Raw genomic sequence first — 56822 nt, forward strand, 5'->3', positions numbered from 1 at the left:
AGTGCCCGGGCAGCGGCCAGGCGATCCGCATGGTGGCGCTGGACGCCGGCTGGAGCGACCTGGGCGCCTGGGAAGCGGTGTGGCAGGTGGCGGCCAAGGACGAACACGGCAACGCCGCCGTCGGCGATGCGATCGTGCGCGACAGCCGCGGCACGCTGGTGCACGCGACCAGCCGGCTCGTCGGCGCCGTCGGCCTGGACGACGTCGTCATCGTCGAGACCGCCGACGCGGTGCTGGTGGCCGACCGCTCGCGCAGCCAGGAGGTCAAGCAGATCGTCGCCCAGCTGGGCAGCCAGAAGCGCGACGAGCACACGCTGCACCGCAAGGTGCACCGGCCCTGGGGCTGGTACGACAGCATCGACTCGGGGCCGCGGCACCAGGTCAAGCGCATCCTGGTCAAACCCGGTGCGTCCCTCAGCCTGCAGATGCACCACCACCGCGCCGAGCACTGGATCGTCGTCAGCGGCACCGCCGAGGTGACGGTGGGCGACAAGGTGCTGCTCGTCACCGAGAACCAGAGCACCTACATCCCGCTGGGCGAGACCCACCGGCTGCGCAACCCCGGCAAGCTGCCGCTGGAGATCATCGAGGTGCAGTCCGGCAGCTACCTCGGCGAAGACGACATCGTGCGCTTCGAGGACACCTACGGCCGCCTCGGATCTTGAGGGCGGGCGGCCCGGCACGAGCCGGGGTTCTCCGGCGCTCAGGCGCCGATGCGGCCGATCGCGCGGTACTCGAAACCCAGCGTCTTCATGTAGGCCGGGTCGTAGAGGTTGCGGCCGTCGAAGACGACGGGCTGCTTCAGCGCCGCCTTCATCGCCTCGAAGTCCGGGTTGCGGAATTCTTTCCACTCGGTGATCACGACCAGCGCATCGGCACCGGCCAGCGCCTCGCCCTGGCTGGCGACGAACTCCAGGCCGGCGGCGCCGCCCATCACGCGGCGCGCCTCGTCCATCGCCACCGGGTCGTAGGCACGCAGGCTGGCGCCGCGCGCCAGCAGCGCGTCGACGATGACGCGGCTGGGCGCTTCGCGCATGTCGTCGGTGTTGGGCTTGAAGGCCAGGCCCCAGAGCGCGAAGCGGCGGCCGGCGAGGTCGGCGCCGAAACGCGCGACGATCTTGTCGACCAGCAGCAGCTTCTGGCGGTCGTTGGCGTCCTCGACCGCCTGCAGCACGCCGAGCTCGACGCCGTTCTCGCGTCCGGTGTGGATCAGCGCCTTCACGTCCTTCGGGAAGCAGCTGCCGCCGTAGCCGGTGCCGGCGTAGAGGAAGTGGGTGCCGATGCGCGGGTCGCTGCCGATGCCCTTGCGCACGCTCTCGATGTCGGCGCCGACCTTCTCGGCCAGGCGCGCGAGTTCGTTCATGAAGCTGATGCGCGTGGCCAGCATCGCGTTCGCGGCGTACTTGGTGAACTCGGCACTGGGCACGTCCATCACCAGCAGCCGGTCGTGGTTGCGCATGAACGGCGTGTACAGCGCACGCATCAGCAGCACCGCACGGTCGTCGTCGGCGCCGACGACGATGCGGTCCGGGCGCATGCAGTCCTCGACCGCCGCGCCTTCCTTCAGGAACTCGGGGTTGGAGACGACCGCGAAGTCCATCTCCAGGCCGCGCGCGGCGAGCGCCGCACGCACCGCGTCGCGCACCTTGGCGGCGGTGCCCACCGGCACCGTGCTCTTGTCGACGATGACCTTGTAGTCGGTCATGTGGCGGCCGATGTTGGTCGCAGCGGCCAGCACGTACTGCAGGTCGGCCGAGCCGTCCTCGTCGGGCGGCGTGCCGACACCGATGAACTGGATCGTGCCGTGGGCCACGGCGGCCGCGATGTCGGTCGTGAACTGCAGCCGGCCGGCGGCGACGTTGCGGCGCACGATCTCTTCGAGCCCGGGCTCGTGGATCGGGATGCCGCCGTCGTTGAGGATGCGGATCTTGCGCTCGTCGACGTCGAGGCAGACGACGTGATTGCCCATCTCGGACAGGCAGGCGCCTGTGACGAGGCCGACGTAGCCGGTTCCGACGACGGTGACTTTCAAACATCTTCTCCGGTGACGCGGCCTGGCGGCCGCCGACCGGCTGAGTGTAGCCGCCGCCGTCTTCCGGACCGGGCGCGCGCACCCTCGCGCGCAAGGGACAGCGGACCGGCCAATTGACGTTACGCAAGTTTACGAACGTCGGCGTTAGCGCCCGAGGCGGTGGCCGATGACAGGGCATCCGCACCGGCACCGGCCGGACGACACGAATCCAAGACGCAGGACGGGACGCATCGCCCGCCCAGGGCTTTCGTGCGCCGCTCGCAGCCGGTCCGTCGCACTCGACGACTCCCCGCCGCCGCCGTTCCACGAGACCCGCATGAACCGCCTGAACCTCAAGACCCGCACCCTGCCCGCGGGGCTGCTCCTGCCCATCGTGCTGCTCGCCGTCACAGGCTGCGGCGGCGGGGGTGGCGGCGAGACGAATGCCGCCGACACCGCGACCGACCCGACACCCCCTGTCGCGACGACGCCGACCCCTGGCGCCGTCACCGGCGACATCGTCGCCGCGACCCCGGACACCACGGCCGACATCACGCCCGACCCAAGCACCGGCCCGACGGCCGCCGCCACCCCGACGACGCCACTCGGCAGCGCCGCGGCGACGAGCACGCTGGTGGTGCGCGCCAGCGGCGTGCTGCTCGGCGGCGTCGGGTCGATGCTGAAGATCATCGCCGGCGGCCAGACCATCGCCACCACCGAGGTGCGCTCGACCGCTTACCAGGACTACGTCTACACGGTGCCGACGGTGAGCGCCGGCACGCGCGTGGACATCGCCTATACCAACGACGGCAGCTCCGGCAAGGTCGACCGCAACGCGTTCGTGGAGTCGATCACCGTCGACGGCAAGACCCTCGCCGCGACCGCGGCCCAGTACGACGTCGGCAGCGGCAACGCCGCATTCGACGGCGTGGACGTGCGCCCCGGGCAGTCGGGCATGTTCTGGAACGGCGCGCTGCGCTTCGTCGTCGACTCGGCCTCCGCGCCGGCCAGCACGAGCGGCGGCTTCTACGTCGACGCGACGGCCGGCAACGACGCCAACGCCGGCAACAGCGAATCAGCGCCCTGGAAGACGCTCGCCAAGCTCGCCGGCATCCGCCTGAGCACCGGCCAGGGCATCTTCCTGCGCTGCGGGCAGACCTGGCGCGAGCCGCTGGTGCTGTCGGAGTCGCAACTCGTCAACGGCTCGACCGTCGCCGGCTACGGCAGCGAATGCACGAGCACCAAGGCCGTGGTCTCGGGCGCGGTCGCGCTGAGCGGCGGCTGGACCCGTTCGGGCAACGTCTGGTCGCGCTCGGTGGCGGCGGGCACGCCCAAGATCACGCGCCTGACCGTCGGCAGCACCGTCTACCGCACCGCGCAGTGGCCCAACTATGCCGGCGCCGCGACCGAATACGACCTGGCCGATGCCACCTCGCCGAGCACGCGCAGCGCGCTGGTGATCTCGGCCGCCGGCGCCGCCGCGGTCGGCTCCAACGACCTCGTCGGCGCCACCGTCGCGCTGCGCAGCCTGCCGTGGCAGGCCGAGACGGCGACCGTCGCCGCCTACTCGGGCGGCCGCGTGACCTTCAGCGCGTCGACGACCAACACGCTGGGCGCCGGCGTCGGCTACCTCCTGCAGGACAAGCCCTGGATGCTCGACGCCGGCGGCGAGTTCTTCCACGACACCACGAACAACCGCGTGTCCGTCGTCGGCGCCGACGCCGACCAGCAGGCCAACCTCAACGGCTATGCCGTCGAGGGCGCCGCGCGCAGCACCGTGGTCAAGATCTCGGGCCGCACCGGCATCGTCGTACGCGACCTCGAGGCGACGATGTCGGCCGCCGACGGCTTTGCCGTCACCGACGTGCCCGGCGTCGTGATGGACCGGGTGCGCGCCACGCGCAACGGCCGCAGCGGCATCGCGCTGGCGATCTTCGACCCCGCGATCACCAGCACCGCGCGCAGCACGATCAGCGCCGCCTACGTCGACGCCAACTGGGTCAACGGCATCGACGCGACGCACCAGGACCGCACCGACGTGCTCGACACCAGCGTCAAGGACACCGGCATGGCCGGCAACGTCGGCAACTCGCTGGCCGGCATCGCCATCGGCGCCTCGGGCTCGGTCCAGCGCAGCACGGTCGCGAGCAGCGCGCAGTCGGCGATCCGCTTCTCCGGCACCGGCGGCAGCGTCGTGCGCAGCAACTCGGTCCAGACCTACTGCCTGCGTTTCGCCGACTGCGGCGCGATCTACAGCTGGAACGGCCCCAAGGCCTCGCGCAAGACGACGAACCAGTCGTGGACCGTCGAGAAGAACCAGGTCCTGGACGGCCGTACCAACGCCAACGGCGCCCTCGGCAGCCCCGACCACGTGGTCGCCGCGGTCTACCTCGACGACTACTCGCAGGGCGGGACCATCCGCGACAACACGATCGCGACGGTGCCGATCGGCATCTTCCTGCACAACGTCAGCCAGACCGCCGTCAGCGACAACCGCGTGTGGCTGACGACGCGCTCGGGCCTGACCGCGTCGATGGACCAGACCGACTACGACTACATGACGGGCAACACCGTCTCGGGCAACGAGTTCGTGCGCACCACGACCTCCAGCGGCAGCTTCCCGGCGCAGCCGGTGACGACGCAGACGCAGTTCGTGCAGGTGAACAACTCGCTCGTCGGCACGGCCACGCTGACCAGCGGCGCCAACATCTTCAGCGCCAACCGCTACCTCGAGCACAACGGCAACACCGGCAACTTCGCGCGGCTGAAGGACGCGTCGGGCGAGCGCCTGATCAGCGCCGAAGCCTGGCTCGCGCTCGCGTCCACCGACGCCCCGGCGCAGATGCCGGTGATCTTCGCGATGTCGACCTTCGAGTTCGGGCCGAACCTGCTCTCCGGCGGCGACTTCAGCGCGTCGCTGTCGCCGTGGACGACCTACTTCACCGCGAGTTCGCCGCGCGGCAGCGCGCGCTGGCTGGCCTCGCTGACCGGCTGCAGCAGCGGCTGCGTCGAGCTCAAGCCGGCCAAGCTCGGCGACATGCTGTCGAGCCCGGCGGTTGCGCTCACCGCCGGCACGCTCTACCAGTACCGCTACACCGCGGTCTACGAGGCCGCCGGCACGGTGGGCGAGCCCTTCATCGCGCGCACGGTCTCGCCCTGGGACTCGATGATGGACGCCAGCGGCTACAAGGCCAACGCGTCGCGCAGCGGCAGCACCGGCCAGGTGACCAACTACGAGGCCTTCTTCACCGCGAAGACGACGGCCAACGCGCAGGTGAACATCCAGGTCGCGACCGCCTACACCCCGATCGCCTTCGACAACGTGTCGCTGCGGGCCGTGCTTGGCTACCGCTTCTCGCAAGCGGCGGACTGGCGCCGCCTGATCAGCGCCGGCACGACGGCACTGACGGTCGACTGCGCCGCCCTGGGCTGGCCCGCCGGCTGCAGCGTCGGCGGCCCCGACGGTACGCCGGTCGCGCTGCCGGCGACCGTGAACGCGGGCGACAGCCGGCTGTTCGTACGCCTGGATTCCGAGTGGAAACGCTGAACGCGGCTTAGCCCCGCAATCGCAACCGAGGCCGCCCCTGAGGCGGCCTTTCTTCTGCTCCCGGACCGCCGTGGCGCGGGGACATTTCCCGCCGCCGCCGCCGCTTGCTACCCTCGATGCGACCGTCAGCGCGGACCTCGGGAGGCACAGCGGTGAAGATCGCGTTCTTGGTTCAGGCGCACACCAACGTGGCCCAGCTCGCGCTGCTCGCGCGCGCGCTGCACAGCGCACGCAGCGAGGTCTGGCTGCACCTGGATGCGAAGTGCAGCGAAGACCCGTCGCCGCTGCTCGCCGACGCGCAGCTGGTGCCGCGCATCCCCGTCTATCACGCCGGCTTTTCGCAGGTGCGCGCGACGCTGATCCTGCTGCGCGCCGCGTTCGAGCGCGGCTACGACCACTACTTCCTGCTGTCCGGCCAGTGTTTCCCGATCAAGCCGCTGGACTGGCTGTTCGAGCGCCTGGACCCGGGCCACGACCGCCTGAACTGCTACCCGCTGCCGCGCGACATCCTGGCCAAGCGCCTGGACCGGCTGGAGCGCTTCTACTTCGAGCGCCACGCCGACAGCCTGCTGCACCGGCTGGGCAACAAGATCGCCTGGCGCCTGCCCAAGCGCAACTTCGTCAAGGGGCTGTCGCTGTGGCCTTACGGCGGCTCCAACTGGTGGTGCCTGCGCCACTCGACCGTCGCCTACGTGCTGCGCTACGCCGACACGAACCCCGGCTTCTCGCGTTTCCTGTCGACGACGCTGTGCAGCGACGAGGTGTTCTTCCAGTCCATCGTCTCGAACATGGCGATCGAGCACGAGCTGCGCCCGGCGCTGTTCTGCGCCGACTTCGACCCGTCGACGCACCGGCCGCGCGTCTACACACGCGCCGACATCCCGCTGCTCGACGCGCGCGAGGTCTTCGTCGCGCGCAAGATGGACCTGGCGGTCGACGCCGGCCTGCTGGAGCACTACGCCGGCGTCGCCCGCGGCTGAGCGCCGGCGCCAGCCCTAGCGCGCCTCGGGCACGGCCGCCACGCGCGGCCGGGGCTGCCACTGCAGCAGCAGCGCCTCGTAGGCACCGAGGATGGCCTCCCAGGTGAAACCGGCCTCGAAGCGCTCGGTGTTGCGCCCGGCCAGCAGCGCGGCGAGCCCGGGTTCGGCCAGCAGCCGTTCGAGCTGGGCGGAAAAAGCGTCGGCACCGTCGAAGTACAGCGCGCCTTCGGCGCAGACCCAGCGGTTGAAGCGGTTGTCGTGCGCCAGCACGGCGTTGCCGGCGCCCAGCGCCTCGACCAGCGACGGGTTGGTGCCGCCGACCTGGTGACCGTGCACGTAGGCCAGCGCGTGCGCGCGCAGCGCCTGCACCACCGGCGGGTCGTAGATCGCGCCGACGAAGTCGACCTCGGGCCCGGCGGCGGCACGGACCGCGTCGTGGTACGGATGGCCGGCGTCGTAGCGCCCGAGCACGACCAGGCGCAGGCCGCGCGGCCGCGCGGAAAAACCACGCACGATCTCGAGGATCGAGTTCTCGGGCTCGGGCCGCGCGACGACGGTCAGGTAGCGCCCCGGCACCAGGCCGTAAGGCGCCAGCGCCTGCAGCGGCGGCGCGACGACACGATCGGCGCCGTAGGGAATCATCGTGATGCGCTCGGCAGCGGCCCAGCGCCGCAGATGGACCTTGATCTCCGGGTGGTCGGCCACGAGGTGGTCCGAGAGCCAGCAGCCGGCCCACTCGTTGAGCCGGAACCACGCCTTCGCGACCGGCCCCCACTTGGCGCGCGCCCACTCGATGCCGTCCATGTTCGTCACGTTGGGCACGCCGCTGCGGCGCAGCAGCAGGCTGAAGACCGCGGTGTTGTAGCCCAGCGTCAGGCACAGGTCGGGGTGGCGCGCGGCATGGCGTGTCGCATGCCAGTCGAAGACGACGGTGCCGGCGGCGCCGCCGCGCGCGACCGGCACGTGCACGCGCTCGATGCCGCGCCACTCGTCGACCGCCACCGGGCCGCGGCCGTCCTGCTGGCAATAGACGACGACACGCCAGCCGCGGCGCACCAGGTGCAGCGCCAGCTGTTCGGCGAAGGTCTCGAAGCCGCCGTGGCGGGCCGGCACGCCACGCGTGCCCAGGATGCGCAGCGTCGGCGCGTTCGGAGGTGAGGTCATCATCGGGTCGGGCATTCGGCAAGCGCGCGCCGCAGCAGCCGCCAGGCCGGCTCATCGGCCGAGCGCCGGCGCTCCTGGCGGCCCGCGCCGACCTCGGCGTCCCAGCCCTGCCATTCGCGGAACGCGTGGTAGGTCCAGCTCCAGCGGTACTCCTGGAACAGGGCGATCAGGTCGGCAAGGTAACGCTCGCGTGCACCGGGCGGCGCCCAGCGCACCGCGCCGAACTCGCCAACGTAGATCGGCGCGCCGCTGCGGCGTTGGAAGGCCCGCACCGGCTCCAGATCGGCGCGCAGCCGCGCGGCGTCGTAGCGGCCCTGGCCCGGCACCTCGCCGGGATAGTCGACGGCGCCGACAAAGCGCGGGTCGCCGCTGTCCTGGTGGCTGAACTCGAAAGGCTCGTAGAAGTGCACGCTGTAGATCACACGCTCGACCGGCAGCGCCTCGACGGTGCGGAAGGCCATCGGGCGCGCGCCCGGCGACGGTTCGTAGACGATGTCGAAACGCGGGTCGACGGCACGCACCGCCGCGATCAGCTGCATCGCCAGCGCCGCCCACAGCCGCTCCTTCTCGGCGAAGTCCCGCCCCGAAGGATGGGCCTCGTTGACCAGGTCCAGCGCCGCCAGCGCCGCCTGGCCGCGCAAGCGCGTCGCCAGCTCCCGCCACAGCGCCACCAGGCTGCGCTGCAGCGATTCGCGCCGCCACAGCGGCGAGCGCGGGTCCGGCGACGGCCGCAGCACCGGGATGACCTTCATGCGCTGGTCGCCGGCCAGCTGCAGCGTGCGCATCAGCTCGTCGACACCTCGCGCCGGCCATTCGTAGGCCTCGCCGTCCGGCGTCGGGCGCAGCGCGATGCCCAGGCGCACGAGGTCGGCGCCGGCGGCGGCCATGTCGACGAAGTCGCGCGCCGGCCGGTTGAACACCTCGCCGAGGTGGAAACCGCGGCCGGTGACGGCCGGCCCGCCGGCCCCGGGACAGGCAGCCTGCGCCGGCAGCGTGGCGGCGAGCGCCGAACCGGCGGCCCCGGCGAGCACAGCGCGGCGCGCGATCACGGCCGCGCCTCCAGCGACTCGCGGTAGACGCGTGCGAACGCATCCAGGAAGGCGCGCTGCGTGAAACGTTCGCCGACGCGCTGGCGGGCCAGCCCGCCGAGGCGGCGGCGCTCGTCGGCCGAGTCGGCCAGGGTTTCGATCGCCTGCGCCAGGGCCTGGGCCGACACCGGCGGGCACAGCAGCCCGGCGCGGCCGCCATCGACCATCTCGACGACGCCGCCATGACCGAAGGCGACGATGGGCTTGGACGCGGCCATCGCCTCGAGCACGACGGTGGGGAAGGGGTCGGGCTCGATCGACGGCAGCACGAAGACGTCGATGTCGGCGAGCACGTCGGCGATGTCGGGCCGGAAGTCCTCGACCGCGACGCAGGCCGCACGCGGGCCGAGCGCGCCGACCTGGGCCAGCAGCTGCTCGCGCAGCGCCTCCTCGCCGGCGAACACGCCGCCGACGAGCAGGAAGCGCAGGTCGTCGCGCCGCGCCAGCAGCACCGCCGCGCTGTCGACCAGCGTGCCCTGCCCCTTCCACCAGTTGATGCGGCCGATCATGCCGACGACGATGGCGTCGGCCGGCCAGCCGTGGCTCTCGCGCACCCGGCCACGCACGCCGCCGACGGCACGCGCCGGGTCGATGCCGTTGTAGACGGTGGCGGTCTTCGCGACCAGCGCCGGGTTGAGCGCGCACAGGTGACGCCGGGTCGCGTCCGAGACCGTCACGACCTGCTGCGACCAGCGCTCCAGCAGCCGCGCGACCAGCGCCGCGTACCAGTGCGGCCGGGTCGTGATCTCGTGCACGTGCCAGACGTGCGGCACGCCGCAGCGCCGCGCCGCCAGCGCACCGGCGAAGACCGCGGTGGTGTTGGTGTGCACGACCTCGATGCCGTGGTCGCGGATCAGCCCCGAGATGAAGGCCACCGCGCGCTTCAGTCGCAGCGCACGGTTGAGCAGCCCGGCCGGCGTGAAGTAGCGCCGGCGCAGCACACCCAGGTTGTGCAGCCCGACGACGGCGCCGACGCCTTCGAGCGCCGGCCGCAGCGGCCCGTCGCCCGGCAGCACGACGCGGCATTCGTGGCCGGCCTGCAGCAGGCCACCGACCAGTTCCAGCAGGATGCGGTCGGCTCCGTAGAGCTCGGCGCCGGCGTGCACGAAGAGCAGCTTCATGTGCCCAGCGACGGATCGAAGACGGAGTAGCGCGTGCCCAGACGCTCGAAGCGCCATTCGCGCGCCACCGCGTCGGGGTCGAACTGGCGCAGCACGCCGCTGCGCGACGCGAAGCCGCCGATGCTCCAGCGCTCGATCCAGCGCGGGACGCGCGCCAGCGCCCGTGCCGGCCCCCAGCGCAGGGCGCCGTGGCGGCGCTGCAGCAGGCGGGTCTCTTCGGCCATGCCGCTGTGCATGCTGAGGTTGGCGCCGGTGGCCATGTAGCTGGCCAGCGGCAGGTCGACCCGGGCGAAGCGGCAGCCGGCGTCGAGCAGGCGCAGCATCAGGTCCATGTCGGCGGCGTAGCGCAGGCGCGTGTCCAGCCGCAGCAGCCCCTCGTCCCAGAGCCGGCGGCGATAGAACAGCGTGCAGGAATAGAGGTAGAGGAAGCTGTTGCGGATGTAGAACGCACGCGGCGGCGGCTCGCGGCGGAAGGCGAGCGGGCGCCCGTCGGGGCCGACGATGATCGCGTCGCCGAACACCGCGTCGATGCCGGGGTCGCGCTCGAACGCCGCCTGCACCGCTGCCAGCGCGCCCGGCAGGTACTGCTCGTCGGCGTTCAGCCACGACAGGTAGGCGCCGCCGGAGCGGCTCCAAGCGCGGTTGATCGCGTCGTACATGCCGCTGTCGCGCTCGCTGCGCAGCGCGAGCCCGGGCTGGCCTGCGCACCAGGCCGCGGTGCCGTCGCTCGAGCAGGCGTCCTGCACCAGGTGCTCGCGCAGCTCGGGCTGGGCCGCCACCGAGGCGACGCAGGCGCGGATCAACGGCATGCCGTTGCGCACCGCGGTGGCGACGGAAAAGGCTGGATTCATGGTCGGCTGCGCGCGGGCGCGATGAAGTAGCTCATGGCCGTGAGCAGCGCGAAGAAGACCCAGACCAGCGTCGCCAGCGCCGTCTTCGCGAGCAGCGGGTTGAAGGTGTAGACGACGACGCTGCCGACGCTGGCCAGCAGCAGCCAGGCCAGCAGGTCGAGCTCGCGCGTCCAGGCGTCGCGGCGCCCGGCGCGCCAGAGGACCGCGATGCTGCGCGACCAGACCCAGACGAGCGGCAGCGCCCACAGCGCCCCCGCCAGCAAGCCGCCGGCACGCAGGAAGTCGAGCACGTCGCTGTGCGTCGGCAGCGCGCCGGCGCCGAGCACCGGGTCGACCCAGAGGTCGAAGTAGATGCCGGTCGAGCCGGTGAACAGGGTGCCGATCAGCGGCGAGGCCAGGAACTCCTGCCAGGCGACGCGGTACTGGTGCTGGCGGAAGTCGACGTTGCCGACGGGTGTCACGTCGCGCACCTGCGACACGTACAGGCCGTAGGCCACGGCCAGCGCCAGCAGCGCCAGGAACAGCAGGTACAGCACCAGCGCCCGTTTGACCGAGTTGTTCGTGCTCGGGATGACCGAACGCAGCCGCCAGCCGATCATCAGCAGCGTCAGCGCCAGCACCAGCGTCGGCGTGTTCTTCAGCGCGGCGACGGTGCCGCCGAGGATCAGCACAAAGGCGGCGGCACGCAGCAGCCGCGGCGCCCGCCAGACGAACAGGATCGGATAGAGCAGCGGCACGACGATGAACTCGCGCTCGTGGATCACGGTGTCGCGCACGTGCGGGTTGGCCAGGCGCGCGCCCAGCGTCTCGGCCGCGACGAGCACGCCAAACACCGCCGCGAGCGCCAGCACCCAGCCGACGATGCGCAGCGTGTTGTGGCCCCGCAGCACCAGCACGAAGCCGAACCCGATCGCGGTGTAGAGGCCGACGATCAGGAAGGTGTTCTGGATGTCGAGCTGGGTGCGGGCGTAGAGGCTGCCGGCGATGATCAGCAGCGCCAGCAGCGCCAGCGGCAGCCAGGCCAGCCGCAGCCCCGCGATCGCCGGCCGCCCGCGGCCACGCACGATGCCGTCGCCGACGACGCACAGCGTGCAGGCGCAGGCCATCGCGACGCCGACCAGGTGCTTGAGCCCGGACTGCATCAGGTTCAGGCCCAGCAGCGCGTCGTGGGCGACGAAGAAGGCGAAAGCCAGCGCCGCGGCGAGGCAGACGTCGGTCAGCATCCAGTGCCCGGCGCGCGGGCTCGCCACCGGCTCGAAGACCGCGCTCACTGGATCACCCTTAGTCCTGTCGGCCGGTCCCGCCAGGCGGGAATGAGCCCCGGACAAGTCCTGAGGGCTCATCGCCGGGCCTGCTCGATCAGCTGCGCGTACAGACGCCGGTGTTCCAGCGCCGACGCGGCGTCGGAGAAGCGCTCGACCGCCCGGGCGCGCGCCGCCTGCCCGGCCGCCGCGCGCCGCGCCGGGTCCTGCAGCGCACGTTCGAGTGCCGCGTACAGCGCGTCGGCATCGACCGTCTGCGCCAGCCAGCCGGTGACGCCGTCCTCGACCAGGTCCGGGATGCCGCCGGTGGCGAAGCCGACCGTCGGCAGCGCGCAGGCGGTGGCCTCGAGCACCGTGTTCGGCAGGTTGTCCTGCCGGCTGGGCGCGACGAAGACATCGGCGGCCGAATACAGCGCGATCAGCGACTCCTCGTCGTGCAGCTGGCCGACGCCGTAGGCCGGGACGCCATGCACCGAGCTGCGGCCGCGAGCGCCGCCGTAGACCGCCAGCACGACCCGGTCGCGCCACGGCGAACCCTGCAGCCGCGCGAGCGCGGCGTCGAGCAGGTCGTAGCCCTTGCGCCGGTCGGAGGTCGCGTGCACCGCGCCGAACAGCAGCACGACGCGCTCTGCCGGCAGGCCGAACAGCGCGCGCGCCGCGGTGCGGTCGATCGGGCGGAACCGTTCGAGATCGAGCCCGTTGGGAATCACGTGCACCGGGCGCTCGCGCGCCACCGGGCTGCGCGCGGCGACATCGGCCAGCCAGCGGCTGGGCGTGACGAAGGCCAGGCGGCCACGCTGCGCCGCCTGCACCTTGGCGTGCAGGCGCCGCGCCGCCAGCGGCGCCGCCGGGCGCGCGTGCTGCTGCGGGCACGGCGAGCAGCCCCGGGTCTCGAAGCCGCCGCAGCCTTCGTCGTAGTGGCAGCCGCCGGTGAAGGGCCACATGTCGTGGGCGGTCCAGACCGCCGGACGCCCCAGGCGCTCGATCTCGCGCACCGAGGCGAAGCCCGCGTGCAGGCCGTGCCAGTGCACGAGGTCGGGCGCGAACGCCGCGAGCCGGCCGGCGATGCCCGCCGGCAGCCAGTTGACCGAGAAGGCACCGAGCGTGGCCCCGGTCCGGCGCGCCGGCAGATGGTCCAGGTGCGGGCGCAGCCGCGCCCAGATCCGGGCGACACCGCCCGAGGGGCCGTCGACGCGCACGTCGCCGGCGCTGCGCACCTGCACGAACAGCCGGGCGTCGACGCCGGCGCGCACGATCGCGTCGAGCAGCCGGTAGGCCGCACGCGCGGCGCCGCCGTCGAGGTCGAAGCTGCTGACCAGGGCGACCTTCATCGCAGCGGCACCGGCAGGTGGCGGGCGGCACGGCGCACGGGAAGCGAGGGCATCGGCACGGCGGCTCAGGACCCGGCGCCGCGCGGCGGCGAGACCCAGCCAGCGGTGGCGGCCGGCGCCTGCCGGCCGTCGACGAGGCCGTCGTAGAAGCGCTCGAGTTCGGCACAGCAGGCGCCGAGCTCATGGTGCTCGCGCACGTAGCGCCGGGCGGCAGCGGCCATGCGGTCGAGCCGGGCGCCGTCGGGCAGCAGTTCGTGCAGCAAGGTGGCCAGGCGCTCGACGTCGCCTTCGTCGAAGGCGCAGCCGGTGACGCCGTCGAGCATGCCTTCCTCGATGCCCGCACGCGCCGAGGTCAGCACCGGCACGCCGGCGCACTGCGCCTCCAGCAGCACCATGCCCAGGCCCTCGGCGTCGCCGTTGCCGGCGGTGATGCTGGGCAGGCACAGCAGGCGCGCCGCGGCGAGTTCGGTGCGCACTCCGGCGGCGTCGAGCGCGCCGGTGAAGTGGCAGTCCAGCCCGAGCTCGGCCGCGAGCGCCTGGTAGCGATCACGGCCCTCGCCGTCGCCGACGACGCGCAGCTGCAGCGCCGCCAGCCCCTGGCGCGCACGCGCGGCGGCCTGCAGCAGCAGCGGCAGCCCTTTCTTCTCGGCCAGCCGGCCGACGAACAGCACACGCGGCGGGCGCTGCGCGGCCGGCAGCGGCGCCGGGTCGAAGGCGCGCACGTCGATGCCGATGTGCTGCACGCGCAGGCGGGCATCGGGCAGCCCGACCGCCAGCGCGCGCCGCCGGATGGCCTGCGACACCGCGACGATGTGCACGTTCGGCCGGCGCGCGATCTCGGCCAGCCGGGCGTGATAACCGATCAGGTCGGCACCGCCGGTGCCGCGGTCCCACCAGGCGGTGTCGACCTGGATGTCGTAACCGTGCAGCGTGACGACGATCGGACAGCTGAAGTGGCGCAGGGCCGGCCACAGGCGGACCAGGTCGACGCCGAAGTGCACGTGCAGCACGTCGGCACGCTCGCGCCGCAGCACCTGGGCGAGCCAGGCCTGGTCGAGCCCGGTGCGTGCCGCCAGCCGGGCGAGCCGGGCCCGCAGCGGGCCGGCCGGCGCGCCGAACAGGCTGCGGTGCTCGACAGCCGACAGGTCCAGCGACGGCGTCGTGCGCGCCAGGCCGACGAGGCTGGCGCGCCAGCGCGACAGGCTGCCGGCCTGCGCACGCACGAAGGTCTCCGACACCGGCAGCAACTGCTGGCGCAGGAACACCACCTTGCGCGCGGCCGTCATGCCCGCCCCCGGAAGGCGCGGCGCGGGCGCAGCGGGTCGAGCAGGTACCACAGCGCCAGCGGCAGCGAGAAGCCGTCGCGCGAGCGGATCGCCGAGCGCAGCAGCGCGCGGTGGTGACGGCGGAAGTTGGCGTAGTCGACCACGCCGCGCCAGGCGCCGACGACGTTCCAGCAGTCGCGGTGGTACTTGTGGCGGCGCTCGTCGAGCCATTCGACGTGCACCGTCGGCACCGGCGCCGCGGCGAGCACGAAATGCTGCGCCACGCGCGCGAACCACTCGTAGTCCTGATGCCGGCGCAGGTGCTCGGCCCAGGGCTGGCGCTCGACGAGCTCGCGCCGGAAGACGTAGCTGCTGGTCTGCGCCGGCAGGTAGGACAGCAGGTAGTTCTCGGGCGTGCCCAGGCGGCGGAAGTGGCAGGCTTCGAGCACGATGCTGTCGGCCGGGCCGTGCACGCGGATCGAGCCGTAGACCATGTCGGCGCGCTGCGCACGCGCGACGTCCAAGGCCTGTTGCAGATGCTGCGGGTCCCACCAGTCGTCGGAGTCGAGCAGCGCGATCCACGGCGTCGCCGCCAGCCGCGCGCCGAGGTTGCGCGCCTGGTTGGCGTTGCGGCAGGCGCTGCCGTCGACGATGCGCAAGCGCGGGTCGTCGGCGATGCTCCCCAGGCGCGAGCGCGCCTCGCCGGCGTCGACCGCGTGGTTGGCGACGACCAGCACCTGCTGCGGCGCGTGGCCCTGCGCCAGCGCCGAGCGCACGCAGCGCTCGATGTCGCCGTCGCGCTTGCCGTAAGGCACGACGACGGAGACGGCTTCGGGGTCTGGGTGCATCACGTTGGGGTCCCGGCGCGGCTCGGACGGGCGATCAGGCGTGGCCGAAATAGCGCGCGCCGACCGGTGCCGGCATCGCCTGTTCCATCGCGGTCAGGAAGCTGTCCTGGAGCCGGAAACTCGCCGGCACTTCCAGGCCAACGGTGGAACTGCGCACCAGCATGCCGTCGGGGATCAGCCCCGACAGGCCGAGCCGGATCTGGCTCAGCTTGCGCTCGACGCCGGGCAGGATCGTGCGGTCGTTCATCGTCACCCAGTAGGTGATGGGCTCCATGCGCGGCCCGAGCCGGGCGACCAGGCGACGCACCTTGATCGCGTGCTGGGCCAGCGCGAGCCGGTCCTCGCCGAGCGTGCGCACCGCGAAGCCCTGGGCCGAATAGCAGAACTCGGGGCGGTGCACGGCGGTGGCGTCGGTGGCCTGGTCTTCGCCGTAGGCGATGGAAAGCATCAGGCGCCGGCCCTCGCGGTCGACGTAGGTGCGCGCCAGCACCTGCGAATAGGTGCGCTCCAGCGTCGCCCGCAGCGACGGGTCGGGCAGCACCGGCACCACGGCCGGGTCTATCGTCCAGCCCGAGAACGCCTGCGGCACCTGCTGCTCCAGGTGCACCGGCATCAGCTCCAGCGAGGCCCGCTGGCGCGGCCGCAGCGCCAGCGCCGACGCCGCAGCGCCGGCGCACAGCCCCGCGAACAGCAGCGCGCGCCGCTTCACGCCGGCCTCCGGGGCGGGCGCTGCGGCATGAAGCGGCCGATCAGCGAGTCGGTCGCCAGGATCAGCACCAGCGCCACCAGGAACAGCGTCATGCCGGCAAAACCGTGCGCGAAGCCCTGGCCGGCGCCGTCGCCGAAGTGATAGGTCACGAGCACCAGCACGATCACGCGCGTGACGTTGGCGACGAAGGAGATCGGGATGATCAGCAGCGCCAGCAGCACGTTGCGGCGCAGCGACTGGTGGTTCACCAGGTTCATGTACAGCAGCCCCAGCGCCTCGAGCGTGAACATCGAGTTCAGCCCGGCGCAGGCGTCGGCGACGAGCAGCTGGAACTGGCCGACGTAGAGGATCACGCCGGAGCGGGCGACCGGGTAGCCCGCCTGGTACAGCAGGTACTCGGCGACGCTGGACACCGCCTGCTTCAGCGGCGACGTGATCGCCGTGACCAGGATGCCCGGCAGCGGCACCATGAACAGCAGGAAGAACAGGAAGAACAGCCCCCAGCGCAGGCCGGCCAGCCCGCGCGTGAGCAGCAGCGCGGCGGCGAGGATGGGCAGGTGCGCCAGGACCTCGATCGTGTCGACCGACTGCGAACGCCCGACGACGTAGAGCATCAGCCCCGCCGCCAGCAGCGCCCAGCCCGCGAGCGGCGCCGGCCGTTGCGGCAGCTCCAGCAGTTGCTGCCGGCGCGTCCACGCCAGCCACATCGTGACGCCGAGGATGATCGGCCCGTGGCCCTGCTCGTCGCTCAGCCAGACGTGCTGCGCCAGCATCGTCCAGCTGGGCACGAGCAGCAGCGCCAGGCCGGCCAGCATCCACAGCCCCGGCGCGCCGAGGCGGCCGGCACCGACGGGTGCCACGTGGACCTCAGTACTCATTGACGACGATGCCGACCATGCGCACCGCGCTGCCGACGATGGCGCCGGCCAGGTCGCTGAGGTCGTCGACACGGGCGCGATGCTGGCGCGCGATCAGCAGCGCCGCGCCGCAGCGCCCGGCGATCACCGAGGCGTCGGCGCCGTGCACCGCCGCCGGCGTGTCGACGACGACGTGGTCGAACTTCGCCGTCAGCTCGCGCATCAGCAGGCCGAAGGCCGGGCGTTCGACGAGCTCGAGCGGGTTCGGCGGCGTCGCGCCCACCGGCAGCACGAACAGGCTGGAGACGCCGGGGATCTGCTTGATGACGTGGCTGTCGCTGCGCCCGGACAGGATTCCCGACAGGCCGGCGCGGTTCTCGAGCTTGAACAGCTCGTGCTGGCGCGGGCCGCGCAGATCGGCGTCGATCAGCAGCGTGCGCCCGCCCAGCTGCGCCAGCGCCACCGCGACGTTGGCCGCGGTGTAGGTCTTGCCGTCGCCGGCGTCGGGGCTGATCACCGCCAGCGCCCGCCGCGGCTCGGCGTCGTTGAACAGGCGCATCAGCAGCTGGCTGCGCAGCGCCCGGAACGACTCCGACTGCGGGCTGAACGGTTCGTTGAGCACCACCAGCTCCGAGCCCAGCCGGCGCTCGTCCTGCGGTGCGACCGGGTAGTGGAACTGGCGCGACAGCGCATACAGCACGTCGTCGCGCGTCACCAGCCCGAGCGCCACCGCGGCCTCGCCGAAACGCACGCCGTGCTGGCGCTGGTAGGCCAGCGTGCGCTCCACCGCTTCCGGCGGCAGCTGGCACGACTCGCGCATCAGCTCGCCGATGGCGCGGTCGTGCACGACCTCGTCGACATCGACCTCGGGCGCCTCGGCGCCGGCTGCTGCCGACAAGGACGCGAACGGCAGGTCCTCGACGGCGGAATCGCGGAACTTCGCCATCCTCAGGCTCCCTTTCGACCCGGCAACACAGCCAGCAGACGCTGGGACATCGCCAGGTTGCGCTGGCGCTGACGCCGGCCCGAACCCGGCTTCGGAAGCAGCCCGATCACCGGCAGGCCCAGGGCGACGGCAACGTCGGCCGGGGCGCGCACGCGGCGGTCGCGCAGCTCGGCGACCAGCACCGCGCCGATGGCCAGCAAGGCGCCGGCGAGCGCGGCGACCACGGTGTTCAGCAGCACGCGCGGCGACGACGGCGACAGCGGCGCGACGGCCTGCGTCAGCAGGTGCACGTTGCTCTGCGGCGCCTGGCTCTCGAGCGTGCTCTGGTTCTGCCGCGTGATGATCGTGTCGTAGGTGCGCTGCGCGTTCTCGACGTCGCGCACGATGACCGAGCCCTCGTCGCGCATCGCCTTCATCTGCAGCATCTTGGCGCGCTGCGCGTCCAGCTCGGCGCGGATGCGGGTCTCGCGCTCGCGGTTGATCGTGTCGCTGACGCCGATGCCGGCCGTCACGCGGCGCGTCTCGGCGTCCATGCGCGCCCGCAGCTCGCCGATGTTGGCGCGCGCCTCGACGACCTGCGGGTTGGCGTCGCCCAGACGCGTCGTCAGCTCCTTCAGCCGCGCTTCGGCGCGGTTGACGTCCGACTTCAGCCCGGCGATGACGGGGTTGGCCAGCACCTCCTGCATCCGGTCGGACTGGTTGCCGCGCGCCTGCGCGTAGCGGCTGCCGCTGTCGGCGGTCAGCGACTGCACCGCGACCAGCTGCGAGGACAGCTCGTTCAGGCGTGCGTTCTCGATGTCCAGGCGTTCGTCGGTGGCGATGATCCCGTGCTCGCGCTGGAAGGCCGACAGCCGCGCCTGCGCCTTCTCGAGGGTCTCGCGCGCCTCCTTGGCGCGCACGTCGAAGAAGCCGGCGTACTGGCGGGCGGGGTCGACGCGCAGTTCCAGCGTCGTCTGGATGTAGGCGTCGGCGAAGGCGTTGGCCAGCGCCGCGGCGAAACGCGGGTCCGCAGCCGAGTAGGTGATGCTGATGACACTGCTCTCGCGCGCCGGCAGCACCTCCATCTGGCGCTGGAACACGCCGGCGAGCCACTGCTCGAGCGTGCCGCGGCCGCCGGTGGCCTCGACCCATTGCGCGCGCACCTGCGGGTCGTCGGCGAACTTCAGGTTGCGCACCACGCGCTGGGCGACGCGGTCGCTGCGCAGCACGTCGATCTGCGTCGCCACCATCGCCGGCGGCACCATGCCGCCATAGGCGATGGCCGACACCGGGTCGGGCTTGAAGTCCATCACCACGCTGGAAGTCGCGGTGTAGGTCTTGGGCATCGACAGGCTCACCCCGGCGGTGACGACGACCGCCACCGCGAGCAAGGCGGCGGCGAGCAGCCAGCGCGCACGGATGATCGCGAGGAACTGTCCCAAAGTCATCCTGTACCTCCCGGGCGGCTCAGAACAGGCTCTCGCGCACGTAGACGACGTCGCCGTCCTGCACACGATCGTCCATCTTCGGTTGCAAGACCTGCACCGCCCCGTCGGCACCTCGCCGGTGCACGCGGATGCCACGTTCGGTCCCGCGCTGCGTCAGGCCGCCGCCGGTCGCCAGCGCCTGCATCAGCGTCATGTCGCGCTCCAGGCGCAGGGCCCCGGGCCGCTGCACCTCGCCGTAGATGTAGACCACGCTCTGCCGGTCGACCCAGATCGTGTCGCCGTCGACGATGCGCAGGTCGCGCTCGCGCCCGCCTTCGGCGAACAACGTCGGCAGGTCGATCTCGGCGCGGAACGGCCGGCCCTCGCGCAGGCCGCTGACGACGATGATGTCGGCGCCGCCCGTCGAGACGCCGCCGGCCAGCGCCAGCAGGTCGGTGAGCCGCATGCCGGCCACCTCCAGCGCGTAACGCCCGGGACGGTTGACGTGGCCGAGCACGCTCGCCTGGTTGCCCCGCACCTGCAGCACGACGATCGTCACCTGCGGCTGGCGCACGAAGTTGCCGTTGCGCAGCGCGTCGGCGATCAGCTTCTCGGCCGCGGCGACGGTCTGGCCGCCGATGCGCAGGCTGCCGATCAGCGGATACGAGATCACGCCCGACTCCGTGACCCGGGTCTCCAGCGTCAGATCGGGGTTTTGGTAGACCAGGATGCGCACCACGTCGCCGGCGCCGAGCCGGTAGTCGCCCGCCGCCGACGCCACGGCGGGCGTGTTCGGCGCCGCCGCCGGCGCGGCGCCAGCGCCGCGCTGCCGCCGACGGCCAGCAGCACGACGGCGAGGATGTTCAGCACTCGAAGAAGCGGCTTCAGCATCACTTGATCCCCAGTCCCTTGCCGATCGCGGAGGCGTCGAGCGCGTCGGCCGAAGCCGCGGGCGCAGGAGCCGGAGCCGACGCCGGCGCTGCCGCGGCGGGAGCGTCCTTGGCGAACTTGCCGACGTACTCGATGCTCGCCTGCGCGCGCATCGCCTTCAGGTTGTCCTCGACGATGCTGCGCTTGCGGTCGTTGAGGATGAACTGCTCGATGGCCGGGCCGGCGCTCTTCTCGTCGACCGGCTGATCACGGGCGTCGACGATCGCGATGACCTGCAGTCCGGCGGGGACCGTCTGCGTCAGCAGACTGCCCGGCTGCATGCGCGCGAACGCCTTCACGTTGGCCAGCGGCAGCTGTTCCGCCCCCCGGACCACCTGGCTGCCGGTGTAGCGCAAGCCCACCTGCTTCAGGTGCTCGACGAAGTTCGGCAGCGAAGGGTCGCGGTTCAGGCGCGCCTTCAGTTCGCCCGCCTGCTCGGGGCTGGCCTCGATCACCAGCTCCTGCAGGCTGTAGACGCGGCGCTCGCGGAACAGCGCCGGCTCGTCCTCGTAGTAGCGGTGGATCTCCTGCGGCGTCGGCCGGGGCACGCCCTCGCTGATCTTCTCGAGATAGGCGCGCGCCAGCACGTCCCGGCGCGCACTCTCCAGCTGCTGCACGACCTTGGGGTCGCGGTCGAGCTTCAGGTCGTCGGCCTTCTGCAGCGCCAGCTGCTGGTCGATCAGTCGTTCCAGGATCTGCCGGCCGACGACCTCGGCCTGTCCGGGCTGCACGCCACGCTGCTGCTGCAGCACGAAGTTGATCTGGTGGACGGTGATGTCGTCCTTGTTGACGCGTGCCGCCGTCTGGCTCGCGGACTCCCGGCTGCCGCCACAGCCGGCCACGATGACGACCGCCAGCACCAGGGTCGTCGCGGCCAGACGGGGTCTCGGATTCGTGCCCCCGGTCGTCTTCAGATGCATAGCGTGATTCCCGGTTGTCTGCTGATCATTTGCACGAATTAAGCCGCCACGCGGGGTCCGGTGCCGGTTCGGGCCCTGCCACGAAAGCTGCCCAGTCTAGGTGCGCATTACCGAATGCCGGACTTCTCGGCATGCAACGACGCTCTCCACTCGTGACAAAGCCATTGCCGCGCAATGGCCGTCATTGCGCTCAACTCCCAGCCTCGGCAAGAACCGCTCCCGCTCAATGAGCGGGGCCTCGGCAGCGCTTCAGTAGATACGAATGGAGCGGCGTGTGGGCGCCCCGGTTCCGGGTAACCCCTCGGAATGCGGGACGAAAACCGGCGTATTGGCGCCGCGCTGGTTAGCGGATGTGAGCAATCGCCGCACGCCGCGGCGGGGTATCAGCTCAGCGCTTGGACGCGAGCGATCTGCCAGCCGCGGCCGGCGCTCTTCAGGTTGGCGAGCAGCCAGAGTTCACGAAACGGCGCGGCGCCGTCGTCCATGCGCTCGCGGATCCAGCCCGAGAACTCGACGCTGGCGACGAGGCCCTGGCCGACCTCGTCGAGACCGAGCAGCCGCGCCTGCAGCGACAGCACCTCGGTGCGGTTGGGGCCGGGGCCGCGGGCCTCGAGCTGCTCGCGCAACTCGGCCAGCAGGTCATCGGTGGTGATGGCCGCGATCGCGCCGAGGTCGGCGGCGTCCCAGGCGGCCTGGAGCGTGACGAAGCTCGCGCGTGCGACGCGCAGGAAATCTTCGACGTCGGCGGAGCAGGCTGCTGCGCCCTTGCTGGCGTGCCGCAGCGGCGAAACCCGCCGCTTCAGGCGCGCCAGGCGACTCAGCACTTGATCCCCACGTGCAGCGCGACGACGCCGGCACTCATGTTGTGCACGTCGACGTGGCCGAAGCCGGCCTCCTTCATCATCGACTTGAGCGTCTGCTGGTCGGGGTGCATGCGGATCGATTCGGCCAGGTAGCGGTAGCTTTCTTCGTCGCCAGCGACGAAGCGCCCGATCTTGGGCATGACGTTGAAGGAATACCAGTCGTAGGGTTTAGCCAGCGGCGCGGCGACCTTCGAGAACTCCAGCACCATCAGCCGGCCACCCTCGCGCAGCACGCGGCCCATCTCGCGCAGTGCGCCGTCCTTGTGCGTCATGTTGCGCAGGCCGAAGGCGACGGTGACGAGGTCGAAGCTGGCGTCGGCGAACGGCAGGTGCTCGGCGTCGCAGGTGGTCGTCGGCAGCACCAGGCCTTCGTCGAGCAGGCGGTCGCGGCCGGTGCGCAGCATCGCTTCGTTGATGTCGGTGTGCACGACGGTGCCGCTGGCGCCCACCTTGCGCGCGAAGGCGCGCGCCAGGTCGCCGGTGCCGCCGGCGATGTCGAGCACGCGGTCGCCCGGCTTCACGTTGGCTACCGCCACCGTGTAGGCCTTCCACGCCCGGTGCATGCCCATCGAGAGCAGGTCGTTCATCACGTCGTAGCGCGAGGCGACCGAGTCGAAGACGCCGCGCACACGGCGCGCCTTCTCCGCCTCGTCGACGGTCTGGTAGCCGAAATGGGTCTGGGCCATGGGGGGATTCAGGAGTGATGGGAAGCGCAGCCGCCGGCGCGCTTGGGCGCCATCGGCGCGTCGCGGTCGGCGCCGGCGGCGGCCAGGCGTTGCTGGTAGTCCTCCCACAGCGCCGTTTCGTCGGCGCCGAGGCGGTAGAGGTACTCCCAGGTGTAGATGCCGCTGTCGTGGCCGTCGGAGAAGCTGGGGCGCACGCCGTAGTGGCCGACGGGCTCGAGGGCCTCGATCAGCACCTCGCGCTTGCCGGTCTGCAGCGTCTCCTGGCCCGGGCCGTGGCCCTGGACCTCGGCCGACGGCGAATACACGCGCATCAGCTCGAACGGGATGCGAAAGCGCGCACCGTCGTCGAAGCCGACCTCCAGCGCGCGCGAGGCCTGATGCACGGTGATCGAGGTGGGCTGCGGCGCGCGGGGCGAGGACATGCGGGCGAAGGGCGTTGACGACCGCGGGAGTGTATCGCCGCACCCCATGAAAAAAGGCGGTGCATGGCACCGCCCTTGACCCAGGTGGGGACGTCCGCCGTTAGACGTTGCTGCGGCGGCGCGAGGCGATGAAGCCGACGATGCCCAGGCCCGCGAGCATCAGCGCGTAGGTCTCGGGTTCAGGCACCGGCGCCGCGGCCAGCACGCCGGCGTAGGCGCCGCCGAACGAGCCGCTGGTGAAGCCGGTGAGTGCCAGCGCGTAGGTGCCGGCGGCCAGTCCCGAGAAGGACAGGCCGTCAGCCGCGGTGGCCGAGCCGAGCGTCACGAACGACTCGTCGAGCAGGGCGATGCCCAGGTTGCTGAAGGACCAGCTGGGCGGGAACTTCAGGTCGGTGACGTCGATCCGCAGGCTCGACAGTTCCGACAGCGTGAAGGTGAAGGTGTCGAACACGAAGCCCGAACCGGTACCGTTGAAGAACACCGGATCGGTGCCCAAGGTGCCGAGATCGGTCGCCGCAAATGACGATAGGCTGGTGGCAAGCAATGCCGCCGCCGCGAGAGGTTTCAATTTCATTGCAACTCCTGGCAGTAGAACGTTGAAAGACATCGACGGGTTCGCGGCCCGCCAGTTCGGTCGTTGTACTGGGTCAAGAGTCACGATCATCACCCCGCAAACCGGGGGAAGGACCGACCCAAGGGTAACCTTATGCTGCAGTGCGGCAGCATATGAAACCCCTATCGCGGTGGAAGCGCAGAAGTGATGCGAGTTGCAGCGACTTCAGTGATTCGCCGAATCGGGGCCAATTGCATCCAAATGCAATTGGCCGTTACACCAGCACGCGTTCGATGCCGCCGGAATTGGCGCGTTCGACGTAATCCTGGAGCCAGCCTTCGCCGAGCAGGCGGCGCGCCATCTCGACGACGATGTAGTCGGCCTCGAGCAAGCCGGAGTCGAGGTCGTCCTCGTAACGCTTGAGGCCCTGCAGGCAGCTGGGGCAGCTGGTCAGGATCTTCAGGTTGGCACCGGCGGGCACGCCGCCGGCCGCACGCAGCTCGGCCTCGCCCTTGCGGATCTCTTCTTCCTTGCGGAAGCGCACCTGGGTGCTGACGTCCGGGCGCGTGACGCCCAGCGTGCCGCTCTCGCCGCAGCAGCGGTCGCTCTTCACCACCCGCGGACCGACGAGCGCCTTGACGGTCTTCATCGGGTCCTGCAGCTTCATCGGCGTGTGGCAGGGGTCGTGGTAGAGGTACGCGCCGTCGCTGCCAGGCGGCAGCACGATGCCCTTGCCGAGCAGGTATTCGTGGATGTCGACGATGCGGCAACCGGGGAAGATGTCCTCGAACTTGTAGCCCTGCAGCTGGTCGTAGCAGGTGCCGCAGGAGACGACGACGGTCTTGATGTCCAGGTAGTTCAGCGTGTTGGCCACGCGGTGGAACAGCACCCGGTTGTCGGTGATGATCTTCTCGGCCTTGTCGAACTGGCCGCTGCCGCGCTGCGGGTAGCCGCAGCACAGGTAGCCCGGCGGCAGCACGGTCTGCACGCCGGCATGCCAGAGCATGGCCTGCGTCGCCAGCCCGACCTGGCTGAACAGGCGCTCGCTGCCGCAGCCGGGGAAGTAGAAGACGGCCTCGGTCTCGGCACTGGTGGCCTGCGGGTCGCGGATGATCGGGACGTACTCGCGGTCCTCGATGTCCAGCAGCGCGCGCGCGGTCTTCTTCGGCAGCCCCCCGGGCAGCTTCTTGTTGACGAAGTGCAGCACCTGCTCCTTCAGCGGCGCCGCGCCCAGCGTCGCCCGCGGCGCCGCGGTCTGGCGGCGCAGCACGGGCTTGAGCAGCTCGTTGGCCAGGCGCTGGGCCTTGAAGCCGAAGCCGACCATCGCGCCGCGCATCAGCTTGATGGTCTGCGGGCTGGTCGCGTTCAGGAAGGTCATCGCGACCAGGTTGCCCGGCCGCAGGCTCTTCTTGCCCATCTTGCGCAGCAGGTTGCGCATGTTCATCGACACGTCGCCGAAGTCGATCTTCACCGGGCACGGCGACAGGCACTTGTGGCAGACGGTGCAGTGGTCGGAGACGTCCTCGAACTCCTCCCAGTGGCGCAGGCTGACGCCGCGGCGCGTCTGCTCCTCGTAGAGGAAGGCCTCGACCAGCAGCGAGGTCGCCAGGATCTTGTTGCGCGGGCTGTACAGCAGGTTGGCGCGCGGCACGTGCGTCGAGCACACCGGCTTGCACTTGCCGCAGCGCAGGCAGTCCTTGATGCTCTCGCTGATCGCCCCGATGTCGCTCTGCTGCATCAGCAGCGACTCGTGGCCCATCAGCCCGAAGCTGGGCGTGTAGGCGTCGCTCAGGTCGCTGGCCATCGCGCCGGCGACGCCGCCGCGCATCAGCTTGCCCTTGTTGAAGCGGCCCTCGGGGTCGACCCTGGCCTTGTAGGCGACGAAGGACGCGAGCTCCTCGTCGGTCAGGAACTCCAGCTTGGTGATGCCGATGCCGTGCTCGCCGCTGATGACGCCGTCGAGCCGCCGCGCCAGCGCCATGATGCGGGCGACGGCTTCGTGCGCCGTCTGCAGCATCTCGTAGTTGTCGCTGTTGACGGGGATGTTGGTGTGCACGTTGCCGTCGCCGGCATGCATGTGCAGCGCCACCCAGACGCGCCCGCGCAGCACTTCCTTGTGGATCGCCTTGCAGGCGTCGAGGATGGGTGCGAACGCGCCGCCGGAGAAGATCGCCTGCAGCGGCTTGAAGACCTGCCGCTTCCACGACGCGCGCAGCGTGTCGTCCTGCAGCAGCGCGAACACCGTGCGCGCGCTGTCGGGCTGCACGACGTCCAAGTTCTCGAGCCAGAAGCGCCAGAGCCCGCCGACCTCGGCCAGCAGCGCCAGCGCCTCGTTCGCACGGTCCTCCAGCAGTTCGGCGCTCGGGATCTCGCCGGCCTCGCCGGCACTGCCGATCGGCAGCGAACCAGAGGCGAAGAAGGCTTCGAGACGCTCGAGCAGCTGCAGCTTGTTGCGCAGCGACAGCTCGATGTTGATGCGCTCGATGCCCTCGGTGTACTCGCCCATGCGAGGCAACGGGATGACGACGTCCTCGTTGACCTTGAAGGCGTTGGTGTGTTTGGCGATCGCCGCGGTGCGCTTGCGGTCGAGCCAGAACTTCTTGCGCGCGTCGGCGCTGACGGCAACGAAACCCTCGCCGCCGCGGCTGTTGGCGATGCGCACGACCTCGCTGGTGGCCCGCGCGACCGCGTCCTCGTCGTCGCCGACGATGTCGCCGAACAGCACCATCTTCGGCAGGCTCTTGCCCTTCTGCACCCGCTTGCTCTTGGTCGCGTAGCCGACGGCCTTCAGGTAGCGGTCGTCCAGGTGCTCCAGGCCGGCGAGCAGGACGGGGGAGGGGCCCTGTCCATCCCGTTTCTCGCCGCCGGTTCGCTTGGCCTCGGCGAACAGGTAGTCCTTGATCTCGACGATGGACGGCACCGCGTCGCGCGGGTTGCCGAAGAACTCCAGGCAGACGGTGCGCGTGTGCGCCGGCATGCGGTGCACGACCCAGCGCGCGCTCGTGATCAGGCCGTCGCAGCCTTCCTTCTGGATGCCGGGCAGGCCGGCGAGGAACTTGTCGGTGACGTCCTTGCCCAGGCCTTCCTTGCGGAACACCGAGCCGGGGATCTCCAGGCGTTCGGTGCGCTCCAGCGTGCGGCCCGAGCTGTCGAAGGTCTTCAGCTCGAAGACCGCGGTTTCGACGTCGTGGATCTTGCCGAGGTTGTGGCCGATGCGCGTGACCTCGAGCCACTTGGCGTCCGGCGTCACCATGCGCCAGGACGCCAGGTTGTCCAGCGCGGTGCCCCAGAGCACGGCCTTCTTGCCGCCGGCGTTCATCGCGATGTTGCCGCCGATGCACGAGGCTTCGGCCGAGGTCGGGTCGACCGCGAAGACGTGGCCGGCGCGTTCGGCGGCGTCGGCGACACGCTGGGTGACAACGCCAGCTTCGGTCCAGACCGTCGCCACCGGCTCGGCCAGGCCGGGCAGCACGACGCGCTCGACCTCGGTCATCGCCTCGAGCTTCTCGGTGTTGATGACGGCGCTGTTCCAGGCCAGCGGCACGGCGCCGCCGGTGTAGCCGGTGCCGCCGCCGCGCGGGATGATCGTCAGCCCGAGCTCGATGCAGCCCTTGACCAGCAAGGCCATCTCGGCCTCGGTGTCGGGCGTCAGCACGACGAAGGGGTACTCGACGCGCCAGTCGGTGGCGTCGGTGACGTGGGCCACGCGCGACAGGCCGTCGAACTTGATGTTGTCCTTGGCGGTGACGCGGCCGAGCACGCGGCGCGTGCGCTGGCGCAGGCCGTAGACCTCGACGAAGCGGTCGCCGAAGCGTTCGACCGCGGCGCGCGCGGCGTCCAGCAACTCGCCGACGTGGCCGTCGCGCTCGGCGTCGTCGGGCTGGCGGCGGCGTTCGATCTCGCGCAGCCGGTGCTGCAGCGCGTCGGTCAGCAGCCGCAGGCGTTTCGGGTTGTCGAGAAGGTCGTCCTCGAGGTACGGGTTGCGCTGCACCACCCAGATGTCGCCCAGCACCTCGTAGAGCATGCGCGCCGAACGCCCGGTGCGGCGCTCCTGGCGCAGCCGGTCCAGCAACTCCCAGGCGCGCTCGCCGAGCAGGCGGCGCACGATCTCGCGGTCCGAGAACGAGGTGTAGTTGTACGGGATCTCGCGCAGCCGCGCGGGTGCATCGGCGCCGCGATCGGGCGTGCCCGGCGCGACAGCGGCCGCCGGGTCTTGAGGTGTGGCAAAGGCGAGCGGCGCGTTCATGAGCGAACCTTGCATGCTACCGCAGCGCAGCATCGCGGCCCCGCACCGGGGGCCGACACCAGCGGGGTTATCCCGGTTGCCCGCGCCGAGCGCCGCGTGACAGAACCGGGAACTGTCATAAAACGATCGCATCCTTTGGATCGTTACAACCCGCTGCAGGAGACCACATGAAAAGAATCGCCTCGTTCGCCCCAGCCGCCGTCGCCACGCTGGCCGCCTTGTTCGCGCTGCCCGCGCAGGCCCAGGTCGAGATCCAGTGGTGGCACTCGATGGGCGGCGCGCTCGGCGAATGGGTCAACGACCTGGCCAAGGACTTCAACGCCAAGCAGAAGGACTACAAGGTCGTGCCGGTGTTCAAGGGCAGCTACGACGAGTCGATGACCGCGGCCATCGCCGCCTTCCGCGCCGGCAACGCGCCGCACGTGCTGCAGGTCTTCGAGGTCGGCACCGCGACGATGATGGCGAGCAAGGGCGCGGTGAAGCCGGTGGCCACGCTGATGTCCGAAGCCGGCGTCAAGTTCGACCCGACGCGTTACATCAGCGCCGTGGCCGGCTACTACACCGCGCCGAACGGCCAGATGATGAGCCTGCCGTTCAACAGCTCGACGACCGTCTTCCACTACAACAAGGACGCCTTCAAGGCCGCCGGCCTGGACCCGAACAAACCGCCGACCACCTGGCCGGAAGTGGCGCTGGCCGCCGCCAAGCTCAAGGCCAGCGGCCACAAGTGCCCGTTCACGACGAGCTGGGTCAGCTGGACGCAGTTGGAGAGCTTCTCGGCCTGGCACAACGTCGAGTACGCGACCAAACGCAACGGCTTCGGCGGCCTGGACACGCGCCTGGCGTTCACGACGCCGCTGCACGTGCGCCACATCGAAAACCTGGCGAACATGGCCAAGCAGGGCCTGTTCGTCTACAAGGGCCGCGGCAACGCCGCCGACGCCACCTTCGTCTCGGGCGAGTGCGCGATGATGACCGGCTCCTCGGGCCTGTACGGCAACGTCAAGCGCAACGCCAAGTTCAGCGGCGGCATCGGCGCCCTGCCCTATTACCCCGACGTGCCCGGCGCGCCGCAGAACACCGTCATCGGCGGTGCCAGCCTGTGGGTCATGAGCGGCAAGAAGCCGGCCGAGTACAAGGGCGTGGCCAAGTTCTTCGAGTACCTGTCGGACCCGCAGGTGCAAGCCACGAGCCACCAGCGCACCGGCTACCTGCCGACCACGACCGCGGCCTACGAGCTGACCGAGAAGTCGGGCTTCTACAAGGAGAACCCCGGCACCGACGTCGCCGTGACGCAGATGATCCGCAAGGTCACCGACAAGTCGCGCGGCGTGCGCCTGGGCAACTTCGTGCAGATCCGCACCATCGTCGACGAGGAGATGGAGCAGGTCTGGGCCGGCAAGAAGAGCGCGAAGGAGGCGCTGGACGCGGCCAAGAAGCGTGGCGACGACCAGCTGCAGCGCTTCGAGAAGGCGAACAAGGGCTGAACGCCGCAAGGCGTGCGCAGGCTCAGGCCCTGATAGCCTAGCGAGTTTTGCACGCGGCCCGCGGGGCCGCGCCGGGCGGCGGACGCTCCCTCTCGGGGCGCCCGCCGTCGTCACGAACGGGAAGAGCCGTCGTTGGCTGCCGAAAAGAGAGTCCGCTTCAAGAACGCGTGGCTGCCCTGGGTGCTGATCGCGCCGCAGATGGCCGTCATCCTGGTCTTCTTCTTCTGGCCGGCGGCGCAGGCGCTGCACTACAGCCTGCTGCAGCAGGACGCCTTCGGCACCAGCGTCGAGTACGTCGGGCTGGAGAACTTCCGCCGCCTGATCGACGACGAGAGCTACCTGCAGTCGTTCAAGACCACCGCCGTGTTCTCGACGCTGGTGGCGGTGGTCGGCATGACGGTGGCGCTGACGCTGGCGGTGATGGCCGACCGCGTCGTGCGCGGCGCACGCTTCTACCGCACGCTGCTGATCTGGCCTTACGCGGTGGCGCCGGCGCTGGCCGGCGTGCTCTGGCTGTTCATGTTCGCGCCGTCGATCGGCATCGTCAGCTTCTGGCTGCGCCAGGCCGGCTACGACTGGAACCACCTGCTCGACAGCGGCGACGCGATGACGCTGATCGTGATGGCGGCGGTCTGGAAGCAGGTGTCCTACAACTTCCTGTTCTTCCTCGCCGGGCTGCAGTCGATCCCGAAGTCGCTGATCGAAGCCGCCGCGATCGACGGCGCCGGCCCCTGGCGCCGCTTCTGGACGGTGCAGTTCCCGCTGCTGACGCCGACGAGCTTCTTCCTGCTCGTCATCAACATCGTCTACGCCTTCTTCGACACCTTCGCGATCGTCGACGCCGCCACCCACGGCGGCCCGGGCAAGGACACGGCGATCCTCGTCTACCGCGTCTACTACGACGGCTTCAAGGCGCTGGACCTGGGCGGCTCGGCCGCGCAGAGCGTGGTGCTGATGGTCATCGTCGTCGCGCTGACGGTGATCCAGTTCCGCTACGTCGAAAAACGGGTCAACTACTGATGGTCGAGAACCGCCCCGTCGCGACGCTGCTGTCGCACCTGGTGCTGGTGCTGGGGGTGATGATCGTCGCCTTCCCGGTCTACGTCACCTTCATCGCCAGCACGCAGACCGCCGAGCAGATCGTGCAGAACGTGCCGATGTCGCTGCTGCCCGGCGACAACATGATCGAGAGCTACAAGCTGGCGCTGTTCGGCGGCAAGAGCGGCTACGGCGGCAACATCGCGCCGGTGCTGCCGATGCTCGAGGTCAGCCTGGTGATGGCGCTGGTGATCGCCGTCGGCAAGATCGTCATCTCGCTGCTCTCGGCCTTCGCCGTCGTCTACTTCCGCTTCCCCGGCCGCGGCCTGGTCTTCTGGATGATCTTCGTGACGCTGATGCTGCCGGTCGAAGTGCGCATCGGCCCGACCTACGAAGTCGTCTCCAACCTCGGCATGCTCAACAGCTACGCCGGGCTGACGGTGCCGCTGATCGCCTCGGCGACCGCGACCTTCCTGTTCCGCCAGTTCTTCCTGACGGTGCCCGACGAGCTGGTCGAGGCCGCGCGCATCGACGGCGCCGGGCCGATGCGATTCTTCAAGGACGTGCTGCTGCCGCTGTCCAGCACCTCGATCGCAGCGCTGTTCGTGATCCAGTTCATCTACGGCTGGAACCAGTACCTCTGGCCGCTGCTGATCACGACCAGCGAGGACATGTACCCGGTCGTGCTCGGCATCAAGAGCATGATCTCCGGCGGCGACGCCTACACCGAGTGGAACGCGGTGATGGCCACCGCGATCCTGGCGATGCTGCCGCCGGCGGCGGTGGTCATCCTGATGCAGAAGTGGTTCGTCAAAGGCCTGACGGATTCCGAGAAATGAAGCCGCCGGCCGCCCGTGGCGGCCGCGGCCAGAACGGCTGACACATGGGTTCGATATCCCTCAGACAGGTCGAGAAGACCTACGGCGCCGGCGCGCGCACGTTCAAGGCGATCCACGGCGTCGACGCCGAGATCGCCGACGGCGAGTTCATCGTCATCGTCGGGCCCTCGGGCTGCGGCAAGAGCACGCTGCTGCGCATGGTCGCGGGGCTGGAGGAGATCTCCGGCGGCGAGATCGACATCGGCGGGCGCGTCGTCAACCGGCTCGAGCCGGCCGAGCGCGACATCGCGATGGTCTTCCAGAACTACGCGCTCTACCCGCACATGACGGTCTTCGACAACATGGCCTACGGCCTGAAGATCGCCAAGGTGCCCAAGGACGAGATCCAGCGCCGGGTGGAGAAGGCGGCCGGCATCCTCGAGCTCGGCACGCTGCTGCAGCGCCGGCCGCGCGAACTCTCAGGCGGCCAGCGCCAGCGCGTCGCGATGGGGCGCGCGATCGTGCGCCAGCCGGCGGTGTTCCTGTTCGACGAGCCGCTGTCCAATCTCGACGCCAAGCTGCGTGCGCAGACCCGGCTGGAGATCCAGAAGCTGCACCGCGAGCTCGGCGTCACCTCGCTCTTCGTCACCCACGACCAGGTCGAGGCGATGACGCTGGGCCAGCGCCTGATCGTGATGAACGGCGGCCGCATCGAGCAGATCGGCACGCCCGAGGACGTCTACGGCCGTCCGGCCTCGACCTTCGTCGCCGGCTTCATCGGCTCGCCGCCGATGAACCTGATCGCCGGCCAGGCCGAGGGCGGCCGCTTCGCGGTCGGCGGTGTCGGCCTGCCGCTGCCGGCGGCCGCACCGCGCGATGGCGCGCTGACGCTGGGCGTGCGCCCGGAACACGCGACGCTGGGCGCCGGCGGCTGGCAGCTGAAGGTCGAGATGCTGGAGATGCTGGGCGCCGAGCGCCTGGTCTACGGCCGTCTGGGCGAGGCTGCGTTCACGCTGCGCATCGACGGCACGCTGACGCCGCCGGCGATCGGCAGCGAGATCGGCATCGTCGTCGCGCCGCAGCACCTGCACTGGTACGACCCGGCCACCGGCAGGCGGGTCGAATGATGGCGCCCTGGCCGTATCCGCTGTGGATCGCGCACCGCGGCGCCGGCAAGCTGGCGCCGGAGAACACGCTCGCCGCCTTCCGCCTCGGCGCCTCGTACGGCTACCGGGCCTACGAATGCGACGTCAAGCTGAGCGCCGACGGCGTGCCCTTCCTGATGCACGACACGACGCTGGAGCGCACGACGCCCGAACGCGGCGTCGCCGGCGAGCGCAGCTGGAGCGAACTCTCGCGCCTGGACGCCGGCGGCTGGCATTCGCGCAGCTACGCCGGCGAGCCGCCGGTCAGCCTCGACGCGCTGGCGAGCTACCTGCTGCGCAACGGTTTCCTGCTCGACCTGGAGATCAAGCCGACGCCGGGCGACGAACGCCGCACCGGCGAAGTCGTCGCCTCCGCCTGCCGCCGGCTCTGGGCCGGGCAGGCGGTGCCGCCGCTGCTGAGCTCGTTCAAGCCCGAGGCGCTGGCCGGCGCACGCGAGGCCGCGCCCGAGCTGCCGCGTGCGCTGCTGGTCGACGCCTTCTGGGACGGCTGGTACGAAGCGGCGCTGGAGCTGGGCTGCGTCGCGATCATCCCGAACTACACGACGGTCGACCCGGGCCTGGTCGAACGCGCCCGCGCCGACGGCCTGCGTGTGCTCTGCTACACCGTCAACGACCCGTCCGAGGCGCGGCGGCTGCTGGCCGCCGGCGTCGAGGGCCTGATCACCGACGCCGTCGACCGCTTCTCGCCCGACACCACACGCGTCGTCGACTGAGCCTCAGGCACCGCCGGCCGTCACCGGCTTGGCGGCGCTCGGCAGGACGCGCACGCCGCGGATCACCGGGTGCCGCCAGGCGGCGACAACGAGCAGCATCGACACGATACCGGCGAAAGCCAGCGCCGACCGCAGGCCGTGGTGTTCGCCCAGCCAGCCGCCGATCAGCGCGCCCGGGCCGGCCGGCAGCAGGATCAGCCAGCGCATCGTGCTCGTCATGCGGCCCAGCATCGGCTCGGGCGTCACCGCCTGGCGCAGCGCCAGGAAGTTGATGAAGGCCAGCACCGCGCCGGCGCCGTACAGCGCCAGCGTCGCCGCGAAGGCCGCGACGCCCCAGGGCCCGACCGGCGCCGCGGCCAGCAGCAGCCAGCCGCTGCCGCAGACCAGGAAACCCAGCACCATGCACGGCCCCGGCCCGATGCGGCGGCTGATGCGGTTGCCCCAGACGCTGGCCGTCACCGTGCCGGCGCCGAGCGCGATGTAGCACAGCCCGACGGCCTGTTCCGACAGGCCCAGCGTGCGCGTCGCGAACAGGATCTGCACCACCTGGGCCGCGTTCTGACACAGCTGCCAGGTGCCGACCGCCAGCGCCAGCGCGACCAGCAGCTTGTGCTCGGCGACGAAACGCAGGCCTTCGGCGAGTTCACGCCCGAAGCGTGCGTCGGGGCGCGGCGTGCGGCGCTCGTCGACGTGGATGCCGCGCAGGATGGCCGCCGAGACGACGACCAGCACCGCGTCCACCAGCAGCGCCAGCGGCGCTCCGAAGAGCTTGATCAGCAGCCCGGCGACGCCGGGGCCGGCGACGTCGGAGCCCGAGGTCGCGAGCGCGTTCTTGGCGTGCGCCTCGACCAGCCGGTCGCGTTCGACGACCTGGGTCAGCACGATCTGCGACGCGGTGCCGGCGACGGTGAAGACGCAGCCGATGAAGAAGCCGACCGCGTACAGCCAGGGCATCGCCAGCCAGCCCATGGCCCAGGCCAGCGGCACGCTGCCCACCGCCACGCCGATCAGCAGTTCGCCGGCGATGTAGACCGGCAGCTTGCGCACCCGGTCCAGCCAGACGCCCGCCGGCAGCGAGAACAGCACGAAGGGAGCGATCTCCATCGCCGTCAGCAGCCCCATCTGCGTGGGCGTGGCGTGCAGCAGCACCGCCGCGGTCAGCGGCAGCGCGAGCATCGTCACCTGGCCGCCCAGCGAGCTGATCAGGATCGAGCTCCACAGCCGGCGGTAGGTGGCGTTTCGAAGCAGGTCGCCCGGCGGCAGCGTCAGGGCGGCGCGCAGGCGGGCGAGCAGCGCGCGGGTCATCGTCGAAGGTCTCCGGTCGTCGGCGCGGGCGAGCCGCAAAACACGGGCGACGCCAAGACGACACGATCGGCGGCCCGCGGCCGGCACGCGGCGCGCCGGCCTGTCGACGGCCGCTCGGGCGGTGAACGCCGGCCGGCCATCGGGGGAAGGGGCAGCGATCCTAGCAGCCCTGGACCGGCGGAACGACCGCCGGAGAAGGGATCAGGAGCGGTAGTCGGCGTTGATGCTGACGTAGTCGTGCGACAAGTCGCAGGTCCAGACCGTCGCCGCCGCGGCGCCGCGGTGCAGGTCCACGCGCACCGTGATCTCGGCGTGTTTCATCACGCGCTGGCCGTCCTCCTCGCGGTAGCCGGGGTGGCGGCCGCCCTCGTGCACCACGTGCACGTCGTCGAGGAAGAGGTCGATCAGCCCCTGGTCGAGGTCGGCGATGCCGGCATAGCCGACGGCCGCCAGGATGCGGCCGAGGTTGGGGTCGCTGGCGAAGAACGCGGTCTTGACGAGCGGCGAATGCGCCACCGCATAGGCCGCGGCGCGGCATTCGGCCTCGTCGCGCCCGCCCTGCACGGTGACGGTGATGAACTTGGTCGCACCTTCGCCGTCGCGCACGATGGCCTGGGCCAGGTGCTGCGACACGGCGATGACAGCTTCGCGCAGCGCGCGGCCCTCGGCCGAGTCGAGCGTGTCGATAGTCGCGTGGCCGGCCTGGCCGGTGGCAACCAGCACGAAGGAGTCGTTCGTGGAGGTGTCGCCGTCGATCGTGATGCGGTTGAAGCTGAGGTCCGCGGCTTCGCGCAGCAGCGGCTGCAGCAGCGCCGCATCGATGGCGGCGTCGGTGGCGACGAAACCGAGCATCGTCGCCATGTTCGGGCGGATCATGCCGGCGCCCTTGGCGATGCCGGTGACGGTGACCGTGCGCCCGCCGATCTGCAGCTGGCGCGACGCCGCCTTGGCCAGCGTGTCGGTGGTCATGATGCCTTCGGCGGCTTCGGCCCAGCCGTCGGCGCGCAGCGCCGCCCACGCGGCGGGCAGGCCGGCCTCGATGCGTTCGACCGGCAGCGTCTCCATGATGACGCCGGTGGAAAACGGCAGCACCTGGCGCGGCGCGACGCCGGCCACCGCGGCCAGCGCCTCGCAGCTGCGGCGTGCACGCGCCAGGCCGTCGGCACCGGTGCCGGCGTTGGCGTTGCCCGTGTTGATGACGATCGCGCGTATGCCCTCGCCTGCGGCCAGGTGTTCGCGGCAGACCTGCACGGGCGCGGCGCAGAAGCGGTTCTGGGTGAAGACACCGGCGACGGCCGAGCCGGCCGCGATCTCGAAGACGACGAGGTCGCGGCGGCCGGCCTTGCGGATGCCGGCCATCGTCGTGCCCACGCGCACGCCGGCGACGGGCAGCAGGGATTCGGGGGCGGGAGCGGCGAGGTTGACGGGCATGGTGGCGACGCGGGCGCAAGACAGAGGTGGGAGCCGGATTCTAGGAGCCCCCTCCGGTGCGAGCCGCCCCCCGCCGGTGCGCCGCTGCGCCGCGTCGGTGAACCCCGGCACAACCCGCCCCCGCAGTCGCGGGATCGGCGTCGCGCCGGGGCCATCGGCCGCTGCCCGCGGCGCGGGGTGCTACCCATAATCGTTCGCACCTCGGGGGGCGGAACGGCAGCCTGCCCTTCGAACCGCATCCGATGGCTGCCGCGCGCGCTCCGTCACGCGCCGCCAGCTCTCGCACGCTCGACAACATGGCCGCCTTGGAGGCGCCGCGTACGACGGCGCCCACGCAGGAGTGAATGACCTCATGAGAAAGCACCACCTCGTGCCGATGCTGACCGCCGTTGCGGCGGCAGTCGCGCTGTTCGGCGCGTCGGCTCAGGCCGCGTCGCAGTCGGTTCCCGCGTCGGCGGCCGAAGCCGGCACCCTCTGGTTCGTCGAACTGAACGGCAACGCCGTCGCCGACGGCAACACGCTGGCCTCGGTGCGCACCGAGAAATCGGCGCTGCGCACGGCGATCAAGGGCGCCAAGCTGCGCGTGACCGAGCGCCGCTCGTTCGACAAGCTGTTCAACGGCTTCGTCGTCTCGGTCGCCGCGGCCGACCGCGCCAAGCTCGCTGCCCTGCCCGGCGTGAAGGCGATCTACCCGGTGCTGAACGTCCCGGCGCCGGATCCCATCAAGACCGCGCCCGACCTGGCCGCCGCGATCAACATGACCGGCGCCGCCGTCGCCCAGCAGCAGCTCGGCCTGAGCGGGGCCGGCGTCAAGGTCGGCATCATCGACACCGGCATCGACATCGACCACCCGGCCTTCGGCGGCAGCGGCAGCAACGGCACCACGCCGTTCCCGACCGCACGTGTCGTCACCGGCTACGACTTCGTCGGCGACGCTTACGACAGCAGCGGCTCCGGCGCCGCGCTGACGCCCGTGCCCGACGACGTGCCGGACGACTGCGCCGGCCACGGTACGCACGTCTCCGGCATCGTCGGCGGCAACGGCGGTGGCGTGCTCGGCGTCGCGCCCAAGGTCTCCTTCGGCGCCTACCGCGTCTTCGGCTGCACCGGCACGACCTCGTCGGACATCATCCTCGAGGCGCTGGAACGCGCCTACGAGGACGGCATGCAGGTCATCAACATGAGCCTGGGCGCCGCGCGCCAGTGGCCCGAGTACCCGACCGCCAAAGCCTCCGACAAGCTGGTCGCCAAGGGCGTCGTCGTCGTCGCCTCGGCGGGCAACAACGGCCCCGGCGGCTCCTCGCCGGACGGGCTGTTCGCGACCGGCGCGCCCGGTGCCGCCGACAAGGCGATCAGCGTCGCCTCGTACGACAACGCGCAGCTGTCCTTCACGGTTGCCGGCACGCCCTACGGCTACAACACCGCCACCGGGGCCCCGGTGGCGCCGACCAGCGGCTCGCTGCAAATCACCAAGAACGGCACGACCAGCACCGTCGACGACGCCTGCGCGGCGCTGCCCGCTGGCAGCCTGACAGGCAAGGCCGTGCTGATCCGCCGGGGTACCTGCTCGTTCTACATCAAGGCGAGCAACGCCCAGAACGCCGGCGCGGCCGCGGTCGTGCTCTACAACAACGCCGCCGGTGCGCTGGCGCCGACGGTGGCCGGCACGCCGGCCGTGACGGTGCCGGTGGTCGCGATCACCCAGGAACAGGGCGCCAAGCTCGACGCCCTCATCGCCGCGGGCACGACGACGCTGAACTGGTCGGGCAGCTACGTCAGCTACCCCTACGGCACCGGCGGCCTGATCTCGGGCTTCAGCTCCTTCGGCCTGGACGCCGAACTCGGCTTCAAGCCCAACGTCGGCGCCCCCGGCGGCGCCATCCTGTCGAGCTACCCGCTCGAGCTCGGCGGCACCGCGACGCTGTCGGGCACCTCGATGGCCGCGCCGCACGTCGCCGGCGGCGTCGCGCTGATCCTCGAATCCAACCCGAAGCTCAAGCCCGGCCAGGTGGCCGAGCGCATCTACAACACGGCCGATCCGAAGAACTGGTCGGGCAACGCCAGCCTGGGCCTGCTCGACTTCGCGTTCCGCCAGGGCTCGGGCATGCTCGACATCGTCGGCGTGGTCCAGAACACCGCGACCGTCTCGCCGAGCCAGCTGGCGCTGGGCGAAAGCGCCGCCGGCAGCTCGCTGAAGACGCTGAGCGTCAGCAACCGCTCGGGCGCGCCGGTGACCTACACGATCAGCCACGTCGCGTCGGTGGCCGCCGGCCCGAACACGACCAGCGGCAGCTCGTACAACATCAGCGGCGTGTACGACGCACCCGCGACGGTGGCCTTCAGCCAGACGACGCTGACGGTGCCGGCGCGCCGCACGGCCAAGTTCACGGCGACGATCACCGCCAACGCGTCGCTGCCCGAGCGCAGCCTGTACGGCGGCTACGTCGTGCTGACGCCGACCAACGGCACCGCCCCGCTGCGTGTGCCTTACGCCGGCTTCAAGGGCGACTACCAGTCGACCGTGGTGCTGACGCCGACGGCCAACGGCTTCCCGTGGCTGGCGACGCTGGCCGGCGGCAGCTACACCAACCAGCCGTCCGGGGCGACCTACACGATGGCCGACGGGAACATCCCGTACTTCCTCGTGCACTACGACCACCTGTCGCGCAAGGTGCTGCTCGAGGCCTACGACGCCGACACCGGCAAGTCGTGGAACCGCGTCAGCATGGAGGAGTACGTGACGCGCAGCTCGACGCCGACCGGCTTCTTCGCCTACACCTGGGACGGCACGACCTTCCGCGGCAAGGGCGAGAACCCGAAGGCGTGGAAGACCGTTCCCAACGGCCGCTACGTCGTCAAGATGTCGGTGCTGAAGGCGCTGGGCGACGAGAGCGTGGCCAGCGACTGGGAAACCTGGACCTCGCCGGTGATCACGATCGCGCGGCCCTGAACGGCGCAGCGCACGACACGAAGGGGCCCTGCGGGGCCCCTTTTTCATCGCCACCGGCGCCGGCCGGCTGCGGCAAAAGAAACGGGGCCCCGCGGGGCCCCGTCGTCATCGGACCAAGCCGCGTCAGGCCAGCCGGCCGTGGCAGTTCTTGTACTTCTTGCCGCTGCCGCAGGGGCAGGGGTCGTTGCGGCCGACACGCGGCACCTCGTCGACGGCGGTCGCGGCATCGGTCTCCTGCGCGACGCTGCCGTCCTCGTTCGGGTGGGTGTAGGTGACGTTCGTGACCTGGCTGGCCTGCTGCTCGATCGCCTCGGCGGCTTCGCTGGCCTGGTCGCGCGACTGGATGCGCACCGTCATCAGCACGCGCGTGACTTCCATCTTCACGACGTCGAGCAACTGGCTGAACAGCTCGAAAGCCTCGCGCTTGTATTCCTGCTTCGGGTTCTTCTGGGCGTAGCCGCGCAGGTGGATGCCCTGGCGCAGGTAGTCGAGTGCGGCCAGGTGCTCGCGCCAGTGCGAGTCCATCGCCTGCAGCAGCACCATGCGCATGAAGGGCGTGAACTGGTCGGCACCGACGGAGTCGACCTTGCCCTGGAACAGCGCGTCGGCGGCGGCGCAGACCTTGGTGACGATCTCGTCGTCGGTGATGCTCTCGGCAGCTTCGACGGTGGTCTTGAGCGGCAGCTCGAGCTGCCATTCGTCGCGCAGCACGCGCTCGAGCGCGCCCAGGTCCCACTGCTCTTCCAGGCTCTCGGCCGGCACGTAGGTGCGCACGACCTCGGTCATCGTGCTGCGGCGCAGGTTGGCGATCTGCTCGTCGAGCGAGAGCGACTCGAGGATCTCGTTGCGCTGCTGGTAGATGACCTTGCGCTGGTCGTTGGAGACGTCGTCGTACTCGAGCAGCTGCTTGCGCACGTCGAAGTTGCGCGCCTCGACCTTGCGCTGCGCGCTCTCGATCGAGCGGTTGACGATGCCGGCTTCGATCGCCTCGCCCTCGGGCATCTTCAGCCGGTCCATGATCGAGCGCACCCGGTCGCCGGCGAAGATGCGCATCAGCTGGTCGTCCAGGCTGAGGTAGAAGCGGCTGGAACCCGGGTCGCCCTGGCGGCCGGAGCGGCCGCGCAACTGGTTGTCGATGCGCCGGCTCTCGTGGCGTTCGGTGGCGACGATGCGCAGGCCGCCGAGCGACTTGACCTTCTCGTGCAGGCCTTGCCACTCGTCGATCAGCTGCTGGGCGCGCGCCTTCTTGTCTTCCTCGGACAGCGCCGGGTCGGCCTCGAGGAACTGGATCTGCTTCTCGACGTTGCCGCCGAGCACGATGTCGGTGCCGCGGCCGGCCATGTTGGTGGCGATCGTCACCATCTTCGGCCGGCCGGCCTGGGCGACGATCTCGGCTTCCTTGGCGTGCTGCTTGGCGTTGAGCACCTGGTGCGGCAGCTCGGCCTTCTTCAGCAGCTCGGAGATCAGCTCCGAGTTCTCGATCGAGGTCGTGCCGACGAGCACCGGTTGGCCGCGTTCGTAGCAGTCGCGGATGTCGGCGATGACGGCGTCGTACTTTTCCTTGGCCGTCTTGTAGATCAGGTCGTTGTCGTCCTGGCGGATCGTCGGCTTGTTCGGCGGGATGACGACGGTCTCCAGGCCGTAAATCTCCTGGAACTCGTAGGCCTCGGTGTCGGCCGTGCCCGTCATGCCGGCGAGCTTGCCGTACATGCGGAAGTAGTTCTGGAACGTGACCGAGGCCATCGTCTGGTTCTCGCTCTGGATCTGCACCCCTTCCTTGGCCTCCACGGCCTGGTGCAGCCCGTCGCTCCAGCGCCGGCCCGTCATCAGGCGGCCGGTGAACTCGTCGACGATGACGACCTCGCCGTTCTGCACGACGTAGTGCTGGTCGCGGTTGTAGAGCTGGTGCGCGCGCAGCGCCGCGTACACGTGGTGCATCAGCGCGATGTTGGCGGGGTCGTACAGGCTCGCGCCCGACGCCAGCAGGCCGGCCTCGCCGAGGATCTGCTCGGCCTTCTCGTGGCCGGCCTCGGTCAGGAAGACCTGGTGCGACTTCTCGTCGACGGTGAAGTCGCCCGGCTCGATGACGCCTTCGCCGGTGCGCGGGTCGGCTTCGCCGATCTGCTTCTTCAGCTTGGGCACCACCGCGTTCACGCTGACGTAGAGCTCGGTGTGGTCCTCGGCCTGGCCGCTGATGATCAGCGGCGTGCGCGCCTCGTCGATCAGGATCGAGTCGACCTCGTCGACGATGGCGTAGTTCAGGCCGCGCGCGACACGCTCGCGCACGTCGTAGACCATGTTGTCGCGCAGGTAGTCGAAGCCGAACTCGTTGTTCGTGCCGTAGGTGACGTCGGCGGCGAACGCGGCCTGCTTCTCCTCGCGCTGCAGGCCGGGCACGTTGACGCCCACCGTCAGGCCGAGGAAGTTGTAGAGCCGGCCCATCCACTCGGCGTCGCGGCGTGCCAGGTAGTCGTTGACGGTGACCACGTGCACGCCCTGGCCGGCGAGCGCGTTCAGGTACACCGGCAGCGTCGCCACCAGCGTCTTGCCTTCGCCGGTGCGCATTTCTGCGATCTTGCCTTCGTGCAGCACCATGCCGCCGATCAGCTGGACGTCGAAGTGGCGCATCTTCAGCACCCGCTTGCTGGCCTCGCGCACGACGGCGAAGGCCTCGGGCAGCAGGTCGTCCAGCGTCGTGCCTTGGGCGATGCGCTGGCGGAACTCGTCGGTCTTGGCGCGCAGCGCGGCGTCGTCGAGCTGCTGGAACTGCGGCTCCAGCGCGTTGATCTTCTCCACCGTGCGCCGGTAGCCTTTCAGCAGGCGTTCGTTGCGGCTGCCGAAAATCTGGGTCAGGATCTTGGGAAACATGGAGTCCGCGCTCGAGGGGTGTGATGCGGTGCCGGCGCTGGTGCCGGCGGGGCCTTGGATGCGGACCCGGCGGCTCGACCGTCGCCGCCGAACGGCGGCGAGGGATCGCTGGCGATTCGCTCGGGCTCGCTCGGGCGTCGCGCGGGCGCACGGGCACGAAGCCGATGAGTTTAGCACCCGCTCCCTGGCGCATCGGTGACCGGCCCCGCCGCGCGGCGGACATGGGGCTAGACTCGGCGCATGGCTCCCCGCTCCCCTCTGGCCGGCACGCTGACGATGTCCGAAGCGCTGGGCGCGCATGCGCCGCTGGCCGGGCTGCTGCAGCGCGCACGCGAGTCGCGTTCGCGCTACGACGCGATCGTCCCGCTGCTGGCCGGCGGCCTGCGCACGGCCGTGCGCCCGGGGCCGCTGGACGAAGAAGGCTGGACGCTGCTCGCGTCGCACGGCGCCGCGGCGGCCAAGCTGCGCCAGCTGCTGCCGCGGCTAGACACGGTGCTGAAGAACGCCGGCTGGGCGCCGGTGCCGATCCGCGTGCGCGTGCTGCCGCCGGAGTCGCCTACGCCGCGCTGATGCGCATCAGAGCAGGCTGGAGAAGTCCGAGATGATCTGCGGCCGCGCCGACTGAGGCAGGCCGCGCAGCACGGCGACGAAGGCGTCGAACTCGGGATGGTCGCTCAGGTGCACGCGCATGCTCGCCAGTTCCGGCGCCGGCATGGAGCCCCAGTCGTGCAGCATCTGGAAGTGCACCTGGTCCGCGCCGACGCGGCTGGCCAGCGCGACGAAGTCCGGCATCTCGCGGTAGTTCAACTGCTGGACGACGAAACACATGCGGAACTGCGAGATGGCGCCGCTGGCGCGCAGCTCGCCGATGAACTCGAGGTTGGGCAGCAGATCGGCGAGTTCGCCACCGCGGCGCAGCTGGCGGTAGGTCGCGGGTTCAGCGGCGTCCACCGAGACGTTGACGGCATCGATCATGCCGTGCAGGTGCTCGAAGCGCGCCCACTCGCGGCGCTGCATCAGCTGGCCGTTGGTCATCAGCGTGATGCGCAGCCGCGGGAACTCGTCGCGGTTGAGGCTGGTAAGCAGGCGGCGGAACGACTTGCTCGCGAATGGATCACCCGAGCCGGTGACCTCGACGCGCTCGCCCTGCTTGAGCATCTCCAGCACGCTGTTGGTGACGGTCTCGATGCGCTCCAGGTCCGGCCCCTTGGCGACGATGGGGCGGCTGCGGCACGAGGGGCAGGACAGGTTGCAGCTGAGGTCGTAGGACAGGTTGAAGCGTTTGGGCGCCTCGGGCTGCGGCGGCGCCTCGTGCAGCCAGAACGCCTTGTTCACCTCGTTGTCGTCGAACAGCGCACGCTGGATCTGCGGGCACGAGACCTTGCCGCAGTAGCGGTAGTCGCCCTGCAGCGCGAACTCGCGCACCTGACGCACCTCGCGCGAGTCCCAGATCTCCTGCAGCGAGGCCTTGAAGACGTTGCCGACAGGGCGTCGCAACCAGACGCTGCAGCATTGGTGCACGTGCCCCGAAGGCAGAAGGTGCACGGTGTTCCACAGCATCGGGCACACCAGGCCTTCGAGTTCGCGGCCCGGGCGCTCGTGCACCCGCCCCGTCTGCTGGTAGTAGCGCGCCCGCGTCAGCGTGTCCTGTACGCGATGGTCCATCGGAAGGCGCTTGAACAGCGTTTCCGCCAGATCGGCGGCGAGTGCGAAGTTCGCCATCGCCATGACGAGTTCGACGATCACCAGCGCCGCCGCCACCGGCTGGTGCGCCGCGTCGTGCCGCAGCAGGCCCTCGTCGAGTTCGATCTGCTCGGCCAGCCGCATCTCGCCGCAAAGGCGGTGGAACCGCGCCAGCACGTCCGGCGCCAGCGACTCGGACGTCGACGTGCGCGCGAGCGCGGACTCGAGTTCGCCCAGGGGATCGACCGACAGGTCGGCCGCGGGAGCGGCGTGCTCGACGGGCACGGAGACGGTCATGTTCATGACGAAGGCCGGCCGCAAGGCCCGGCGCAGGTGGCAGGTCTTGCAACTGTCGCCGCGGCATGCCTGCGGCGAAGCGCCGATAACGCCCCGAAACACCCGGCTGCTCGCCACGACCGGCTGCGCCCCCAATGCCGGCGCCATCCCGATGGATCAGCGGTTCGATCCGGGCGGCGCAAGGCTCGGGGCCGCGCCCTCTACGCACGCTGCGCAGTCCATGGTGCCGGCTGTCAGAGTCGAACTGACGACCTTCCGCTTACAAGGCGGGTGCTCTACCAACTGAGCTAAGCCGGCGGCAGCGCCGCGATTGTAGAAGCGGCTACTTGATCCGCTTGAGCGAGGGGCGGCTGCCCGGGCCCGAGGGCTCGGGCGGTTCGTCCGGCGCCGGTGCCGCGGGGGCATCGGTGGGCGTCGGCGGCTCGGAGGCCTCGGACGCCAGACGCAGCCCGGAGCGCAGCGGCGTCGGCGCACGCGCCGTCTCCGCAGCCGGGCCGGCGGCGGGTGCCGTGGCGTCGCCGGCGGGTGCCGGGAAGGCCATGCCCTGGCCGTTCTCGCGCGCGTAGATCGCGACGACGTGGTCGATCGGCACGACGATTTCGCGCGGCACGCCGCCGAAACGCGCCTTGAACTCGACGAATTCGTTGCCCAGCTTCAGCCCCGAGGTCGCCTCGAAGCCGACGTTGAGCACGATCTCGTGGTTCTTCACGTACTCCATCGGCACCTGCACGCTGGCGTCGACGTAGACCGCCAGGTAGGGCGTGAAGCCGTTGTCGGTGCACCAGTCGTGCAGCGCCCGCAGCAGGTACGGGCGGGTCGAAGATCCCTGGTTGTCGCTGGTCGAACTCATGAAGGCTCCGGCAGAGCCAGTCAAGCGGCCGCCGCGGATCCGGCTTCGCCGGTCCGCTGGCGGCGCCCCCCTCGGGCGGGAGCGGCGAAGCCGCTACGGGGGGGCTTCACTTCCTCATCACCTTCTCGGAAGGCGTCAGCGCTTCGATGTAGGCAGGGCGCGAGAAGATGCGTTCGGCGTACTTCAGCAGCGGCACGGCGTTCTTCGACAGGTCGATGCCGTAGTAGTCCAGGCGCCACAGCAGCGGCGCGATCGCGACGTCGAGCATCGAGAAGTCGTCGCCGAGCATGTACTTGTTCTTCAGGAAGATCGGCGCCAGCTGCGTCAGGCGGTCGCGGATCTGCGAACGTGCCTTCTCCAGTTGCTTGTCGGTCGCCTTGACGCCGCGGCCTTCGAGCAGGTTGACGTGGGAGAACAGTTCCTTCTCGAAGTTGAAGAGGAACAGACGCACGCGCGCACGGGCCACCGGGTCGCCGGGCATCAGCTGCGGATGCGGGAAGCGCTCGTCGATGTACTCGTTGATGATGTGCGACTCGTACAGGATGAGGTCGCGTTCGACGAGGATGGGCACCTCGTTGTACGGGTTCATCATCGCGATGTCTTCGGGCTTGGCGAAGAGGTCGACGTCGCGGATCTCGAAGTCCATGCCCTTCTCGAACAGCACGAAGCGGCAGCGGTGCGAATAGGGGCAGGTCGTTCCGGAGTAAAGCACCATCATGGCGTGGGGCCCTCAGCAGTGGGGGCCTCGGACGGGCCCCGCGTCAAAAGAAGCAAACGCAGTGGTCGCCAGCAGGCTGCCACTGCGCTGTCGAGGCCCGGCCCACCGCCGGGCAGGACGGACGTCTACTTGATGTCCTTCCAGTACACGGCGTTCAAGCGCCAGGCGATCACGGAGAAGATCGCGAGGAAGATCAGCACGCCGATGCCCAGTTGGGTGCGGGTGGAGCGCACCGGCTCGGACATCCAGGTGAGGTAGGCGACGAGGTCGGCGACCGTGCCGTCGAACTCGTCCTTGGACATCGTGCCCTTGGATTCGAGCTCGAAGCCCTTGAAGACGTGCATCACCCGGGCGGGATCCTGCGCGTCCTTGTGCTCCTCGAACACCGCACGCTGCACACCTTGCAGTTCCCACAGGACGTGAGGCATGCCGACGTTCGGGAACGCGATGTTGTTCCAGCCCGTGGCCTTGCTCTCGTCGCGGTAGTAGCCGCGCAGGTAGGTGTACAGATAGTCGGAGCCGCTGCCCTTGGTGGCATCGGCACGCGAGCGCGCCACCAGCGTCAGATCCGGCGGCGCGGCGCCGAACCATTCCTTGGCGTCGCGCGCGTCGATCGCGCTGACCATCAGGTCGCCGACCTTGGCGCCGTTGAGGATCAGGTTGTCGCGGATCTGCTGTTCGGTCAGACCGATGTCGCGCAGGCGGTTGAACCGCATGTACGAAGCGGAGTGGCAGTTCAGGCAGTAGTTGACGAAGGTCTTGGCGCCACGCTGCAGCGCGGCGGTGTCGTTCAACCGTGCCGTCGGGAACTTGTCCCAGGCCGGACCTTCGCTCGAAGCATGCGCCGCACCGAGGAACGCCAAGCCGGCGAGCAGGGAGAGGATCAGTTTCTTCATGGTGTCTTTGGCTCCGCCTGCGGCTTCAGTGGGCGCGGAAGGTGACACGGTCGGGCACCGGCTTGAACTCGCCGATGCGGCTCCACCACGGCATCAGCAGGAAGAAGCCGAAATAGAGCAGCGTGCCGACCTGCGAGATGACCGAGCCGAGAGTCGACGGCGGCTGGATGCCGTAGTAGCCGAGCACGACGAAGTTGACGACGAACACGCCGTAGATCGCCTTGTGCCAGGTCGGACGGTAGCGCAGCGACTTCACCGGGCTGCGGTCGAGCCAGGGCAGCACGAAGAGGATCAGCACCGCGACGCCCATCACCACGACGCCCCAGAACTTGGCGTCGAAGACCTTGAGCAGCACGGCCACCACGACCGCCGCAACCAGCGGAACGAACTTCCACGGGCCCTTGAAGCCGCCCTTGGCGAAGCCCAGGATGCCGGCCAGCGCGACGATGACGACGAACACCGTGACCATGTCGGTGGTGACCGCACGCAGCATCGAATAGAACGGCGTGAAGTACCAGACCGGCGCGATGTGCAGCGGCGTCTTCAGCGGGTCGGCCGGGATGAAGTTGTTGAACTCCAGCAGGTAGCCGCCGCCTTCGGGCGCGAAGAACAGCACCGCGCTGTAGATGAACAGGAACACCCCCACGCCGAAGATGTCGTGCACCGTGTAGTACGGGTGGAACGGGATGCCGTCCAGCGGGATGCCCTTGTCGTCCTTCAGCGCCTTGATTTCGACGCCGTCGGGGTTGTTCGAACCCACTTCGTGCAGCGCGATGATGTGCGCGACCACCAGGCCCAGCAGCACCAGCGGCACCGCGATGACGTGGAAGCTGAAGAAGCGGTTGAGCGTCGCGTCGCCGACGACGAAGTCGCCGCGGATCAGCAGCGACAGGTCGTTGCCGACGAAGGGGATCGCCGAGAACAGGTTGATGATGACCTGTGCGCCCCAGTAGCTCATCTGGCCCCACGGCAGCAGGTAGCCCATGAAGGCTTCGGCCATCAGCGCCAGGAAGATCGCGCAGCCGAAGAGCCACACCAGCTCACGCGGCTTGCGGTAGCTGCCGTAGATCATCCCGCGGAACATGTGCAGGTAGACCACGATGAAGAACGCCGAAGCGCCGGTGGAGTGCATGTAGCGCACCAGCCAGCCCCAGGGCACGTCGCGCATGATGTACTCGACCGACGCGAACGCGAGCGCGGCGTCGGGCTTGTAGTGCATCACGAGGAAGATGCCGGTGACGATCTGGATCACGAGGACCAGCATCGACAGCACACCGAAGAAGTACCAGACGTTGAAGTTCTTCGGCGCGTAGTACTCCGACATGTGCTCCTTGAAGAGCTTGGTGGCCGGAAACCGGTTGTCCACCCATGTCATGAACTGCTCGGCCACCGGCGCACCCGGTCGCGCTTGCTTGAATTCAGCCATCGAATTGACCTCGGACTACGTAGGTTGCGGCGTCAGGCCTTCTTGTCTTCGCCGATCAGCAGAACGGCGTCGGACAAGTACATGTGCGGCGGCACCTCGAGGTTGTCCGGCGCGGGCTTGTTCTTGAACACGCGGCCGGCCAGGTCGAAGGTCGAGCCGTGGCAGGGGCACAGGAAGCCGCCCGGCCAGTCGGAGGGCACGCTCGGGTTGCCGGCGTTCTTGGCGACGCCGCCGGGCGAGCAGCCCAGGTGCGTGCAGATGCCGATCACGACCAGGTACTCGGGCTTGATCGAGCGCCCGGTGTTCTTGGCGTATGCCGGGATCGGGTAGGCGGTGCGTTCGGAATTCGGGTCAGCGAGCTGACCGTCGAGCTTCTTCAGCTCCTCGACCTGCTCCGGCGTGCGGCGCAGAACCCACACCGGCTTGCCACGCCACTCGACGGTCATGCGCTCGCCCGGGGCGAGCTTGCTGATGTCGACTTCCACCGGCGCGCCAGCGGCGCGGGCCCGTTCGGAAGGCGAGAAGGTGCTCACGAACGGAACGGCGACCGCCGCGCCACCGACGGCACCGGCGCCGCAGGTGATGGCGATCCAGGTGCGTCGTCCTTGGTCGACGGCTGCGTCACTCATGGATGTCCTCGGGTTTGCTCGGGAGGGTGGATTCGGGTCAACCCGTGATTCTAGCCGACGCCAAAGGGGCATCCGCCGCCTACCGGCGTGGTTGACGCTTTCATGACCGCGGCCTACCGTCGCCGCAGCACCGTGCGGGCCTCGCCCGCCGTGTGCAGGACCACCATCGCAACGACCAGCAGGAGGGGGCTCGCATGAGCTTCGTGACGGAATTCAAGGAGTTCGCGACCAAGGGCAACGTCGTCGACCTGGCGGTCGGCGTGATCATCGGCGGCGCCTTCGGCAAGATCGTCGAGTCGCTGGTCGGCGACGTCATCATGCCGCTCGTCGGCAGGATCTTCGGCGGGCTGGACTTCAGCAACTACTTCATCCCGCTGGCCGGGCAGACGGCAACGACGCTGGCCGAAGCGAAGAAGGCCGGCGCCGTGTTCGCGTACGGCAGCTTCATCACCGTGTCGGTGAACTTCGTCATCCTCGCCTTCATCATCTTCCTGATGGTCAAGCAGATCAACCGGCTCAAGCGCAACGCCCCGCCGCCGCCGCCCGCGGCACCGGCACCGACGCCCGAGGACGTGCTGCTGCTGCGCGAGATCCGCGACGCGCTCGCGCGCAAGTAAACACGAGGGGGGCGGCGGCAGTTGCCGCATACTAGGTGTCGACGCCCGCATGAGCCCCTCACCCGTACACCGCCTGCCTGCCGCACTCGAAGGCGCCGTCCAGCACGTCAAGCTGGCGGCGCGCCAGGCCACCGAACGCACGATCGAGAGCCTGGGCCTTGCCGCGCTGGCCTCGAACAACGCCTTCCAGCGCGACGGCCTGCTCGGCGCGCAGTTCGAGCTCAACCGCAAGTCCGCGGTGTTCGCGCTCGCGTTCAACGAAGCCTACGAGCGGCGCATGCTGCGCGAGGTCGCGCCGCGTTCTTCCGAAGACTCGACACAGAGCCCGGGCTGGGAATCGCTGCGCCTGGTCGAGGACCGCGAAGTCGAGATCGAGGTCGCTGCCGAACGTTTCGGCATGGAGACCGCGCACGCCTGCGAATGGGAGCTGCGCGAACTCGGCGCCTATGTCGGCGCGCTGCTGGGCAACACCCGCGGCGAACACGAACGCAACCCGCTGCGCCCCGAGCTCGTCGGCCTGGCGATGTTCCAGGCGATCGAGACCGTCTCCGAGCGCGCCGAGGTGCGCGCCGCGCTCGGCCGCGAGCTCGCGCGCACATTCGCCACCGTGCTGCGCACGACCTATACCGACATCGTCGCCGACCTGCGCCGCGCAGGCGCGCAGCCGGCCGGACTGACGGTGCGCCATGCCGAGTCGCGCAGCGGCGCGACGGGCCCGGGCTTCGCCACTTCCGAACGCGGCGCCGAGGCCGAACGGTCCGGCTGGAGCCCGGAGCCCGACAGCCGCTGGGGCAGCCGCCGCGGCGGCAGCAGCAGCTTCGGCCCTGCCACGCGTTCCGGCACCGGCCGCGGCACGCCGCTGGGCGAGGTCGACCCGGCGATGATGGCGTTGATGCGGCGCATCGCCTACGCCGAAGGGTCGGCGATGGCCGGGGAAACCGCCGACGCCGGCCCCGCCAGCGCGCTGCCCAACCTGATCCACGCCCACCGCGACGAGCTGCGCCAGGCCGCCGCCGGGTCGCTGGACCTGATGGTGATCGACGTCATCGGCAGCCTGTTCGACCAGATCCTGTCGGACCCGAAAGTGCCGCCGCAGGTCGCGCGCCAGATCGGCCGACTGCAGCTGCCGGTGCTGCGCGCCGCGCTCGGCGACCCCAGCTTTTTCTCGTCGCGGCGCCATCCGGTGCGCCGCTTCGTCAACCGCATCGCGTCGCTGGGCACCGCGTTCGAGGACATCGGCGAGGACGGCGCGCAGCGTTTGCTCGCCAAGGTGCGCGAACTCGTCGACGAGGTCGTGCAGGGCGACTTCGACCAGCTCGAGATCTACCAAAGCAAGCTCGCTGCGCTCGAGGCCTTCGTCGCCGAGCAGGGCCGTGCCGAGGTGCGCGCCAACGGCGACGCCGCCGAGCTGCTGGCGGCCAAGGAAGACGAGCTGCGGCTGCGCCAGCTCTATGCCCAGCAGCTGCAGGGCGAGCTGAAGGACCTGGCGGCGCCGCAGTTCCTGCGCGACTTCATCAGCCAGATCTGGAGCCAGGTCGTCGTCGCCGCCAGCGAACGCGACGGGGCCGACGCCGAGTCGGTGCGCCAGCTGCGCCAGGTCGGGCGCGAGCTCTTCATGAGCGTGCAGGCCAAGACCTCGTCGGCGCAGCGCAAGAGCTTTCTCGCCGAGCTGCCGCGGCTGATGAAGGACCTGGGCGCAGGGCTGGACCTGATCCGCTGGCCCGAAGCCTCGCGGCGCGAGTTCTTCGGCCAGCTGCTGCCGGCGCACGCCGAGTCGCTGAAGGCGCAGCCGCTGCGCCCGCTGGACTTCAACCTGCTCGCACGCGAGGTCGACGGCGCGCTGCAGCGGCCGCTGCCCACGCGCGACGAGCTGCGCGCCGCGCCGGCCAACCTGCCGGTGCTCGACGAAGTCATCGCCGAGCCGCAGTTCAGCGCCGAGGAGGCCACCCGCATCGGCCTGGTCGACGAGACCCAGGTCGACTGGAACGGCCAGATCGACATCGTCGTCGGCGAAGACACGCCGCTGGCCGCGGCCGACACCACGATCGGCGGTCTGCCCGCGCCAGCCGAGCCGGTCGAGCCGAGCGAAGGCCGGGGCCTGGCCGAGCACGTGCAGGTCGGTTTCGCCTACCGCATGCACATCGGCGACGCCTGGCAGAAGGTGCGGCTGGTGCACGTCAGCCCCGGGCGCAGCTTCTTCGTCTTCCACCACGGCGCGCGCCACAAGGAGACGATCTCGCTGACCCAGCGCATGCTGGTTCGGCTGTGCGAGGCCGGGCGCCTGCGCGCCTTCGAGAACGCCTGGCTGCTGGAACGCGCCACGGCACGCGCGCGGCGCCAGCTGGCGTCGGTGCGCGGCGGCGCGAACGCCTGATCGGGCTCAGCCATCGCGCGTGAAGTCGCGCGCAGGCCTGAGTCCGGCGCGCAAGGCCTTCCGGCCTCGCACGTCCGGCCTCAGCCCCGTGCCGCGACCGCGGCGCGCGCCCAGCGGATCGCCGCCACCAGACTGGACGGATCGGCGACGCCCTGCCCGGCGATGTCGAACGCGGTGCCGTGGTCGGGGCTGGTGCGAACGAACGGCAGGCCCAGCGTCACGTTGACGCCCTGCTCGACGCCCAGGTACTTCACCGGGATCAGGCCGTGGTCGTGCGTCATCGCGACGACGATGTCGAAGGCGCCGCGGCGTGCGCGCATGAAGACGGTGTCGGGCGGGAACGGGCCGGCGACGTCCAGGCCCTCGGCACGCGCCGCCTCGATGGCCGGGGCGATGATCTCGATCTCCTCGCGGCCGAAGAGCCCGCCTTCGCCGGCGTGCGGGTTCAGCCCCGCGACCGCGATGCGCGGCCGCGCCTGGCCCCAGGCGGCCGCGGCGGCGTGGGCGATGCGCAGCGTCGCCAGCACGCGCTCGAAGCTGACGAGTTCGATCGCCTCGCGCAGCGCGACGTGGATCGTCACCAGCACGACACGCAGCTCCTCGTTGGCCAGCATCATGCGGACCGGCGGCGGCTCGCCGGCGTCGGCCGCCAGCGCCTGCAGCATCTCGGTGTGGCCCGGGAAAGGCACGCCCGCGGCCGCCAGCGCTTCCTTGTGGATCGGCGCGGTGACGATGGCGGCGGCCTCGCCGGCGCGCAGCACGCGCACCGCGTGCTCGATGCAGGCGGCGGCGGCTGCACCGGCACGCGCGTCGACGCGGCCCCAGGGCAGCTCGGCCAGGCCCGGCGGCAGGCCCGGCGGCACGATCACCGGCAGGCAGCCCGGCGGCACCGCCGCCAGGTCGGCCGGACCCTCGATCACCGCCAGCATGCCGGCGCCGGCGCGGCGCAGCACCGCCGGGTCGGCGACGGCGATGCAGGCTTCGGCCTGGCCGCGCCGGAACGCCGCGGCGACGATCTCCGGGCCGACGCCGGCCGGGTCGCCCATCGTCACGAGCAGCGGCAGCTTCATACCGGGTTGTCGATCTCGATGAAGCGGTGCTCCAGCCCGAACTGCGCCGCCAGCGCGGCGGCGGCGGCCGGCGCGCCGTAACGTTCGGTGGCGTGGTGGCCGCAGGCGAGGAAGGCGACGCCGGTCTCGCGGGCGACGTGCGCCTGCGCCTCCGAGACTTCGCCCGTCAGGAAGGCGTCGGCGCCGGCGGCGATCGCGGCCTCGAAGTAGCCCTGGCCACCGCCGGTGCACCAGGCTATGCGCGCCAGCGGCCGGCCGTCGCCCGGCAGCACGAGCGGCCGGCGCCCCAGCGCCAGTTCGACTCGTGCAGCAAGCGCCGCGGCGTCGGCGATGCCGGCGGCGGCGCCGATGAAGCCGATGTCCTGCTCGCCGAAACGTGCGTCGGCGGCCAGCCCCAGGCGAAGCGCGAGCTGGGCGTTGTTGCCGAGCTCGGGGTGCGCGTCCAGCGGCAGGTGGTAGGCGACGAGGTTCAGGTCATGCCTCATCAGCCGGCGCACGCGCTCGCCCAGCCAGCCGGTCAGGCGCCCGTCCTGGTTGCGCCAGAACAGGCCGTGGTGCACGAACAGCAGGTCGGCGCCGTCGGCGACTGCCGCGTCGATCAAGGCCAGGCTGGCGGTCACGCCGGAGACGACGCGCCGCACCTGGGCGCGACCCTCGACCTGCAGACCGTTCGGCCCATAATCCCGGAACGCCTCGGGCTTCAGCAGCCGCTTCAGAAAGGCGTCGATCTCTCTCAGCTCGGCCATAGGCGCCGCACTCCTTCCAGTCCATGTCCTTGCGCAGAACCTGGCTCGTATTCTCGCAGGCGGTCACCGTCGCGCTGGGCGTCCTGTTCGTCGTCGTCACGCTCAAGCCCGAGTGGATGCCGCGCCCCGGCACCGGGCTGCCGGGCCCGACCATCCTGCAGGCGGCGGCACCCGCGGCCTCGGGTGCCGCCGCGGTTCATGCCACCGGCTACAGCGCCGCGGCGCGGCGCGCGACGCCGGCCGTCGTCAGCATCGTCGCCACCAAGATGGCGCGGCGCAACCCGCATGCCGACGACCCGCGGCTGCGCTTCTTCTTCGGCGAGGACGGCGCGCGCCAGCAGGCGCAGACGGGGCTGGGCTCGGGCGTGATCGTCTCGCCCGAGGGCTACCTGCTGACGAACAACCACGTCATCGAGGGCGCCGACGAGATCGAGGTCCAGCTCGCCGACGGCCGTCAGGCGCGTGCACGCGTGATCGGCGCCGACCCCGAGACCGATCTCGCGGTGCTCAAGGTCGACCTCGACCGGCTGCCGATCGTCGCCTTCGGCGACGCGCCCTCGCTGCAGGTCGGCGACGTCGTGCTCGCGATCGGCAACCCGTTCAACGTCGGCCAGACCGTGACCGCCGGCATCGTCAGTGCGCTCGGCCGTAACCAGCTCGGGCTGTCGACCTTCGAGAACTTCATCCAGACCGACGCCGCGATCAACCCCGGCAACTCGGGCGGCGCGCTCGTCGACAGCGCCGGCAACCTGGTCGGCATCAACACCGCGATCTTCTCGCGCAGCGGCGGCAGCCTGGGCATCGGCTTCGCCATTCCCGTGGACATCGCGCGCCAGGTGATGGAGTCGATCGTGCGCGAGGGCCGCGTCACACGCGGCTGGATCGGCGTCGAGCCGCGCGACCTGACGCCCGAGATCGCGCAGAGCATCGGCCTGCCGCTGTCCAGCGGCGTGCTGATCACAGGCGTGCTGCAGGACGGCCCGGCCAGCCGCGGCGGGCTCAAGCCCGGCGACGTCGTCGTGCGCATCGGCGGCGAGGCGGTCGGCAACACCACCGAGCTGATGTCGGCCGTCGCCGCGCTGAAGCCGCGCTCCGAGGCCGTGATCGGCGTGCAGCGTGGCGAACGCACGCTGGACGTCAAGCTGACGATAGGCGAACGCCCGGCGGCGCTGCGGCGCACGCCGCGCTGAGCGCCGGGCGCGTCTTCAGCCGGTCTTCTTGCCGTCCGCGGCCTCGGCGTCTTCGGGCGCCTGGGTGTGCTTGATGAACACCTGCGCGGCGATGATGCCCAGCTCGTAGAGCACGATCATCGGGATCGCCAGCGCGAGCTGCGAGATCACGTCCGGCGGCGTCACGACGGCGGCAACGATGAAGGCGCCGACGACGAAATAACCGCGCGCCTTGCGCAGCTGCGCGATCGAGACGATGCCGATGCGCGCCAGCACCACCACGGCCACCGGCACCTCGAAGGCGACGCCGAAGACGAGGAACAGCGTCAGCACGAAGCCGAAGTACTCCTCGATGTCAGGCGCCGCGGTGATGGTCGCCGGGGCGAAGGCCTGGATGAACTTGGACATCCCCGGGATCACGAGGAAGTAGCAGAACGCGACGCCGACGACGAACAGCAAGGTGCTGCTGACGACCAGCGGCAGCACCAGCTTCTTCTCGTGCGAATACAGCCCCGGCGCGACGAAGGCCCAGACCTGGTAGAGCACGACGGGCAGCGCCACCATCAGCGCCGCCATCAGCGTGATCTTCAGCGGCACCAGGATAGGCGAGATGACGTTGGTCGCGATCAGCGTCGCGCCCTTGGGCAGGTGCGCCACCAGCGGCGCGGCCAGCAGGTCGTACATCGCCGACGGGCCGGGCCAGAACATCAGCACCGCGAACGCGATGCCGATCGCGACGAAGGCCCGGATCAGGCGGTCGCGCAGCTCGACGAGATGGGAGACGAACGGGGCTTCGGTGCCGGCGAGTTCGTCGTCCTTCGGGTCCTGAGCGCTCATTGGGGCACCCTTTGGCCTGCGGCCGGTCCCGCCAGGCGGGAATGAGCCCCGGACAAGTCCTGAGCGCTCATCGCCGCGGCCCGCTGCCGGGCGGACGGAAGCGTGCGACGCGCGCCGCGCCCGATTGCGCACGCGTGCGCACGCCGTGGCGCTGCTTGTACCAGGCCGGTGTCGCGCCACGCTTCAGGCGCCAGTTCTTCTTCGGGTGGCGGTATTCGGGCGTCGGGGTCGGCAATGCCTCGCCCGCGGCGGCGGCGCCGCCCGACCAGGCGTCAGCGCTGCCGCGCCACTCGGACTCGAGCGCGCTGCTGGTGGCGTGCACCTCGCGCTGCACCGCCTGGCCGGCGTCGCGCGCCGCGTCCTCGAACTGGGTCTTCATCTTCTTGAGCTCGTCGAGCTCGATCGAGCGGTTGACTTCGGCCTTGACGTCGGCGACGTAGCGCTGCGCCTTGCCGAACAGGTGGCCCAGCGTGCGCGCCACCTTGGGCAGCTTCTCGGGCCCGATGACGATCAGCGCGACCGCGCCGATCAGCGCGATCTTGTCGAAACCGAAGTCGAGCACGGACTCAGTGCTTGGTCTTGGCGTCGACGTCGACGGTGGTGGCGTCGTTGCGCTGCGCCGTCACCTGTTGCGGCGGCACCGGCGGCGTGTCTTCGGCTTCGTTGGCGCCCTTGACGCCGTCCTTGAAGCCCTTGACGGCGCCACCGAGGTCGGCGCCGATGTTCTTCAGCTTCTTCGTGCCGAAGATCAACACCACGACCAGCAGCACGATGAGCCAGTGCCAGATGCTGAAGGAACCCATGATCTTTACTCCTTGGAGAATCGGGAATTCTATGGCGGGCGCCTGATGCGCCCGGAAAGCTCAGGCTCAGCCCCTGGCCCAGGGTCGGGGACCGCCGAAGACGTGCATGTGCAGGTGATAGACCTCCTGCCCGCCGTCGGGCCCGTTGTTGACGACGACCCGGAAGCCGTTGGTCACGCCCAGGTCGCGCATCAGCTTGGGCGCCAGCGCCAGCATGCGGCCCAGCAGCGCCTGGTGTTCGGGGCCGGTGTCGGCCAGCGTCGCGACATGCTCCTTCGGGATCACCAGCACGTGCACCGGCGCCCAGGGGTTGATGTCGTGGAAGACGACGAGTTCGTCGTCCTCGTAGGCCTTCTTCGCCGGGATCTGGCCGGCGATGATCTTGCAGAAGATGCAGTTCGGATCGTGTTTCATGCCGGCAAGGCCCGGTTGGAATTGAGGGCGCTCCAGCCGCGCACGATGCGGTAGAGGAACCAGATCGAGATCAGCGTCCAGGCGATCCAGCCCGGCACCAGGAACAGCAGCCACAGCGGGATCGTCAGCAGGTAGGCCAGGCCGGCGAAGATCACGCTGCGGATGCGCCAGCGGAAGTGCGACTCCTGCCACGACCCCACCGCGTCGCCGCGTTTGACCACGTCGATGATGAAGGCGATCAGCAGCAGCCCGATGCTGGCCTGGGCGCCGGGCAGCAACGCGCTGACCGCGACGATCGCGTGCAGCAGGTAGCTCACGTGCCCCAGCGTCTTCAGCGAGGCCTCGCGCTCGGCATTGGCCACGACTTCGTCCATCGTCATCCTCCTTCGGACGCTTCGCGCCGCACGAGCTTGCGCAGCGCGAACTCCTCCAGACCGGAGAGTCCTTCGCGCCGCCGCAGTTCCGCCAGCACCTGCTCGGGGCGCAGGCCGAAGTGCGACAGCGCCACCAG

Annotated in this window: 50 protein-coding genes and 1 tRNA gene (1 of these 51 running past the window's edge); 13 read left to right on the plus strand and 38 right to left on the minus strand. The window is 70.5% G+C overall.

Annotation, left to right across the window (positions count from 1 at the left end; all coding sequences use genetic code 11):
* Positions 1–665 (plus strand): cupin domain-containing protein (locus CKO43_RS06845; RefSeq protein ID WP_200378235.1); only part of this gene is annotated, 665 nt, incomplete at its 5' end.
* A 38-nt stretch (positions 666–703) separates the two neighbouring features.
* Here CKO43_RS06845 and CKO43_RS06850 read toward each other — a convergent pair.
* Positions 704–2032 (minus strand): UDP-glucose dehydrogenase family protein, encoded by a 1329-nt coding sequence (locus CKO43_RS06850; protein WP_200231767.1) that lies wholly within the window; start codon positions 2030–2032, stop codon positions 704–706.
* Positions 2033–2348: 316 nt separating this feature from the next.
* Between CKO43_RS06850 and CKO43_RS06855 the strand changes: the two genes are divergently transcribed.
* Positions 2349–5558: a carbohydrate-binding domain-containing protein gene (locus tag CKO43_RS06855; protein WP_200378236.1), complete on the plus strand. Its 3210-nt coding sequence runs from the start codon at positions 2349–2351 to the stop codon at positions 5556–5558.
* A 152-nt stretch (positions 5559–5710) separates the two neighbouring features.
* On the plus strand, positions 5711–6538 hold the full coding sequence (locus CKO43_RS06860; protein WP_200231765.1) for a beta-1,6-N-acetylglucosaminyltransferase: 828 nt from the start codon (positions 5711–5713) through the stop codon (positions 6536–6538).
* Positions 6539–6553: 15 nt separating this feature from the next.
* Here CKO43_RS06860 and CKO43_RS06865 read toward each other — a convergent pair whose 3' ends face one another.
* The 19 genes from CKO43_RS06865 to CKO43_RS06955 form a co-directional block, all read right to left on the minus strand.
* Positions 6554–7705 (minus strand): DUF1972 domain-containing protein, encoded by a 1152-nt coding sequence (locus tag CKO43_RS06865; protein ID WP_242481082.1) that lies wholly within the window; start codon positions 7703–7705, stop codon positions 6554–6556.
* A complete protein-coding gene (locus tag CKO43_RS06870) occupies positions 7702–8751 on the minus strand; it encodes a cellulase family glycosylhydrolase (RefSeq protein ID WP_200378238.1) in 1050 nt (349 codons plus the stop codon). The genes CKO43_RS06865 and CKO43_RS06870 overlap by 4 nt, the downstream gene beginning before the upstream one ends.
* Positions 8748–9911, minus strand: a complete 1164-nt coding sequence (locus CKO43_RS06875; protein WP_200378239.1) for a glycosyltransferase family 4 protein — start codon at positions 9909–9911, stop codon at positions 8748–8750. Before CKO43_RS06875 ends, CKO43_RS06870 begins: the two co-directional genes overlap by 4 nt.
* A complete protein-coding gene (locus tag CKO43_RS06880; protein ID WP_200378240.1) occupies positions 9908–10762 on the minus strand; it encodes a glycosyltransferase in 855 nt (284 codons plus the stop codon). Before CKO43_RS06880 ends, CKO43_RS06875 begins: the two co-directional genes overlap by 4 nt.
* Positions 10759–12033: a hypothetical protein gene (locus CKO43_RS06885; RefSeq protein WP_200378241.1), complete on the minus strand. Its 1275-nt coding sequence runs from the start codon at positions 12031–12033 to the stop codon at positions 10759–10761. The genes CKO43_RS06880 and CKO43_RS06885 overlap by 4 nt, the downstream gene beginning before the upstream one ends.
* 68 nt (positions 12034–12101) lie before the next feature.
* Positions 12102–13355 carry a glycosyltransferase gene (locus tag CKO43_RS06890; protein ID WP_200378242.1) on the minus strand — a complete coding sequence of 418 codons (1254 nt, stop codon included), beginning with the start codon at positions 13353–13355 and terminating at the stop codon, positions 12102–12104.
* A 65-nt stretch (positions 13356–13420) separates the two neighbouring features.
* Positions 13421–14641 (minus strand): glycosyltransferase, encoded by a 1221-nt coding sequence (locus CKO43_RS06895; RefSeq protein ID WP_200231758.1) that lies wholly within the window; start codon positions 14639–14641, stop codon positions 13421–13423.
* Entirely contained in the window at positions 14638–15468 is an 831-nt protein-coding gene (locus CKO43_RS06900; RefSeq protein WP_200378243.1) for a glycosyltransferase family 2 protein, read from the minus strand. Before CKO43_RS06900 ends, CKO43_RS06895 begins: the two co-directional genes overlap by 4 nt.
* A 34-nt stretch (positions 15469–15502) precedes the next feature.
* Positions 15503–16177, minus strand: coding sequence for an exosortase-associated protein EpsI, B-type (epsI, locus tag CKO43_RS06905; RefSeq protein WP_200231756.1), 675 nt, complete (start codon positions 16175–16177; stop codon positions 15503–15505).
* Positions 16174–17037 (minus strand): exosortase B, encoded by an 864-nt coding sequence (gene xrtB / locus CKO43_RS06910; RefSeq protein WP_346014500.1) that lies wholly within the window; start codon positions 17035–17037, stop codon positions 16174–16176. The genes epsI and xrtB overlap by 4 nt, the downstream gene beginning before the upstream one ends.
* A gap of 7 nt (positions 17038–17044) precedes the next feature.
* The gene (locus CKO43_RS06915; protein ID WP_200378244.1) at positions 17045–17980 is read right to left on the minus strand and encodes a polysaccharide biosynthesis tyrosine autokinase; all 936 of its coding nucleotides are present in this window, start codon (positions 17978–17980) and stop codon (positions 17045–17047) included.
* A 2-nt stretch (positions 17981–17982) separates the two neighbouring features.
* On the minus strand, positions 17983–19407 hold the full coding sequence (gene epsF / locus CKO43_RS06920) for a chain length determinant protein EpsF (RefSeq protein ID WP_200231753.1): 1425 nt from the start codon (positions 19405–19407) through the stop codon (positions 17983–17985).
* 19 nt (positions 19408–19426) lie between these two features.
* Positions 19427–20167: a polysaccharide export protein EpsE gene (gene epsE / locus CKO43_RS06925; protein ID WP_200378245.1), complete on the minus strand. Its 741-nt coding sequence runs from the start codon at positions 20165–20167 to the stop codon at positions 19427–19429.
* A gap of 109 nt (positions 20168–20276) precedes the next feature.
* Positions 20277–21236, minus strand: coding sequence for an EpsD family peptidyl-prolyl cis-trans isomerase (locus CKO43_RS06930; protein WP_200378246.1), 960 nt, complete (start codon positions 21234–21236; stop codon positions 20277–20279).
* 383 nt (positions 21237–21619) lie between these two features.
* Positions 21620–22060, minus strand: coding sequence for a TIM44-like domain-containing protein (locus CKO43_RS06935; RefSeq protein WP_200230695.1), 441 nt, complete (start codon positions 22058–22060; stop codon positions 21620–21622).
* Complete coding sequence (gene ubiE, locus CKO43_RS06940; RefSeq protein ID WP_200230694.1) at positions 22054–22785, minus strand: bifunctional demethylmenaquinone methyltransferase/2-methoxy-6-polyprenyl-1,4-benzoquinol methylase UbiE; 732 nt, start codon at positions 22783–22785, stop codon at positions 22054–22056. The genes CKO43_RS06935 and ubiE overlap by 7 nt, the downstream gene beginning before the upstream one ends.
* Positions 22786–22793: 8 nt before the next feature.
* Positions 22794–23207 carry a gamma-butyrobetaine hydroxylase-like domain-containing protein gene (locus CKO43_RS06945; RefSeq protein WP_200230693.1) on the minus strand — a complete coding sequence of 138 codons (414 nt, stop codon included), beginning with the start codon at positions 23205–23207 and terminating at the stop codon, positions 22794–22796.
* 100 nt (positions 23208–23307) lie between these two features.
* Positions 23308–23781, minus strand: a complete 474-nt coding sequence (locus CKO43_RS06950; RefSeq protein WP_200230691.1) for an FxDxF family PEP-CTERM protein — start codon at positions 23779–23781, stop codon at positions 23308–23310.
* Between the two features lie 253 nt (positions 23782–24034).
* On the minus strand, positions 24035–28006 hold the full coding sequence (locus CKO43_RS06955; RefSeq protein WP_200378247.1) for a DUF3683 domain-containing protein: 3972 nt from the start codon (positions 28004–28006) through the stop codon (positions 24035–24037).
* A 167-nt stretch (positions 28007–28173) separates the two neighbouring features.
* Here CKO43_RS06955 and ugpB point away from each other — a divergent pair, with 167 nt between their 5' ends.
* The 5 genes from ugpB to ugpQ all read left to right on the plus strand — a co-directional run bounded on the left by ugpB (position 28174) and on the right by ugpQ (position 33228).
* Positions 28174–29493, plus strand: coding sequence for a sn-glycerol-3-phosphate ABC transporter substrate-binding protein UgpB (ugpB, locus tag CKO43_RS06960; RefSeq protein ID WP_200230689.1), 1320 nt, complete (start codon positions 28174–28176; stop codon positions 29491–29493).
* Between the two features lie 198 nt (positions 29494–29691).
* Positions 29692–30513 carry a sn-glycerol-3-phosphate ABC transporter permease UgpA gene (ugpA, locus tag CKO43_RS06965; RefSeq protein WP_242481085.1) on the plus strand — a complete coding sequence of 274 codons (822 nt, stop codon included), beginning with the start codon at positions 29692–29694 and terminating at the stop codon, positions 30511–30513.
* Positions 30513–31370 (plus strand): sn-glycerol-3-phosphate ABC transporter permease UgpE, encoded by an 858-nt coding sequence (gene ugpE, locus CKO43_RS06970; RefSeq protein WP_200378249.1) that lies wholly within the window; start codon positions 30513–30515, stop codon positions 31368–31370. The genes ugpA and ugpE overlap by 1 nt, the downstream gene beginning before the upstream one ends.
* Positions 31371–31414: 44 nt before the next feature.
* Positions 31415–32476 carry a sn-glycerol-3-phosphate import ATP-binding protein UgpC gene (locus CKO43_RS06975; RefSeq protein ID WP_200378250.1) on the plus strand — a complete coding sequence of 354 codons (1062 nt, stop codon included), beginning with the start codon at positions 31415–31417 and terminating at the stop codon, positions 32474–32476.
* On the plus strand, positions 32476–33228 hold the full coding sequence (gene ugpQ / locus CKO43_RS06980; protein ID WP_200378260.1) for a glycerophosphodiester phosphodiesterase: 753 nt from the start codon (positions 32476–32478) through the stop codon (positions 33226–33228). The genes CKO43_RS06975 and ugpQ overlap by 1 nt, the downstream gene beginning before the upstream one ends.
* Before the next feature lie 3 nt (positions 33229–33231).
* Here the strand turns inward: ugpQ and CKO43_RS06985 are convergent, their stop codons facing one another.
* Together CKO43_RS06985 and argJ are read right to left on the minus strand one after the other, a co-directional pair.
* A complete protein-coding gene (locus CKO43_RS06985; RefSeq protein ID WP_200378251.1) occupies positions 33232–34533 on the minus strand; it encodes an MFS transporter in 1302 nt (433 codons plus the stop codon).
* Between the two features lie 201 nt (positions 34534–34734).
* Positions 34735–35964, minus strand: a complete 1230-nt coding sequence (gene argJ, locus CKO43_RS06990) for a bifunctional glutamate N-acetyltransferase/amino-acid acetyltransferase ArgJ (RefSeq protein WP_200378252.1) — start codon at positions 35962–35964, stop codon at positions 34735–34737.
* Between the two features lie 352 nt (positions 35965–36316).
* Between argJ and CKO43_RS26210 the strand changes: the two genes are divergently transcribed.
* Positions 36317–38914 carry a S8 family serine peptidase gene (locus tag CKO43_RS26210; protein ID WP_200378253.1) on the plus strand — a complete coding sequence of 866 codons (2598 nt, stop codon included), beginning with the start codon at positions 36317–36319 and terminating at the stop codon, positions 38912–38914.
* Positions 38915–39037: 123 nt separating this feature from the next.
* On the opposite strand, the gene secA is transcribed toward CKO43_RS26210, so the two are convergent.
* Positions 39038–41782: a preprotein translocase subunit SecA gene (gene secA, locus CKO43_RS07000; protein ID WP_200230678.1), complete on the minus strand. Its 2745-nt coding sequence runs from the start codon at positions 41780–41782 to the stop codon at positions 39038–39040.
* Between the two features lie 240 nt (positions 41783–42022).
* On the opposite strand from secA, the gene CKO43_RS07005 reads away from it, so the two are divergent.
* Positions 42023–42352, plus strand: coding sequence for a hypothetical protein (locus tag CKO43_RS07005; protein WP_200230676.1), 330 nt, complete (start codon positions 42023–42025; stop codon positions 42350–42352).
* Positions 42353–42358: 6 nt separating this feature from the next.
* Here CKO43_RS07005 and CKO43_RS07010 read toward each other — a convergent pair whose 3' ends face one another.
* The 7 genes from CKO43_RS07010 to petA form a co-directional block, all read right to left on the minus strand.
* The gene (locus tag CKO43_RS07010; RefSeq protein ID WP_200230674.1) at positions 42359–43762 is read right to left on the minus strand and encodes a radical SAM protein; all 1404 of its coding nucleotides are present in this window, start codon (positions 43760–43762) and stop codon (positions 42359–42361) included.
* Positions 43763–43983: 221 nt separating this feature from the next.
* Positions 43984–44059 (minus strand) — tRNA-Thr (locus CKO43_RS07015).
* 25 nt (positions 44060–44084) lie between these two features.
* On the minus strand, positions 44085–44612 hold the full coding sequence (locus CKO43_RS07020; RefSeq protein WP_200230672.1) for a ClpXP protease specificity-enhancing factor: 528 nt from the start codon (positions 44610–44612) through the stop codon (positions 44085–44087).
* A 106-nt stretch (positions 44613–44718) separates the two neighbouring features.
* Positions 44719–45330 (minus strand): glutathione S-transferase N-terminal domain-containing protein, encoded by a 612-nt coding sequence (locus CKO43_RS07025; RefSeq protein WP_200230670.1) that lies wholly within the window; start codon positions 45328–45330, stop codon positions 44719–44721.
* Between the two features lie 125 nt (positions 45331–45455).
* On the minus strand, positions 45456–46226 hold the full coding sequence (locus CKO43_RS07030; RefSeq protein WP_200378254.1) for a cytochrome c1: 771 nt from the start codon (positions 46224–46226) through the stop codon (positions 45456–45458).
* Between the two features lie 25 nt (positions 46227–46251).
* A complete protein-coding gene (locus tag CKO43_RS07035) occupies positions 46252–47652 on the minus strand; it encodes a cytochrome b (RefSeq protein WP_200230665.1) in 1401 nt (466 codons plus the stop codon).
* A gap of 32 nt (positions 47653–47684) precedes the next feature.
* The gene (gene petA, locus CKO43_RS07040; protein ID WP_200230663.1) at positions 47685–48281 is read right to left on the minus strand and encodes a ubiquinol-cytochrome c reductase iron-sulfur subunit; all 597 of its coding nucleotides are present in this window, start codon (positions 48279–48281) and stop codon (positions 47685–47687) included.
* Between the two features lie 194 nt (positions 48282–48475).
* Here petA and mscL point away from each other — a divergent pair, with 194 nt between their 5' ends.
* Positions 48476–48898, plus strand: a complete 423-nt coding sequence (mscL, locus tag CKO43_RS07045; protein ID WP_200230661.1) for a large conductance mechanosensitive channel protein MscL — start codon at positions 48476–48478, stop codon at positions 48896–48898.
* Positions 48899–48947: 49 nt separating this feature from the next.
* Positions 48948–51272, plus strand: coding sequence for a DUF1631 family protein (locus CKO43_RS07050; RefSeq protein ID WP_200378255.1), 2325 nt, complete (start codon positions 48948–48950; stop codon positions 51270–51272).
* Between the two features lie 80 nt (positions 51273–51352).
* Here CKO43_RS07050 and pdxA read toward each other — a convergent pair whose 3' ends face one another.
* Positions 51353–52342, minus strand: a complete 990-nt coding sequence (pdxA, locus tag CKO43_RS07055; RefSeq protein WP_200230657.1) for a 4-hydroxythreonine-4-phosphate dehydrogenase PdxA — start codon at positions 52340–52342, stop codon at positions 51353–51355.
* On the minus strand, positions 52339–53088 hold the full coding sequence (locus tag CKO43_RS07060; RefSeq protein ID WP_200230655.1) for a Nif3-like dinuclear metal center hexameric protein: 750 nt from the start codon (positions 53086–53088) through the stop codon (positions 52339–52341). Before CKO43_RS07060 ends, pdxA begins: the two co-directional genes overlap by 4 nt.
* Positions 53089–53117: 29 nt before the next feature.
* Between CKO43_RS07060 and CKO43_RS07065 the strand changes: the two genes are divergently transcribed.
* Positions 53118–54278: a S1C family serine protease gene (locus CKO43_RS07065; protein ID WP_200230699.1), complete on the plus strand. Its 1161-nt coding sequence runs from the start codon at positions 53118–53120 to the stop codon at positions 54276–54278.
* A 15-nt stretch (positions 54279–54293) separates the two neighbouring features.
* Here the strand turns inward: CKO43_RS07065 and tatC are convergent, their stop codons facing one another.
* The 6 genes from tatC to CKO43_RS07095 form a co-directional block, all read right to left on the minus strand.
* Complete coding sequence (gene tatC, locus CKO43_RS07070; protein WP_200230652.1) at positions 54294–55094, minus strand: twin-arginine translocase subunit TatC; 801 nt, start codon at positions 55092–55094, stop codon at positions 54294–54296.
* 67 nt (positions 55095–55161) lie between these two features.
* Complete coding sequence (gene tatB / locus CKO43_RS07075; protein ID WP_200378256.1) at positions 55162–55656, minus strand: Sec-independent protein translocase protein TatB; 495 nt, start codon at positions 55654–55656, stop codon at positions 55162–55164.
* A 4-nt stretch (positions 55657–55660) separates the two neighbouring features.
* A complete protein-coding gene (gene tatA / locus CKO43_RS07080; RefSeq protein ID WP_200230650.1) occupies positions 55661–55897 on the minus strand; it encodes a Sec-independent protein translocase subunit TatA in 237 nt (78 codons plus the stop codon).
* 66 nt (positions 55898–55963) lie between these two features.
* The gene (locus CKO43_RS07085) at positions 55964–56311 is read right to left on the minus strand and encodes a histidine triad nucleotide-binding protein (RefSeq protein ID WP_200230649.1); all 348 of its coding nucleotides are present in this window, start codon (positions 56309–56311) and stop codon (positions 55964–55966) included.
* Positions 56308–56685 (minus strand): DUF4870 family protein, encoded by a 378-nt coding sequence (locus CKO43_RS07090; protein ID WP_200230648.1) that lies wholly within the window; start codon positions 56683–56685, stop codon positions 56308–56310. The genes CKO43_RS07085 and CKO43_RS07090 overlap by 4 nt, the downstream gene beginning before the upstream one ends.
* 2 nt (positions 56686–56687) lie before the next feature.
* On the minus strand, positions 56688–56822 hold the 3' end of the coding sequence (locus CKO43_RS07095) for a phosphoribosyl-ATP diphosphatase (protein ID WP_200378257.1). Its footprint extends 240 nt past the window's final position; 135 of the gene's 375 nt are visible here — the last part of the coding sequence; the start codon falls outside the window, past its right edge; it ends in the stop codon at positions 56688–56690.

This window comes from Rubrivivax gelatinosus (assembly GCF_016583785.1).
In the GTDB taxonomy this organism is placed as follows: domain Bacteria; phylum Pseudomonadota; class Gammaproteobacteria; order Burkholderiales; family Burkholderiaceae_C; genus Rubrivivax; species Rubrivivax gelatinosus_B.

Coding starts and splice junctions, on each gene's coding strand:
- CKO43_RS06855 (WP_200378236.1), top strand. CDS start 2,349: ATGAACCGCCTGAACCTCAAGACCCGCACCCTGCCCGCGGGGCTGCTC.
- CKO43_RS06865 (WP_242481082.1), bottom strand. CDS start 7,705: ATGATGACCTCACCTCCGAACGCGCCGACGCTGCGCATCCTGGGCACG.
- CKO43_RS06875 (WP_200378239.1), bottom strand. CDS start 9,911: ATGAAGCTGCTCTTCGTGCACGCCGGCGCCGAGCTCTACGGAGCCGAC.
- CKO43_RS06880 (WP_200378240.1), bottom strand. CDS start 10,762: ATGAATCCAGCCTTTTCCGTCGCCACCGCGGTGCGCAACGGCATGCCG.
- CKO43_RS06890 (WP_200378242.1), bottom strand. CDS start 13,355: ATGAAGGTCGCCCTGGTCAGCAGCTTCGACCTCGACGGCGGCGCCGCG.
- CKO43_RS06895 (WP_200231758.1), bottom strand. CDS start 14,641: ATGACGGCCGCGCGCAAGGTGGTGTTCCTGCGCCAGCAGTTGCTGCCG.
- CKO43_RS06900 (WP_200378243.1), bottom strand. CDS start 15,468: ATGCACCCAGACCCCGAAGCCGTCTCCGTCGTCGTGCCTTACGGCAAG.
- CKO43_RS06915 (WP_200378244.1), bottom strand. CDS start 17,980: ATGGCGAAGTTCCGCGATTCCGCCGTCGAGGACCTGCCGTTCGCGTCC.
- epsF (WP_200231753.1), bottom strand. CDS start 19,407: ATGACTTTGGGACAGTTCCTCGCGATCATCCGTGCGCGCTGGCTGCTC.
- CKO43_RS06930 (WP_200378246.1), bottom strand. CDS start 21,236: ATGCATCTGAAGACGACCGGGGGCACGAATCCGAGACCCCGTCTGGCC.
- ubiE (WP_200230694.1), bottom strand. CDS start 22,785: ATGGCCCAGACCCATTTCGGCTACCAGACCGTCGACGAGGCGGAGAAG.
- CKO43_RS06945 (WP_200230693.1), bottom strand. CDS start 23,207: ATGTCCTCGCCCCGCGCGCCGCAGCCCACCTCGATCACCGTGCATCAG.
- CKO43_RS06950 (WP_200230691.1), bottom strand. CDS start 23,781: ATGAAATTGAAACCTCTCGCGGCGGCGGCATTGCTTGCCACCAGCCTA.
- CKO43_RS06955 (WP_200378247.1), bottom strand. CDS start 28,006: ATGAACGCGCCGCTCGCCTTTGCCACACCTCAAGACCCGGCGGCCGCT.
- ugpB (WP_200230689.1), top strand. CDS start 28,174: ATGAAAAGAATCGCCTCGTTCGCCCCAGCCGCCGTCGCCACGCTGGCC.
- ugpA (WP_242481085.1), top strand. CDS start 29,692: ATGGCCGTCATCCTGGTCTTCTTCTTCTGGCCGGCGGCGCAGGCGCTG.
- ugpE (WP_200378249.1), top strand. CDS start 30,513: ATGGTCGAGAACCGCCCCGTCGCGACGCTGCTGTCGCACCTGGTGCTG.
- CKO43_RS06975 (WP_200378250.1), top strand. CDS start 31,415: ATGGGTTCGATATCCCTCAGACAGGTCGAGAAGACCTACGGCGCCGGC.
- ugpQ (WP_200378260.1), top strand. CDS start 32,476: ATGGCGCCCTGGCCGTATCCGCTGTGGATCGCGCACCGCGGCGCCGGC.
- CKO43_RS06985 (WP_200378251.1), bottom strand. CDS start 34,533: ATGACCCGCGCGCTGCTCGCCCGCCTGCGCGCCGCCCTGACGCTGCCG.
- argJ (WP_200378252.1), bottom strand. CDS start 35,964: ATGCCCGTCAACCTCGCCGCTCCCGCCCCCGAATCCCTGCTGCCCGTC.
- CKO43_RS26210 (WP_200378253.1), top strand. CDS start 36,317: ATGAGAAAGCACCACCTCGTGCCGATGCTGACCGCCGTTGCGGCGGCA.
- secA (WP_200230678.1), bottom strand. CDS start 41,782: ATGTTTCCCAAGATCCTGACCCAGATTTTCGGCAGCCGCAACGAACGC.
- CKO43_RS07005 (WP_200230676.1), top strand. CDS start 42,023: ATGGCTCCCCGCTCCCCTCTGGCCGGCACGCTGACGATGTCCGAAGCG.
- CKO43_RS07010 (WP_200230674.1), bottom strand. CDS start 43,762: ATGACCGTCTCCGTGCCCGTCGAGCACGCCGCTCCCGCGGCCGACCTG.
- CKO43_RS07020 (WP_200230672.1), bottom strand. CDS start 44,612: ATGAGTTCGACCAGCGACAACCAGGGATCTTCGACCCGCCCGTACCTG.
- CKO43_RS07025 (WP_200230670.1), bottom strand. CDS start 45,330: ATGATGGTGCTTTACTCCGGAACGACCTGCCCCTATTCGCACCGCTGC.
- CKO43_RS07030 (WP_200378254.1), bottom strand. CDS start 46,226: ATGAAGAAACTGATCCTCTCCCTGCTCGCCGGCTTGGCGTTCCTCGGT.
- CKO43_RS07035 (WP_200230665.1), bottom strand. CDS start 47,652: ATGGCTGAATTCAAGCAAGCGCGACCGGGTGCGCCGGTGGCCGAGCAG.
- petA (WP_200230663.1), bottom strand. CDS start 48,281: ATGAGTGACGCAGCCGTCGACCAAGGACGACGCACCTGGATCGCCATC.
- mscL (WP_200230661.1), top strand. CDS start 48,476: ATGAGCTTCGTGACGGAATTCAAGGAGTTCGCGACCAAGGGCAACGTC.
- CKO43_RS07050 (WP_200378255.1), top strand. CDS start 48,948: ATGAGCCCCTCACCCGTACACCGCCTGCCTGCCGCACTCGAAGGCGCC.
- pdxA (WP_200230657.1), bottom strand. CDS start 52,342: ATGAAGCTGCCGCTGCTCGTGACGATGGGCGACCCGGCCGGCGTCGGC.
- CKO43_RS07060 (WP_200230655.1), bottom strand. CDS start 53,088: ATGGCCGAGCTGAGAGAGATCGACGCCTTTCTGAAGCGGCTGCTGAAG.
- tatC (WP_200230652.1), bottom strand. CDS start 55,094: ATGAGCGCTCAGGACCCGAAGGACGACGAACTCGCCGGCACCGAAGCC.
- tatA (WP_200230650.1), bottom strand. CDS start 55,897: ATGGGTTCCTTCAGCATCTGGCACTGGCTCATCGTGCTGCTGGTCGTG.
- CKO43_RS07085 (WP_200230649.1), bottom strand. CDS start 56,311: ATGAAACACGATCCGAACTGCATCTTCTGCAAGATCATCGCCGGCCAG.
- CKO43_RS07090 (WP_200230648.1), bottom strand. CDS start 56,685: ATGGACGAAGTCGTGGCCAATGCCGAGCGCGAGGCCTCGCTGAAGACG.